At 59.0% G+C, this 40,949-nt stretch carries 36 protein-coding genes and 4 pseudogenes; 23 read left to right on the forward strand and 17 right to left on the reverse strand.

The features are described from left to right. A partial coding sequence (locus JTP94_RS05715) for a hypothetical protein (RefSeq protein ID WP_204849575.1) occupies positions 1–259 on the reverse strand: 259 nt, incomplete at its 3' end. A 90-nt stretch (positions 260–349) separates the two neighbouring features. Here JTP94_RS05715 and JTP94_RS05720 point away from each other — a divergent pair. The 4 genes and pseudogenes from JTP94_RS05720 to JTP94_RS05735 all read left to right on the forward strand — a co-directional run bounded on the left by JTP94_RS05720 (position 350) and on the right by JTP94_RS05735 (position 2,739). Next, positions 350–1,117, forward strand: coding sequence for a Crp/Fnr family transcriptional regulator (locus JTP94_RS05720; RefSeq protein ID WP_204849576.1), 768 nt, complete (start codon positions 350–352; stop codon positions 1,115–1,117). Between the two features lie 48 nt (positions 1,118–1,165). Beyond that, positions 1,166–1,372 (forward strand): hypothetical protein, encoded by a 207-nt coding sequence (locus JTP94_RS05725; RefSeq protein ID WP_204849577.1) that lies wholly within the window; start codon positions 1,166–1,168, stop codon positions 1,370–1,372. Positions 1,373–1,559: 187 nt separating this feature from the next. Next, positions 1,560–1,688: pseudogene (locus tag JTP94_RS35330) on the forward strand (PAS domain-containing protein); the annotation flags it as partial. 70 nt (positions 1,689–1,758) lie between these two features. Then, on the forward strand, positions 1,759–2,739 hold the full coding sequence (locus JTP94_RS05735; RefSeq protein WP_246754667.1) for an HWE histidine kinase domain-containing protein: 981 nt from the start codon (positions 1,759–1,761) through the stop codon (positions 2,737–2,739). A 689-nt stretch (positions 2,740–3,428) separates the two neighbouring features. Here the strand turns inward: JTP94_RS05735 and JTP94_RS05740 are convergent. The 4 genes and pseudogenes from JTP94_RS05740 to JTP94_RS05755 form a co-directional block, all read right to left on the reverse strand. Next, positions 3,429–3,942, reverse strand: a pseudogene (locus tag JTP94_RS05740) (IS5 family transposase); the annotation flags it as partial. A gap of 207 nt (positions 3,943–4,149) precedes the next feature. Further along, complete coding sequence (locus tag JTP94_RS05745) at positions 4,150–4,938, reverse strand: transporter substrate-binding domain-containing protein (RefSeq protein WP_204849580.1); 789 nt, start codon at positions 4,936–4,938, stop codon at positions 4,150–4,152. Positions 4,939–5,155: 217 nt separating this feature from the next. Then, the gene (locus JTP94_RS05750) at positions 5,156–6,070 is read right to left on the reverse strand and encodes a proline iminopeptidase-family hydrolase (RefSeq protein ID WP_204849581.1); all 915 of its coding nucleotides are present in this window, start codon (positions 6,068–6,070) and stop codon (positions 5,156–5,158) included. Positions 6,071–6,124: 54 nt separating this feature from the next. Then, complete coding sequence (locus JTP94_RS05755) at positions 6,125–6,907, reverse strand: helix-turn-helix transcriptional regulator (protein ID WP_092574352.1); 783 nt, start codon at positions 6,905–6,907, stop codon at positions 6,125–6,127. A 128-nt stretch (positions 6,908–7,035) separates the two neighbouring features. Between JTP94_RS05755 and JTP94_RS05760 the strand changes: the two genes are divergently transcribed. From JTP94_RS05760 to JTP94_RS05785, 6 genes are all read left to right on the forward strand, one after another. Continuing rightward, entirely contained in the window at positions 7,036–7,926 is an 891-nt protein-coding gene (locus JTP94_RS05760; protein ID WP_204849582.1) for a proline iminopeptidase-family hydrolase, read from the forward strand. A 51-nt stretch (positions 7,927–7,977) separates the two neighbouring features. Then, complete coding sequence (locus JTP94_RS05765; RefSeq protein WP_204849583.1) at positions 7,978–8,916, forward strand: ABC transporter permease; 939 nt, start codon at positions 7,978–7,980, stop codon at positions 8,914–8,916. Then, positions 8,913–9,764 (forward strand): ABC transporter permease, encoded by an 852-nt coding sequence (locus tag JTP94_RS05770; RefSeq protein ID WP_204849584.1) that lies wholly within the window; start codon positions 8,913–8,915, stop codon positions 9,762–9,764. Before JTP94_RS05765 ends, JTP94_RS05770 begins: the two co-directional genes overlap by 4 nt. After that, positions 9,761–11,470, forward strand: coding sequence for an ABC transporter ATP-binding protein (locus tag JTP94_RS05775; protein ID WP_204849585.1), 1,710 nt, complete (start codon positions 9,761–9,763; stop codon positions 11,468–11,470). The genes JTP94_RS05770 and JTP94_RS05775 overlap by 4 nt, the downstream gene beginning before the upstream one ends. A 19-nt stretch (positions 11,471–11,489) precedes the next feature. Beyond that, on the forward strand, positions 11,490–13,004 hold the full coding sequence (locus tag JTP94_RS05780) for an ABC transporter substrate-binding protein (RefSeq protein WP_204849586.1): 1,515 nt from the start codon (positions 11,490–11,492) through the stop codon (positions 13,002–13,004). Positions 13,005–13,082: 78 nt separating this feature from the next. Continuing rightward, positions 13,083–14,417 (forward strand): amidase, encoded by a 1,335-nt coding sequence (locus tag JTP94_RS05785; RefSeq protein WP_204849587.1) that lies wholly within the window; start codon positions 13,083–13,085, stop codon positions 14,415–14,417. A gap of 14 nt (positions 14,418–14,431) precedes the next feature. Here the strand turns inward: JTP94_RS05785 and JTP94_RS05790 are convergent, their stop codons facing one another. Genes JTP94_RS05790 through JTP94_RS05810 form a run of 5 tightly spaced genes read right to left on the reverse strand, consistent with a single transcriptional unit; the run spans position 14,432 to position 19,304 of the window. After that, positions 14,432–15,811 (reverse strand): dipeptidase, encoded by a 1,380-nt coding sequence (locus tag JTP94_RS05790; RefSeq protein WP_204849588.1) that lies wholly within the window; start codon positions 15,809–15,811, stop codon positions 14,432–14,434. Continuing rightward, positions 15,808–16,566, reverse strand: coding sequence for an SDR family NAD(P)-dependent oxidoreductase (locus JTP94_RS05795; RefSeq protein ID WP_204849589.1), 759 nt, complete (start codon positions 16,564–16,566; stop codon positions 15,808–15,810). The genes JTP94_RS05790 and JTP94_RS05795 overlap by 4 nt, the downstream gene beginning before the upstream one ends. After that, entirely contained in the window at positions 16,563–17,582 is a 1,020-nt protein-coding gene (locus JTP94_RS05800; protein WP_204849590.1) for a ketopantoate reductase family protein, read from the reverse strand. The genes JTP94_RS05795 and JTP94_RS05800 overlap by 4 nt, the downstream gene beginning before the upstream one ends. Continuing rightward, positions 17,579–18,280 carry a creatininase family protein gene (locus JTP94_RS05805; RefSeq protein WP_204849591.1) on the reverse strand — a complete coding sequence of 234 codons (702 nt, stop codon included), beginning with the start codon at positions 18,278–18,280 and terminating at the stop codon, positions 17,579–17,581. The genes JTP94_RS05800 and JTP94_RS05805 overlap by 4 nt, the downstream gene beginning before the upstream one ends. 13 nt (positions 18,281–18,293) lie before the next feature. Beyond that, positions 18,294–19,304, reverse strand: a complete 1,011-nt coding sequence (locus JTP94_RS05810; RefSeq protein ID WP_204849592.1) for a GntR family transcriptional regulator — start codon at positions 19,302–19,304, stop codon at positions 18,294–18,296. A 195-nt stretch (positions 19,305–19,499) separates the two neighbouring features. Here JTP94_RS05810 and JTP94_RS05815 point away from each other — a divergent pair. The 8 genes and pseudogenes from JTP94_RS05815 to rpsU form a co-directional block, all read left to right on the forward strand. Continuing rightward, positions 19,500–19,712: pseudogene (locus JTP94_RS05815) on the forward strand (transposase); the annotation flags it as partial. A 347-nt stretch (positions 19,713–20,059) separates the two neighbouring features. After that, complete coding sequence (locus JTP94_RS05820) at positions 20,060–21,583, forward strand: ABC transporter substrate-binding protein (protein ID WP_246754669.1); 1,524 nt, start codon at positions 20,060–20,062, stop codon at positions 21,581–21,583. Between the two features lie 73 nt (positions 21,584–21,656). Beyond that, positions 21,657–22,595, forward strand: coding sequence for an ABC transporter permease (locus tag JTP94_RS05825; protein ID WP_204849594.1), 939 nt, complete (start codon positions 21,657–21,659; stop codon positions 22,593–22,595). Then, on the forward strand, positions 22,592–23,443 hold the full coding sequence (locus JTP94_RS05830) for an ABC transporter permease (RefSeq protein WP_204849595.1): 852 nt from the start codon (positions 22,592–22,594) through the stop codon (positions 23,441–23,443). The genes JTP94_RS05825 and JTP94_RS05830 overlap by 4 nt, the downstream gene beginning before the upstream one ends. After that, positions 23,440–24,447 carry an ABC transporter ATP-binding protein gene (locus tag JTP94_RS05835; protein WP_204849596.1) on the forward strand — a complete coding sequence of 336 codons (1,008 nt, stop codon included), beginning with the start codon at positions 23,440–23,442 and terminating at the stop codon, positions 24,445–24,447. The genes JTP94_RS05830 and JTP94_RS05835 overlap by 4 nt, the downstream gene beginning before the upstream one ends. Further along, positions 24,444–25,466 carry an ABC transporter ATP-binding protein gene (locus JTP94_RS05840; RefSeq protein WP_204849597.1) on the forward strand — a complete coding sequence of 341 codons (1,023 nt, stop codon included), beginning with the start codon at positions 24,444–24,446 and terminating at the stop codon, positions 25,464–25,466. Before JTP94_RS05835 ends, JTP94_RS05840 begins: the two co-directional genes overlap by 4 nt. 14 nt (positions 25,467–25,480) lie before the next feature. Further along, a complete protein-coding gene (locus JTP94_RS05845) occupies positions 25,481–27,001 on the forward strand; it encodes a carboxypeptidase M32 (RefSeq protein ID WP_204849598.1) in 1,521 nt (506 codons plus the stop codon). Positions 27,002–27,400: 399 nt separating this feature from the next. After that, positions 27,401–27,640, forward strand: coding sequence for a 30S ribosomal protein S21 (gene rpsU, locus JTP94_RS05850; RefSeq protein ID WP_012759925.1), 240 nt, complete (start codon positions 27,401–27,403; stop codon positions 27,638–27,640). 459 nt (positions 27,641–28,099) lie between these two features. Here rpsU and JTP94_RS05855 read toward each other — a convergent pair whose 3' ends face one another. Further along, the gene (locus JTP94_RS05855; protein ID WP_204849599.1) at positions 28,100–28,453 is read right to left on the reverse strand and encodes a nuclear transport factor 2 family protein; all 354 of its coding nucleotides are present in this window, start codon (positions 28,451–28,453) and stop codon (positions 28,100–28,102) included. A gap of 558 nt (positions 28,454–29,011) precedes the next feature. Between JTP94_RS05855 and JTP94_RS05860 the strand changes: the two genes are divergently transcribed. Both JTP94_RS05860 and JTP94_RS05865 read left to right on the forward strand, forming a co-directional pair. Beyond that, complete coding sequence (locus JTP94_RS05860) at positions 29,012–30,556, forward strand: DHA2 family efflux MFS transporter permease subunit (RefSeq protein ID WP_204849600.1); 1,545 nt, start codon at positions 29,012–29,014, stop codon at positions 30,554–30,556. 382 nt (positions 30,557–30,938) lie between these two features. Continuing rightward, positions 30,939–31,547, forward strand: coding sequence for a J domain-containing protein (locus tag JTP94_RS05865; RefSeq protein WP_204849609.1), 609 nt, complete (start codon positions 30,939–30,941; stop codon positions 31,545–31,547). A gap of 120 nt (positions 31,548–31,667) precedes the next feature. Here the strand turns inward: JTP94_RS05865 and JTP94_RS05870 are convergent, their stop codons facing one another. The 5 genes from JTP94_RS05870 to JTP94_RS05890 all read right to left on the reverse strand — a co-directional run bounded on the left by JTP94_RS05870 (position 31,668) and on the right by JTP94_RS05890 (position 35,215). Next, complete coding sequence (locus JTP94_RS05870; protein ID WP_204849601.1) at positions 31,668–32,000, reverse strand: hypothetical protein; 333 nt, start codon at positions 31,998–32,000, stop codon at positions 31,668–31,670. A gap of 117 nt (positions 32,001–32,117) precedes the next feature. Beyond that, positions 32,118–32,885, reverse strand: coding sequence for a TniQ family protein (locus JTP94_RS05875; protein WP_246754670.1), 768 nt, complete (start codon positions 32,883–32,885; stop codon positions 32,118–32,120). A gap of 25 nt (positions 32,886–32,910) precedes the next feature. Then, complete coding sequence (locus JTP94_RS05880; RefSeq protein ID WP_312038136.1) at positions 32,911–33,834, reverse strand: TniB family NTP-binding protein; 924 nt, start codon at positions 33,832–33,834, stop codon at positions 32,911–32,913. Then, positions 33,794–34,327: a Mu transposase C-terminal domain-containing protein gene (locus JTP94_RS05885; RefSeq protein ID WP_204849604.1), complete on the reverse strand. Its 534-nt coding sequence runs from the start codon at positions 34,325–34,327 to the stop codon at positions 33,794–33,796. The genes JTP94_RS05880 and JTP94_RS05885 overlap by 41 nt, the downstream gene beginning before the upstream one ends. Positions 34,328–34,333: 6 nt before the next feature. After that, the gene (locus JTP94_RS05890) at positions 34,334–35,215 is read right to left on the reverse strand and encodes a transposase family protein (RefSeq protein ID WP_312038137.1); all 882 of its coding nucleotides are present in this window, start codon (positions 35,213–35,215) and stop codon (positions 34,334–34,336) included. A 334-nt stretch (positions 35,216–35,549) separates the two neighbouring features. Here JTP94_RS05890 and JTP94_RS05895 point away from each other — a divergent pair. Then, a pseudogene (locus tag JTP94_RS05895) lies at positions 35,550–36,020 on the forward strand (DNA polymerase IV); the annotation flags it as partial. Positions 36,021–36,421: 401 nt separating this feature from the next. On the opposite strand, the gene JTP94_RS05900 reads toward JTP94_RS05895, so the two are convergent. Next, positions 36,422–37,216, reverse strand: coding sequence for an SDR family NAD(P)-dependent oxidoreductase (locus JTP94_RS05900; protein ID WP_204849606.1), 795 nt, complete (start codon positions 37,214–37,216; stop codon positions 36,422–36,424). A gap of 97 nt (positions 37,217–37,313) precedes the next feature. Here JTP94_RS05900 and JTP94_RS05905 point away from each other — a divergent pair, with 97 nt between their 5' ends. Both JTP94_RS05905 and JTP94_RS05910 read left to right on the forward strand, forming a co-directional pair. Continuing rightward, on the forward strand, positions 37,314–38,210 hold the full coding sequence (locus JTP94_RS05905) for a LysR family transcriptional regulator (protein ID WP_210384044.1): 897 nt from the start codon (positions 37,314–37,316) through the stop codon (positions 38,208–38,210). Between the two features lie 570 nt (positions 38,211–38,780). Continuing rightward, positions 38,781–40,553 carry an adenylate/guanylate cyclase domain-containing protein gene (locus JTP94_RS05910; protein ID WP_204849607.1) on the forward strand — a complete coding sequence of 591 codons (1,773 nt, stop codon included), beginning with the start codon at positions 38,781–38,783 and terminating at the stop codon, positions 40,551–40,553. Positions 40,554–40,949 lie beyond the last annotated feature (396 nt).

Here is a 40,949-nt window from a genome sequence, read left to right on the forward strand (position 1 = left end):
TCGCCATGTCAGGAGCGCCGGCGATCCAACCGGCCACCGTCGAAACCTGAATGCGATTCCGAGTCGGAGAGGAGAGTTGTGCTATGGAATCCGGCTGGCGACACCCGATCAGGACGACGTCCCGATCAGGCACTAACTGGCGATCTGGGATTGCTACGACACGTCTCGCGATCATTTCGATATCGACGTTGTAATCAGCCGTCGGGAATTCAAGCCGTGCACCGGTACGATTTCGTACAAAAGTTGTTGTGCGGCGCAATTTTTAAGCGCATCCTGATATGTGACGCCAGCCACGCAAGGGCGCTGACGTTTGGAAGATCATCGTGCTTTCGCCCCCTGGAGAGCAACGATGACCCGTCAGAATTTCAGCGTATTTGACAATCGTTTGCTGTGTGCCCTCGCCCCTGACGATCTGCGTCTGCTTGCCCCAAGCCTGGAGAGAATACAGCTTCAACTTCGCCAATCCCTCGAGAGGGCGCATCAGCCGATCGACTTCGTCTATTTTCTCGAGGCAGGTCTTGGTTCGGTGGTGGCAAGCAAAGAGGGCGGCTCGACAGTCGAGGTCGGCCTGTTCGGCCGGGATGGCATGACCGGGACGTCGCTTGTCCAGGGAGATACCGAAAGCCCATTCGACTGCTTCGTCCAGATGGGCGGCTCGGCATTCCGTATTTCTGCCGGCAATCTGCAAGACGCGCTGGCCCAGAGTGCCCCATTGACAGAACTTTTGTTGCACTATGCCCGGGCACTCGGCATCCAGACCACCTATACGGCGCTTGCAAACGGCCAGATCAAACTGGAAGAGCGGCTGGCGCGATGGATCCTGATGGTTCACGACCGCATGGATGGCGACAGCTTTACTGTCACGCATGAATTTCTTGCGATGATGCTGGGGGTCCGCCGGCCGGGTGTGACAGTGGCTCTGCAAACTCTCGAAGCAAAGCACTTCATCAAATCGCAGCGCGGCGAAATTCGCGTGAAACACCGCGATGGGCTGATGGATCTCAGCCGGGGCACCTATGGCCCGGCCGAGATGGAATACGAGCGCCTGACTGGAATTGTACTAGGGAAAACGAAGCCAGTTCCCACTGATGACGCGCCATTGAAACGGCCTGCTTGATCGACAACTGCACCTATTTTGACGTCGGCAACCGCTTAAGGACGACGCATGACCCTATCTTCCAGCGACTATATGGATGAGACCTCGTCGACAGTTCTCATGAACGCCTTTCAGGAGGCGTGTGCCCGGCATGACATCTCACCCGACGGCGACGATGGTGCGGATCTTTTAACCGTCCTTACGTATGCCTTTCAAAAAGGAATGACGACAAAGGATAGGCTGCTCGCCTTCGCGATGAATCTCACTGGCAAATGAAAGCGAAAATTCGCCCGCCGACTCGTTATGCACCTGCGTCGGCGATGGCTTTCAAAATGGACAGGCCGACCTAACGTTGAGAGTCGAGAAAAAGTCGGAAGATCAGATCGTCGCTGAAGGCGAAGCCGAGGGATTTCGCGAGGACCTGGGGCCGTTCGTCGTTGCTGCTGAAGCCACACTCATGCCTATGGTATTCACAAACGCTAGGGAATCGGACAACCCTATCATCTTCGCCAATGACAGCTTCCTCGCACTCACCGGATATGATCGGCAAGAGGTGCTAGGCCAAAGCTTCGATGCCCTGATGGCGCGGGGGTCAGCGCCTGACGTCCTAGCAAGGCTGGCGGCAATATTCTCGGAGGGTGGTGAAAAGGAGCTGGCGATCTTTGAACCACCGGGTGAAGAACACGCTTGCCACGGTGCAATCGATCGTTTCGCAGACCTTGCGGCAGATGTCAGATCCCGAACTTATCCGCGAAGCGATCGAGTCCAGGATTTTCGCCCTTTCCCGATCGCATGATCTGTTGAGCCGTGAGAGCTGGAACGGCGCCGAACTCCACGATCTAGTTGCTATAGCGCTGGCACCGTTCAAGGACGCAGCTTCACAGCCTGAGCGTTTCGTCATCATAGGACAGAAGTTCCGTTTGCCTTCAAAAGCAACCCTGGCGCTCGGAATGGCGATCCATGAACTGGCGACCAATACCGTGAAATACAGTGCACTTTCTAACATTGGCGGTTCGGTTCTCGTCAGCTGGGCGGTCGAACCAGTCTCAGGCGGCAAGGAATTGAGCATCTCCTGGCAAGAGAAGGGCGGTCCGACGGTGACGCCCCCGTTTCGGAAGGCTTCGGTACCAAGCTCCTGGAGCGCGGCCTCGCCCATGAGCTGGATGGCTCGGTTAACCTGCAATACCATGCGGAGGGCGTTTCATGCGCGATCATCATGCCGGTGCTGGACGATCGAAATGAATAAATTGCTGTCGGCCCAGCGCACGCTTATCGTCGAGGACGAGATGATGCTCCTCATGGTGCTCGAAGACATCCTGACCGATCTGGGTTGCGGATCTATTGCTGTCGCCGGGACGATCAAACAGGCGTTGAGCTTGGTCAGCAGCCGACCGTTCGATAGCGCAGTGCTGGATGTAAATCTGAATGGCGAGAAAAGCTTTCCCATCGCCGATGCGCTTGGCGCGCTGGATGTGCCCTACATTTTCGCCACGGGATACGGTATCGATGCGCTCGGTGCCGGCTACCGGGATCGTCCGCTATTGTCGAAGCCTTATAGTTATGTGGATGTTGAGAACATTCTCATCCGACTTCTGCCACATGTCGGAGCGCAACGGGTAATCGGGTCATCGGCGCGGATTTGACGCGATTGTTAGGCTCATTTCCCGGGTCAAAATCACCCTTTGAGGTGATGTGCAGCGCGATCGCAGGCGTCCCGATCAGATCGGTGCAAATTCAGAATTCGGATTGCGTCCGATCTGGGAATGGGATGTTTCTGCATGAAATAATCGAGTTCATAGGCATCGGACACTTTTTTCCGATCTTGCACGAGTTTGATCGCGGTGGCGGTCATCATTTCCCCCTGTGGACCCAAATCAGTTGGGTTCAACTTATCAGGGTCATGTCTCGACTGGTGGAATCGTATAGAAAGAGACAATGTGGCAACCTATCATTGAGACTTGACCCGCGTCCTCATGCGATACGGGTGGCGGCAACCAGCCACTCATTCCGCTGCCCCGGATGCGGGCGCATCATGGGCTTGTTCCCAGGTCGTCATGTAGTCACGGCTGAGCGGAATGGCGTCCGCCCGCTTGGCGAGTTGAACCTGAAACACCATCATTGACCGGAAGCGAAACCCAATTTCGCACAAAACGATAGAATTCCCACATGCGACAGACTCCGGCGGATCTTCGTCAGAAAATCGCAAATATCACAAAGGGTTATTGCCGCATCTGAAGGCGTTAAGCACTGAAAATTGCTTTAAAGAATCTCACATCAAGTGCCGTAGCTAGCCGGAACGGCCGCATTCTTACGATTAAGTGCCAAACGACACCTTATCCGCGAGAAGCGGCGCTCCGGGCTGCAGATCGGACAACAGCCTTTCAGCAATCGGTGCATCTGCGGCCTGACCTGCGGTGAGCTCCATCCGCACCGGTCTACCCTCGGCGTCGACAAGCGCATGGATCTTGGTCGTCAGGCCGCCACGAGAACGTCCCATGCAAGGGTCGGTAGATCCCCCCTTTTTTGCGCTGGCACCATGTTGGTGAACGCGAACACAGGATGAATCGATCATCACAATGTCTCTGTCGTAGTGCTTTGAAACCGCATCGAGAAGCCGATCCCAGACCCCGGCGCTCCGCCAACGGGAGAAACGGTTGTACAGCGTCATTCGCGGTCCACAACGGTCGGGAATATCCCGCCAGGACGACCCAGTTCTAAATCGCCAAAGAATGCCATTGATCACCCGTCGATCATCGACGCGCTCAACACCCCGACTGTTCGTCAGAAGAAAGAAGAAGCGGCTCGATAATGGCCCATTCCTGATCGCTTAATTCGTGACGTCGCATCCAACTCTCCTTTCCAGGAGAGTGAAGCATCATACGCAATCAAACGAAACCCTGTTTATGGGGACGCCCCCTAGTTCAATCCCAAAACGATTCCGCTTAACGCTGACAGACTCTAATGGGATGGACCGGCTGCTTCGCCGCGCGCGATCGTCCACGACATCAACCGGCACCCCCTTTCCGTCTGCGACCCGGACGCGGGCGGGGATGCTACCGTGACAGCGGCGCAACGGGCTCATTGGCAAAACCGGCGTCGTCAAGCGCATGGCGGACGAGACCAGATTTCTTTGCTGCGTCCATGAATACGCTTACGCAAGACAGGGCGGATGGTTTGCCTGGCCCGACCGCGATGGCAATGCCGGTCGACTGGAAGCCGCCGTCCAGAACGCGGGCGCCGGGCAATTGAGGCAACAGCGTCTGGAACGCGTCGCGGGATAGAGCAAGCGCGTCCGCTTTTCCCGTCAGCATGCGCTCGACAGCTTCGGCAATGGACTCCGCCGGCGCGGGCGTCGTCTTCGTGAGAGTGCGCGCCGAGCTGCGTATCGTGGTCGTGTTGGCGATGCCGACGACGCGGACATCCTCCCTGTCCACCCCCGCAAGACTGGTAATGCCGGAAGAGCCCGTGACCAGATAGGTGCTCTCGAGAATGTAATAGGCGGGACCGAACGCAACCCTCTTGCGGCGCTCGTCGTCCACCGGCATGAAACTCACATCGATCTGCCCGCTTTCGAGCGCATCGGTGCATGCTCCCGAATTCGGAAAGTTCACGATCTCCAGGGTAACGCCGAGTTGCAGCGCCAGTGCTTGCGCCATGTCGATCGTCGTGCCGCGATAGTGCCCGGTTTCCCCGTCGAAAGTGGCGAAGACCGCTGAAAGCGCCGGGGCGACGATCACCCCTGCCCGCAGCGCGCCTGTCGAGGTCAATTCCCTGCGGATGGCCTCGCGATCACCCGAGGAGTTGTCCGTTGCTCCTATCGCATTTGCCGTGTCAGGTTCCATATGAGCCTTCTCCATCATTTCCGACTATTTACCGCTATCTTGAGACCCGGCTCTTCTCGCGAAATACCATGACTTGCCTTATCCCGAAACCGGGATTTCCGAGCAATGCCTCGCGCTGGTTGACCGACACGCTGGTCAGTCGATCCGGAACGGCCGCCCCAAGCACATCGTCATCGACGGCACCCGGACCAATCGTGAGGCGAGACGATACGTATTTTCAATCATGCCGCGACAGGAAGGCGGCGACGGTGGCGAGGCAAAGCTCCTTCTCCTCGACATGCGGCATATGGCTGGAATGTTCAAAGAGCACCCATTCGCAGCCGGCGACACGATCGACATAGGGCTTCACCACTTCGGGCGTCGCCTCGTCGTATTTGCCGGAAATCAGCAGCATCGGTGCCTCGATCAGGTGGAGACGGTCCTCGATCGTCCAGTCCTTCATCGTACCGATAACGTGGAACTCCGTCGGGCCGTTCATGTTGCGGTAGACCGTACTGTCTTCGTCCATGATCGCAAAAGTGCGGGCCACTTCGGGCGGCCAAGGCACAACGCGACAGACATGACGGTCGTAGAAGAAGCGGGAAGCGGCAATATATTCCGGATCGGTGATCGTGCCCGCCTCTTCGTGTCTTAGCAACGTATTCTGCACATCCCGCGGCAGCTCGCGGCGCAGCCGGTTGGCTTCGGAAACCCAGGTGTGCATGTTCGCCGGCGAGTTGGCGATGACGAGTGCCTTCAGTCCCTTCGGCTGGCGCACCGCATGTTCCGCACCCAGCATCCCACCCCAGGACTGGCCGAGGACAGCATAGCGATCCTGGATACCGAGATGCTTCAGCAGCGCGTCCAGCTCTTCGAGGAACAGCGCCGGCGTCCAGAAATCGGGGCCTTTTTCCGGCAGGCGCGTCGAGTTGCCGTTGCCGAGCTGGTCGTAATGAATGACGGCGCGGCCATCGATCTCCGTGATGCCCTTGAAGGAGTCGACATAGTCGTGCGTGCAGCCGGGGCCGCCATGGGCAACGACGAGGGGCAGCTTGCCGCTATCGAGCGATCCGGTGATGCGATACCACGTCTGGTATTCGCGAAAGGGCAGGAAGGCTTCTTTCGATGCGACGGCAGCCACGGGTTTCTCCATCTCTTTGACTAGGATGGAAAAAGCATAACGCGGCCTCAAGGCCTGCGGCAGCTATCAGAAGTTATAGGATGGCTCGTTTTCCAGAAGCCGGTAATGCGTGGCCCGCACCACTGCCTGCGTGCGGTTCTTGGCGCCGAGTTTCTTGGCGGCGGCATTGAGGTGCATGACGACGGTCGGCACCGAGCGGTTGATGACGCGGGAAATCTCCTTGGCCGAAAGCCCCTCAGCCGAATGGCGCAGGCACTCCCGCTCCCGCTCCGTCAGCCGCATCTTGCCGACGCTGCGCGCACTGGAATCAAACAGCGCATAGGCCGTCTCGTGGAAGACATGTGCGAGCAGGCCGAAATCGGCGATGTAGCGCAGCGCGTTGCGCTCGAAATCCTTGTTCGCGCCGAAGCGGATGCCAGTCACTGTCGCATAATCGCCGCGCGGCATGTGCACCGGCACGGTGACGCCCGTCGACATGTCGCGTTCGTTGAGGTAGCGCGCAACCGGTTCGGTATTTTCTCCGAGATACCGGTTGATCGCCGTATCGGCCTCGACATTGTAGTTCCAGAAGAACGGTGCCGAGGTGCGCAGCGCCACCTGCTGCACCGGATCGATGCGGAAATAGCCGCGGTCGAGCCAGTATTCGAGCATATCGTCGGAGATGTTGCGCAGCTTCAGAAACGAAGGAACCATGATCTCGCCGTCGAGATCGAAGGGCACCGGCGTATAGTCATAGACCAGAGCTTCGAAACCGAGCTGTTGCATCGCCTCGAAAGCCTGATCGATACGTCCGTCCAGCGTATCATGCGCGGTAAACTTGCGTCTGATCGTTCCGATTTCGTCAAGCATGGAGAACTCCGGCTCACATCCAAACCCCGACCCTATCACTTCTTATAGCTGGTGTGGATCACGGTTTACGGTAAAAATTTAATCATGCCCAAATGTTGAGCAAGAAGAATATTTGCCGGAGTAAGCTGATGTGGCGCGAAATGCAGCCGGATGAACGCATGGAGGTCGAAGTCGATGGGCACAAGGTGATTGCCTATAGCTTCGGCTCCGGCGCGGAGACCGTTTTCTGCCTGAACGGCGGCCCCGGCCTTCCCTGCGATTATCTGCGTGAGGCGCATTCCTGCCTCGTCGACCAGGGTTATCGCGTCGTTGCCTTCGACCAGCTCGGAACCGGTGCCTCCGACCGCCCGACGGATCCGGCGCTCTGGACCATCGGCCGCTATGTCGAGGAGACCGAAACCGTCCGCAAGGCGCTCGGCCTCGGCAAGGTTCATATGCTCGGCCATTCCTGGGGCGGATGGCTCGGGATCGACTATGCGCTGACCTATCCGGAAAACCTCCGGACCCTGATCCTCGAGGACACCGTCGCCGACATGCCGCACCTGATCTCGGAACTAGAGCGACTGCGGGCGGCACTCGGTCCGGAAACCGTGGCGATGATGCAGAAGCATGAGGCACAGGGCACCTACGATCATCCGGAATATATGGCCGCCGTCACCATCCTCAACTATCGCCATGTCTGTCGCCTGCCGGAATGGCCAGCGCCGGTGCGCCGTTCGCTCGACGACTGGAACATGGGGCCTTACGCGACGATGCAGGGGCCGAACGAATTCCTCTATATCGGCAATCTCAAGGACTGGAACCGCATCCCCGACCTGCCGCGCATGACCGTGCCGACGCTGATCACTGTCGGCGAGCACGACGAACTGACGCCCGCCTGCGCGCTACGCATGAAGCTCGCCATTCCCAACGCGGAGTTGAAGGTGTTTGCGAACGCAAGCCACATGCCCTTCTATGAAAACCCCGCCGACTATTATCCAGCACTTCTCGATTTCCTGGCGAGGCACAGGCAGGCATGATGCGACAGGAAGCGTTCGAAAATCGAAGAAGGCAAGGGAGCGAGCGTCATCATGCATCGCTATAGGTTCGTTCTCAGCCGCCCGCTGCAATTCCTGCCCGTCATTTTCGGCATCAGCGTCATCACCTTCATCCTGGTGCGCCTCATTCCCGGCGATCCCGCCCGCAATATTCTCGGCACGCGCGCGACGCCGACGGCACTCGCCAATATCCGCGCCCAATACGGCCTCGATCAGCCGATCTGGCTGCAATATTTCTATTTCCTGAAAAACCTCGCCAATGGCGAGATGGGCAAGTCCATCCTCTACAAGATCGACGTGCTGAAGCTGATTTCCACCCGCATCGAGCCGACGGTGGCGCTCGTCGTCGCCAGCGTCATCCTGTCGATCCTCATCGCCGTGCCGATGGCGGCGATTGCCGCCCGTAACAATGGCCGCGCGGCGGACCATCTCGTACGCATCGTCTCCACCTTCGGCATCGGCTTTCCGCCCTTCTGGCTCGGCCTGATGCTGATCATCCTCTTCAGCGTCGATCTCGGCGTGCTTCCGGTCTCCGGCTACGGCGAGACGCTCGGCGACAAGCTTTTGCATCTTATCCTGCCGAGTCTCACCATCGCGTTGTCGCTGTCGACGGTGCTGACCCGCAGCCTGCGCGCCGCGATGATCGAATCGCTGAAATCAGACGTAGCGACGGCGGCGCGGGCGCGCGGCATGCCGGAGAGCATCGTTTTCTGGCGGCATGTGGTGCCGAATTCGCTGGTGCCGACCATCAATCTGCTGGCGGTCAATATCGGCTGGCTGATCGGCGGCACCGTCGTCGTCGAAAGCGTCTTTGCGCTCCCCGGCATCGGCCAGCTTCTGGTGCGCGCTATCTTCTCGCGCGATTACATGGTGGTCCAGGGCGTCGCCATGGTCTTTGCCTGCGCCACCGTGCTCGTCAACTTCCTCGCCGACATCGTCACCGTCGCCGCCGATCCGAGGGTGACGATATGAGCCTTCAGGCAACCGCCCCCGTTTCCATCGCCTGGCGCCATCTACTCGGCAAGCGGCTCACCCTCGTCATCGGCGGCGGCATTCTCCTGTTCTTTCTGCTGGTGGCGCTCGGCGCTCCGCTGATCGCACCCTACGATCCGATCCTGCAGAATGCCGATGTCCGCCTGCAGGCGCCGTCTTGGCTTCACCCCTTCGGCACCGACAATTTCGGCCGCGATATCCTGTCCCGCGTCCTCTGGGGCACGCGCATCGACCTGCAGATCGCCGTGATCGGCGTCGTCTTTCCCTTCCTGATCGGCACGACTATCGGCACCATCGCCGGTTTCTTCGGCGGCGTGATCGATGCAGTCTTCATGCGGATCGTCGACATCATCCTCGCCTTCCCCTTCCTCGTGCTGATGTTGTCGATCATCGCCATTCTCGGGCCGGGCCTCAGCAGCTTCTATATCGCCATGGCGCTGGTCGGCTGGGTCTCCTATGCCCGCCTCATCCGCGCGCAGATGCTGGTGCTGAAGAACAGCGACTATGCAGTTGCCGCCGTCAGCCTCGGCTTCAGCCGCTTCCGCATCATGTTCCGCCACCTGTTGCCGAATGCCATAGCCGGCTCGATCGTCTTTTCCATGTCGGATGCTGTGCTCGTGCTGCTGAGCGGCGCCGCCGTCAGCTATCTCGGTCTCGGCGTACAGCCGCCGCTGGCCGAATGGGGCGTCATGGTCGCTGAAGGCCAGAGCTTCATCACAACGGCCTGGTGGATCACGCTGTTTCCCGGCCTCTCCATCGTCTGCCTCGCCTTCGGGTTCAGCATGCTGGGCGATGCGCTCGGCGAATTGCTGGGGGTACACGAATGAGCGCCTCCGTCCTTTCCGTCCGCGATCTCACCGTCAAGGCACACCTCGATAGCGGCGAACGCACGCTGCTCGATGCCGTGTCGCTGGATCTCGCCAAGGGAGAAATCCTCGGCCTCGTCGGCGAAAGCGGCTCCGGCAAGAGCCTGCTCTGCCGCTCGCTGATCCGCCTCCTCCCCTCCTCGCTGCTGAAGATCGAGAGCGGTAGTGTCCTGCTCGAGGGCCGCGACCTGACAACAATCAGTGATGCCGACATGCTGAAGGTGCGTGGCGGTGAGATCGGCATGATCTTCCAGAACCCGACCAGCCATCTCGATCCGGTCATGCGGATCGGTAACCAGATCGCCGAGGGTATTCGCTATCATCAGGGCCTCAATGCGCGGGAGGCACGCACTGCTGCCATCGAAATCCTCGGCCAGGTAGGCTTTCCCGATCCTATCAGGCAATATGAAAGCTATCCGCACGAATTCTCCGGCGGTATGCGCCAGCGCGCGATGATCGGCGTCGCCCTGTCCTGCAATCCAAAAATCCTGATTGCCGACGAGCCGACGACCGCGCTCGACGTCACCATCCAGGCGCAGATCCTCAAGCTCCTGATGGACATCCGCGACAAACGCGGCCTCTCCATCATCCTCATCACCCACGATCTCGGCATCGTCGCCCAGACCTGTGACCGCATCGCCGTGATGCGCGGCGGCAAGCTGCTGGAGCAAGGTCCGAAGCGGACGCTCCTGTCGCAGCCGCGCCATCTCTACACGATCGACCTGATCAAGAGCCATCCGTCGATGCCGGACGAGACGGCATCCGTCGCGGAAGCCATAAAAGCCGACACCCCGCTCAAGCCACTCCTCGAAATCGACGACCTGCACGTCCGTTTCAACGTCGGCGGTGGCCTCTTCAAGGGCAGCGCCGCCAGAACGGTCAACGCCGTCTCGGGTGTCAGCCTGCGACTGATGCCCGGCGAGACGGTCGGAATCGTCGGCGAATCCGGCAGCGGCAAGAGCACGCTTGCCCGCGCCATCCTTGGCCTGACGCCGCTCTCCTCCGGCCATATCACCTTTGGCGGCATTGACCTGGCCCAACAGAAAACGGCGGGCCTCGCCAAGCTCAGGCGCGAGGCGGCGATGGTGTTCCAGGACCCCTATAATGCGCTCAACCCTCGCCTGACGATCGGCGAGATGCTCACCGAAGTGCTCAAGGTGCAGGGCAAGGTCGCATCCGCCGATATCCCCGCCCGCGTCGGTGAACTGCTGGACCTCGTCGGGCTGGAGCGCGAATTCGCCAAGCGCAAGCCACGCAGCATGAGCGGCGGCCAGTGCCAGCGCGCCGGCATCGCCCGCGCGCTCGCCGTCGCCCCTCAGCTCATCATCGCCGACGAATGCGTCGCCGCACTCGACGTCACCATCCAGGCGCAGATCATCGAACTCTTCCGCGAGCTGACGCGGAAGATGAACCTGACCCTGCTCTTCATCGCCCATGATCTCGCCATCGTCCGCAATCTCTGCGAACGCACCGTCGTGATGTATGGCGGCGAGATCGTCGAGGAGGGCCTGTCCGAGGAGATCTTCGCGCGTCCGAAACACCCCTATACGGCCTCGCTCATCGCCGCCATTCCGGACATCGACCCGGACAAACAACTCTTTGCCGACACCGATCTTCGCGCCGAAAACAACGTCGCCGAAATCCTGCCTTTCAAACGCATGCCATAACAACCAAGGGAACGATCTTATGACCAGCAGATGGAAATCAATCGGGCTCGCGGCCATCGTCGCCGGCCTCACCCTCACCGCAACCTATGCCGAAGCAGCCGGCGTGCTGACCATCGGCCGCCGCGAGGATTCGACCACGTTCGATCCGATCAAGACGGCGCAGAACATCGACAACTGGGTCTTCTCGAACGTCTATGACGTGCTGATCCGCGTCGACAAGACCGGCACCAAGCTGGAGCCCGGCCTTGCCGAAAGCTGGACCACATCCGATGACGGCCTCACCTACGTCTTCAAGATCCGCGACACGAAATTCTCCGACGGCTCGCCGTTGACGGCCGAGGACGCCGCCTTCAGCCTGCTGCGCATCCGCGACGACGCGGCTTCGCTCTGGAGCGATTCCTACAAGGTGATCGACACCGCGGTTGCAACTGACGCCCATACGCTGACGATCAAGCTCAAGCATCCCTCCGCGCCCTTCCTGTCGACGCTGGCGCTGCCGAACGCCTCGGTCATCTCCAAGAAGGGCATGGAGACGCTCGGCCCCGACGCTTACGCCGAAAAGCCGATCGGATCCGGCGCTTTCTCCGTCGAGGAATGGCGGCGCGGCGACCGCATTATCCTCAAGAAGAACCCCTACTTCTGGCAAGCCGACCGGGTGAAGCTCGACGGTGTCGAATGGATTTCCGTGCCGGATGACAATACCCGCATGTTGAACGTTCAGGCCGGTCAGCTCGATACGGCGATCTTCGTTCCCTTTTCCCGCGTGGCGGAGCTGAAGAAGGACCCGAACCTCAATGTCGACATCGACGCTTCGACCCGCGAGGATCACCTCCTGGTCAACCACGCGCATGGCGAGCTCGGCAAGAAGGAAGTCCGCCAGGCCCTCGACCTCGCCATCGACAAGAAGGCGATCGTCGATGCCGTTACCTTCGGCCAGGGCACGGTCGCCAATTCCTACATTCCGAAGGGCGCGCTTTATCATTACGCCGACAACCTGCAGCGCCCCTACGATCCGGAAAAGGCCAAGAAGATGCTGGCCGACGCCGGCGTTTCCAACCTGACGCTGACCTATCTTCTGCGTGCAGGCGACGAGGTCGACGAGCAGACGGCCGTGCTGGTGCAGCAGCAATTGCAGAAGGCCGGTATCACCGCCGACCTGCAGAAGGTCGATCCGAGCCAGGAATGGGATATGACGGTCGCGGGTGACTACGACATCTCGGTCAACTACTGGACCAACGATATTCTCGACCCGGACCAGAAGACGACCTTCGTGCTCGGTCACGATTCCAACAACAACTATTCGACCAATTACAAGAACGAAGCGGTCAAGGAACTGGTCGCCAAGGGGCGCCTGGAGCTCGATCCGAAGAAGCGCGAGCAGATGTATATCGATCTGCAGAAGATGGCGAAGGACGATGTCAACTGGATCGATCTCTATTACAGCCCCTATATCAATGTCTCGCGCAAGAACATTGAAAACTTCTACCAGAACCCGCTCGGCCGTTTCTTCCTGGAAGATACCGTCAAGAACTGATCAGATAGCTGCGATGATCTCCGCCACCCCATCGGGTGGCGGCGTTTTTATCAACTGGGCGAGAGTAAGGAACTCCACATGAGCGAGACTGCTTTTCTTGGCGTGCGGGAACTCGGGCGACTTTATCGCCATGGCGCGCTGTCGCCGGTCGAGGCGACGAGACAGGCAATCGAACGCATGGAACGCCTCGAGCCGAAACTGAATGCCGTCTCCCATATCGTCGCTACCGCCATGCAGGATGCCGAACGTCTCGCGGTAGATCTTCGTTCAGGTCGCGACCTCGGGGCGTTGCACGGCATTCCGGTCGCCATCAAGGATCTCATCGAGGTCAAAGACGCACCGACGGGCTTCGGCAGCCGCGTTCGGGCACCCGCAATTGCTCCAAAAGATGCCACGCTTGTCAAAAGACTGCGCGACGCCGGTGCAATCATCCTCTGCAAGAGCAACCTGCTCGAATATGCCTATGGCATTGCCCATCCCGATGTGGGTCAGACCAACAATCCGCACGATGCCGGCCGCACCTCCGGTGGATCGAGTGGCGGCTCTGCCGCGCTCGTTGCCGCTGGCGTCGTGCCGTTGGCGGTGGGCACCGACACCGGCGGCTCCATCCGCATTCCCGCATCCTACTGCGGCATTGTCGGCCTGAAGCCGACATTCGGGCTGGTGCCGCTCGACGGCGTCTTCCCTCTCTCGTGGAGCCTTGACCATGCCGGCCCGCTGGCGCGCACCGTGACCGATGCCGCCACCATGCTCGGCTGCCTTTCCGACAAAACGTTCTCCCTTTTGGAACCGTCGCTTGAGGGCGTCCGGATCGGTGTTGTTCGCTACCATGCCGGCAGCAGCGAGCTGACGCCGGCTGTTGCAGCCAACCTCCAGGAAATCCTTGAGAAGCTGGCCTTGAGAGGCGCGGTCATCAAGACGATCGATCTGCCGGAATTTGCGGCGGCAAATTTGGAACTCAGAAAAATCATTCGTCCCGAAGCTTCCGTCATCCATACCAGCCTGCATGCCGAAAACCCTTCGGGCTACGCGCCGAGAACCCGCTCCCAGATCGAGACGGGTTTTGGAGCGAGCGCCGTGGACTATCTGCGCGCTCAGGAGTTTCGGGTGAAGCTCAGAGAGGCCATCGAAGCCCGCTTCGCCGAGGTCGATGTGCTGCTAGGCCCGAGCGTTCCGTTCCCTGCCCCTGTAGAGGACCCTGAATTCACCGAGGACGGACAGGAAGGCGAGATGCTTTCGAGCGGATTTGCCAATATGACGGGCCAGCCCTCCATCAGCATTCCTTGCGGAATAGACGGACATCTACCGCTTGGCCTGCAGTTGACCGGCGCCTTCGGTGCAGACGGCAAGCTGCTGCAGATCGCGCTTGCCGTCGAGGCGGCATTGGATGCCTACCGCCAACCAACACTTTGAGCGCTCAGGGAGCGTTACGCCCTGTAACGGTCCCCCAGACGTTGAAGCAGCATAGCCCAGGCTTTGGTTCCGAGACGGAAATTGGCAAGCCGGAAGAATTCGTTGGGGGCGTGATAATCCTCATCCGATGTGGAAAAGGAAAAGAAGATCGCTTCCACGCCGAGATGTCTCCGGAAGGAAGCCCCGATCGGAATCGTTGCGCCCATGGCGACACGAAGCGGCGGCCGACCCAGCAACTCGGCCAGAACGCCTTCGGCAATCGAAAGCGCCGGCAGGTCTGAATCGATGAAGAAGGCTTCGCTGCCCGGTCCGTGCCGATGAATATCCAGCGAAAAGCCACGTGGCAGACGCGCTTCCAGATGCCGGGCGACCGCCGCGACGACGTGATCCGGTTTTTGGCCAGCGATCAATCGGCAGGTGATTTTCGCGCTTGCCGAGGAAGGAATGACGGTTTTCGTCCCCTTGCCCTGATAGCCGCCGGAAATACCGTTGAATTCCAGCGTGGGTTCCAGCCATTGCCGGATGAGAAGCTCGCGGCCGGTATCGATAGGATCTGCGCCGGAAACTCCGATGTCGCGATAATAGGTAGCACTGTCGAAGGCGGCCTCCTCGATCGCGGCAACGATACGGGCATCCGGTGGGCTGGTTCCGTCGAGAAACCCTTCGACATCAACTCGCCCATCAGGCCCGTGCAGCGAGGCGAGAAGAGTGGCAAGTGCGCCGATCGGATTGGGGGCACTCCCGCCGTGGCGCCCGGAATGCAGATCCTTGGCGGCTCCAGTGACCGTCACTTCGAAGGCGGCTAATCCACGGCTCGCCACGGTCATTGACGGCCGATCCGGCCGCCACATGGCACCGTCGGCGGAAATGACCAGATCGCATCCAAGCTTCTCGCGGTAGCTCTGAAGCGTCGCCTCGAAATGCGGACTGCCGGATTCCTCCTCGCCCTCGATAAGGACCTTGAGATTGACCGGCAAGCGGCCTTCGGCCCGCAGATAGGCTTCGGCTACGAGGATCGGAATCAGCAGCGGCCCTTTATCATCGGATACGCCGCGCGCGTAAAGCCGACCATCCCGTTCGTCCGGCTCGAAAGGCGGCGTCGTCCATTTCTCGAGTGGATCGGGCGGCTGTACGTCGTAGTGGCCGTAAACGAGAAAAGTCGGGAGGGAGGGATCGCTGATCACTTCGCCATAGACGGCCGGATGTCCGCCCGTTTTCAGTAATTCGACGGAGGAGAAGCCCGCCTTTCGCAAGCGCTGGGCAACGAAATTCGCAGCATCGCTAATCCCCTCGGCATAAGCGGTATCCGTGCTGACGCTTGGAATACGGCAAAAAGCCTTGAGGTCTTCAAGCGCGGCAGGAAAATTCTCTTCGAGATAGGCCAAGGTGCTCATTTGCCGCCGTCCACGCTGATGACCTGGCCGGAAATCCAGCCGGCATAATCGGAGGCAAAGAACATCACCATAGCGGTGATATCATCCGGCGTGCCGAGACGTTTCAAGGCGATGTTCTGCAGCAATCGCGCCTGCCCCTCTTCGCCCATCGCCTCCCATTGCCGCTCGGTCGTGGGATTCGAGCGCACGAAACCCGGCGCCACGTTGTTGACGGTGATGTCCCAGGGGCCTAACTCATGGGCAAGCTGGCGCGTCAGGCCGATCTGACCTGCCTTGGCGCTGGCATAGGCCTGGATGCCCGTCAGCGAAATGCCGAGGCCGGCACCGCTCGATATATTGATGATACGACCATATTTCCGCCTCTTCATGCCGGGTGCTGCCGCCTGCGCCATGAAAAATGTGCCCGAAAGATTGACGTCGAAGATCGTCTGCCAGTCTTCCTCCGAAATCTCCTCGATCGGGCGCCCGACCTGCCCGCGGACGCCGCCGGCATTGTTGACGAGAACATCGATCGCGCCACCAGCAGTTTCGATCGCCGCAACAGTTTGCTGAACGGCGCTCCGGCTCCCCACGTCAAGCACATGCCCATATGTCTTAGGGCCGCAGAGGCTCACGGTCTCTTCCAATCCGGCGGCATTGACGTCGCAGACATGGACCGCAGCACCCCGGCTGGCGAATGCTTGCGCAATGGCGCGGCCGAAGCCGTGGGCCGCACCGGTAACGACGACCACCTTGCCCTCGAAGTCGATATTCATGCCACACTCCTTGCGAGCTCTTCCAGATTGCCAAGATCGAGTGGCCGTTTGCCGTCCTCTATCTCATGGATCATGGCGACGACGCGGGCAGCAAGCGGCGTCGGGACATGGCTGTCACTCCCGATTTCGACCACAGGGAGCACCTGGGCGTCCACCTCGGTCTTGCGCTTGCGTATGGCCAAATCCCTCCAGATGCCGGAATGCGATTTGGCAGACTTGCGATTGTGGGCGGCCATGTCGTCGAAAGATTTATTCGTCTGCTCGGCCGACGCCAGTGGCCCGAACGCCGCTGGATCGAATCCGTCGAATGCCTCCGGCTGAATGTTGTTTACGGCCGCAACCGTCGCAACTTCGAGCGCCAGCTTCCGCAACACGGGACGCGCCTGCGGGTTGGCAAGCACGTCGGCAATGCTGTCATTTGTCAGCGCCGTTCCGAAAAGCAGCGCACCGTAGATAAGTTTGCCCCAGAGAAAGCCCCAGATATTGTCCGTCAGGATGGCCCTCGGCTCGAATTGCAGCATCAGGGCATGAATATCCTGAATGCGGCCGGTCATTTTTCCGTCCAGTTCGCCGACGACGACAGCGCCGCGACCGCTATAGTGAACGACGCCCGGCTCCAGATAGTCGGCACCGAAATTGACGAAGCAGCCGATGACGCGATGATCGCCTGCGATCGGGGCGATCACCCGTTCGTTCAATCCGTTCTGTGCGGAAACGACGTAGCCGTCAGATGACAGATGCTTCACGAGGGCGTGGGCCGCACTCTCGGTATGGTGGGCCTTGACGCAGAGAAATGCGCGCTCGAACGTTCCCTGCAATTCTTCCGGAAGATAGGCCTTTACCTTGACCGTATCCTGAAAGATCGGTCCCTCGATGCGCAAACCGCCGGCGTTGATGGCGTCGACATGTTCCTTGACGTTGTCCACGAAGATCAGGTCGTGTCCAGCCCGGATGAAGGCAGCCCCGAGGGTTCCGCCGATCGCGCCGGCGCCCCAGATGAGTATCGGCTGGCTCATGCCCAATCTCCTTCGAGAAACGCCCGGGTTTCCTTGACGGCGACGTCCCAGAGTGCGCGCATGTCCTCATCCGGCCGTTCGTAGTAGCCACCAAAATTGCCGTCACCGAGATAGGATTTGACAGCGGCAGGCGACATGACGCGCATGCGGGCTAGATCGATCATCGGCTTCTGCTGCGCCGGCTGCACGACGCCTTCAAGCCGCGTCCAGGGGAAATTCTCCATCCAGGAGGCGTGCGAGGCAACGCTGTCGATCTCCTGAACCTTGGCAAAGGTCTTGGGCGCGTTCCACCAGTTGTGGAACTTCACCGCAGTATCCGGATTATCCGCCATCCATTCGATAGCAAGGCTGCCTGCCGGCTGATTGCCACCATGGCCGTTGACGATGAGGATGCGGCGGAAGCCTTGGAGTCGCAAGCCATCAAGGATATCGCGAACGAGACGTATATAGGTTTCCTGCCGCAGGCTGATGGTGCCCGGATAGGCAAGAAAATAAGGAGTTATGCCATAAGCTACGACGGGAAAGACCGGAATGCCGAGCGGTTCTGCCGCGTCCGCCGCAACCCGTTCCGACAGGATGGAATCGACCGATAGAGAAAGTCCAGCATGCTGTTCTGTACTGCCGAGCGGCAGAATGGCGCGGTCGTCGGTCTTGAGGTAGGCCTCGATCTGATGCCAGTTGGATTCCGAAACTCTCATGTCTCTGCCTTTCCTATCCCTGCCCTTCGGAGGCGGTTCGTTTGAAATTCTCTGTTGACGGTAGCTGGATGCCCGCAGCGCGGAGGATCGGCACGATCACCCGCTCGATGTCTGCGGTATCCGGTGCGTGGCGATATTCGATCGCCTGCATGCCCGCCGGAATGCGGTTCACGATGCTTTCGGTGCCGGAGGCGTAGATCACAACCGTCGCATGAGCGAGCATTGCATCCAGGCCCGGCGTCTCCAGCGTGGCGGCAGCGACTTCCCTCACATGCGGCGCAAAACGCTGAACGCCGCTCTTCATGATCGGAAGGAAGTCCGGAATGCGGGAGACGACAGCAATCGAGGCAAGTGAATCAAGTGACGCCAGCGCCATGCGCGTCTCTTCGGAAGGCGTGAAGCTGATCGCAACAACTTTGGTGTTCGGCACGAGAACCGAAACTTCCCGAAGGCGGTTGGTGAAGGTTATGGCAAGGTCTGCCGAATTTACGCGCGCCTTGGCGTCCACCTCACGCTCTATCGCTGAAACGGTCAGCGGCTCCACCGTAACACCCGTGCCAAGTCGGCCGGCAATGAAGCGAGCATAACTTGCCGTCGCCTCTGGAAAGATCCCGATCATGACAATGCGCATTCGCGGGCCGATGCTGTCGCGATAAAAAATCCGGGCGCTGATCAGGGAAACGAGTTCCGCTGGGCGAATGCCGAGCTCGCGGCTTTCGTCGATGAGCTTATCTATATACCGGTGCAGGCCGCTGGCATCCGCTCTGCCCGCAAGGCGCGCCTGGTAGCTGTCGCCGACGAACGTGCCCGAACCGGGACGCGTGTCGATAAGGCCGGCGGACTTGAGATCGGCATAGACCTGGCTGACGGTCATCGGAGCGACGCCGACCTTTTCGGCAAGCTCACGCACCGACGGAAGTGTCTCCCCCGGCGCCAGCTCACCGCAGGCGATACCATACTCTATGAGTCCTTGAAGCTGCGTGCGCAGAGGCACTGGCAGCTCACGGTCGACGAAGAATTCCATGAAAGCCGTTCAGTTTCATCTGTTATAGTGTATTATAACGATTACCCTGCCGCGTCGACTTCGACAAGTCAAGGGGTCGTTTGCGGGAGGGGACGGAATCCGACGCTAAGGCATTGGCCAGGTGTTGGTGCATGGATCGTTCAGCTGTCTGAGTTAGGCAAGCGGCATTCCGTAATAGCCGTTGTAGTCCAGGCCATGCCTTTCAAACACAATACCAGCCGCCGCAATCATATTGAGACGATGAAGTTCAGGGTTTCGAACTGGCGGGAGTATGAGGCTGGACTTCGTCGGCGCGGCAGTTTGACCTTGTGGCTGACACTGGAAGCCCTGTCCAAGTGGCAGGCACCTAGACGCAAGACCCGCGGCGGCCAGCACCGTTATTCCGATCTGGCAATCGAGACCGCCATAGGGCGATACTAGTCCATCATCGGGCCGCGTCTGCGAGCCCGGTTGCTTCCTGCTCAGCAAACAGAAGCCGCCATCGGCTGCGCCGCCCTCAACCGAATGCTTGCCTGCGCACGCCCGAAATCCGTCCGCCGGAAAGAAGCTACGGCATAGTATGCCCCTTCAAAGATCGGCTGCCGCTCAATTCCGGATCCATGCACCAACGCTCATGAGAAAAGCAGTTGACAGTCGATCCAGTGCGTGAAATCGTTATAGTCAATAATAACAGTTTTACCTAAAACTAACAGGGGAATGCGATGAAGACGTTCGTGAGAGCGGCCATGACCGCTGCGCTTTTATTGGGTACCAGCATGTCTGCATTCGCTGTGGAACGCGGCGGTACGCTCGTCTACGGCCGATATGCCGACAGCCTCTTGCTTGAGCCTGTGCTTAACGACGGCAACGTCGATATCTGGATCCTGTCCAACCTTTACGACACGCTACTTCTGCCGACCGACGATGGCAAGGACGTTCAGGCCGGTCTCGCCACCGAATGGAAAGTCGCCGATGACGGTCTCAGCGTTACGCTGACTCTCCGCGACGGCATCAAGTTCTCGGATGGCTCTCCGATCACGCCTGCAGACGTGGCATGGTCTCTGAAGCGCGCGTCGCGGAAGGACAACGGAATCTGGAACTTCATGGTCGCCTCGATCGACGACGTGGTTCCCGAAGGAGATAAGACGGTCGTCGTCAAGCTGAAGCATATCGATCCGGCAATCCTCGCAGCTCTCACCGTTTTCAACACAGGCATCATGCCTCAAAAGGCGTTTGAGGCCACTCCTGGCGCAACCGAGGAAGAGAAGGCCAAGGCTTTTGCTGAGCACCCGATCGGCTCTGGACCCTTCGTGTTGAAGTCCTGGGAACGTGGCACGAGCATGAAACTCGTCCGCAACGAATATTACTGGGGTAAGGGCGAGGATGGCAAGCCGCTCCCCTATCTCGACGGCCTCGACTTCGAGACCATTCCGGATGATGCGACACGAATCCTGAAGCTAAATTCGGGCGAAATCGATGGTGCTGAATTCATTCCCTATGCGCGCGTCAACGAGCTGAAATCGGCAGGCGTCGTGAATATGGAGCTCTTTCCATCGACCCGTATACAATATGTGACGATGAACGTTCGGCCGCAGATCAAGGGCCAGGATAATCCGCTGTCGAATCCCAAGGTTCGGCAGGCTATGAACTATGCTATCAACAAGGACGCGATCATCCAGATCGTAACCCATGGCGTCGGCACGCCGATGACGTCCTTCATGTCGACCGCAACGCCGCTTCATGCTGGTGACAAGCCGCTCTATCCTTACGATCTTGAAAAGGCGAAGAGCCTGATGAAGGAAGCTGGCTTCCAGAATGGCTTTTCGACCAGCATTCTCGTCGTTGCCGGCAATCAGGACCAGATCGGCATTTCGACGGCCCTGCAGCAGATGTGGTCACAGATCGGCATCAAGCTGGACCTCCAGCAGGTCGATAATCCCAGCCTCACCCAGCAGTACCGCGACGGTGTGTTCCAGATGCGGAATGCCGCCTGGACGGACGATATCGCCGATCCGAGCGAAATTACGTCCTACTTCTCATATTCGCCGACGATCGATGCGCTTCACACCGGCTGGAAAAATGCCGATGTCGACAAGCTCTTCGAGGACTCCCAAAAGGAAGCCGACAAGACCAAGCGCGCCGGGCAATATGCCAAGATCCAGGAAATCTACAACGCCGACGGACCGATCGTACCGCTCTACGAGACGCCTTATCCCGTAGCGCTCAGCAAGAAGGTTCACGGTTTCGTACAAATCCCTCTCGGCAACAACATCTTCGTCAAAGCCTGGAAGGACAAGTAAGTCCCAGGATCGCAGGTGCGCGGGCTGCCGAACGGTCCGCGCATCCCCTTGGTCAGGAATCCGGGAGCGGCTTTTGCCACTTTTCAGTTTCGTTATCCGCCGCGTACTCCAGATGATACCGACGGCGATTTTCATTCTGGTCGTTACTTTTGTGCTGGTCCGTCTGCTTCCCGGCGACCCGGCAAGCGCAATGATTGGAGACCGGGCGCTGGACGCCGACGTCGCTCGCATCAATCGTCAGCTGGGTCTCGATCAACCTGTTCCGGTTCAGTTTCTTTATTATGTTGAGCGTATTCTCGCCGGCGATCTCGGCAATTCCATCAGCCTCAAGGTTTCGGTGATATCGCTGATCCTGCAGCGGCTGCCGGTAACGCTGATGCTCACGGTGATGGCCGCATTGATCGCGCTTGTTCTTGCCGTTCCGCTTGCCTTCATCGCCGCGTTGAAGCGCGAGCGTGCGCCGGATGCCATCATCAGGGGTGCCTTTCAAGTCGGGCTTTCGATGCCGGTCTTCTATATCGGCATCGTTCTTTTGACCGTGTTCGCAGCGCAGATGAGATTGTTTCCCGTCGGCGGATACGGGGAGACGTTCGGCGACAGGCTTTATCATCTCTTCCTTCCGGCGCTTACGCTGGCCTTGAGCTTTGCGGCCGTACTGATGCGCAATCTGCGTGCCTCGATCATTGGCGTAATGAATGCCGAATATGTCGACTTCGCCAGGGCCAAGGGCCTGCGCTCGCGTGTGATCCTCTTTCGCCATATCCTGCGCAACGCGCTGATTTCGACGGTCACGCTTTTCGGCCTGCAGATCGGATCGCTGCTCGGCGGTGCGGTTATCACGGAGACCGTTTTTGCGGTGCCCGGCGCAGGACGACTTCTGATCGACAGCATCTATGGGCGCGACTATCCCGTTTTGCAGGGGCTGACGATCGCGCTCGCCATCCTCGTTTCGCTGACGTTCCTGATCACTGATATCGTTCAGGCTTGGCTCGACCCGAGGATCGCGCGATGAGTGATGCTGTCAGAGAGGCTAAAAGCTCGACGCGTCTCCGCCTGCCGGCACTGCCGCGCAGTCTGATTTCTGGCGGTATCATGCTTGGGCTCAGCCTCATTGTTGCTTTCTGGCCATCGCTGTTTGCCCCGTATGACCCCACGGCCTTCGATTATAACGCCTTGCTGCAGGCGCCGAGCTGGGCGCATCCCTTCGGCACCGACAGCTTCGGACGCGATGTTCTGTCCCGCGTTATCCATGCCTACACCATCGACATGCAGATCGCCTTCTTCGCCACCACCGGCCCCTTTGTTGCGGGCACCATCATCGGTGCCTTCGTCGGTTATGCCGGCGGCATAACCGAAGCGATCTTCGGCCGTATCGTCGATGCCGTTGTCACCTTTCCCTTCCTGGTGCTTGTCATCGCCGTTGTTTCGGTCCTCGGACCAGGTCTTGGAAACATGTACATCGCGATCGGCGTTGTCGGCTGGGTCTTTTATGCCCGTCTTGTCGCGTCTGAAATCAAGGTGCAGAAGCGTCTCGACTATGCCGATGCCGGACGTGTCATGGGCTATACGCCCTTGCGCATTATTTTCCGGCATCTCCTGCCGAATGCGATCACACCCGCTATCGTCTATTGGATGACCGATATGGCGCTCGCGATCCTGCTCGGCTCGAGCCTCGGCTATCTCGGTCTCGGCGCCCAGCCGCCCGTGGCCGAATGGGGCGTCCAGATCGCCGACGGCAAGAATTTCATGAATACGGCCTGGTGGATCTCCGTGTTTCCCGGCGTGGCGATCGTCCTGACCGGCCTCGGTTTCAGCCTGGCCGGCGATGGCATAGCGGAATTGTTGAGGGTGCGGCGATGACGACGGGTGCTGCAGAAAATGCCGGACTTGTGGTCCGTGGCCTGACGACGACCTTTGATACGGTTCGCGGTACGGCGATCGCTGCGGCTGACGTCGATTTCGACGTGGCGCCCGGCGAGGTTGTTGGCCTTGTCGGCGAGTCCGGTTCGGGCAAGAGCGTGACGCTTAGATCCATCATGAGGTTGATCCGTGAACCGGGACACGTGAGCGGCCGTGTCGAATGGCGCGGCCGCGATCTCGTTTCGATGTCCGCGGAAGAACTCCGGCGGATTCGCGGTAGCGAGATCGCGATGATTTTCCAGGAACCCATGACGGCGCTCAATCCGGTGCTACCGATCGGCATGCAGATCGAAGAGAACCTGCTGGCACACATGACGCTGGATGCACGCGCGCGCCGCGCAAGAGCGCTGGAATTGATGAACATCGTCGGCATTCCGGCAGCCGAACGCCGGCTTCACGAATATCCGCACCAGTTTTCCGGCGGCATGCGGCAGCGCGCTATGATCGCGATTGCATTGGCCTGTTCGCCGAAATTGCTCTTGGCTGACGAGCCGACCACCGCGCTCGATGTCACGATTCAAGACCAGATTCTGAAGCTGCTGCTGGAGCTTCGCGATCGCCTGTCGATGAGCGTCGTGCTCGTCACGCACGACCTCGGGGTCGTTGCGGCAACCTGCGACAGGATGGCGGTGATGTATGCCGGACGCATCGTCGAAACCGGCACGGTTGCCGAAGTATTTGCTCGACCGCACCACCCCTATACACGCGGCCTCCTGGGTTCCGTACCGCGCTCCGGCACATCCCGCACCATGCTGCAATCGATCGAAGGTACGCCGCCCAGCCTGACGAACCTGCCTGCCGGCTGCTCGTTCCACCCTCGCTGCAGCTTCGCGACCGACATCTGTCTCAGGGAGCGCCCGCCCTTGGAACCGATTACCTCCGAAGCGCGCAGGGCCGCGTGCTTTCATCATGAACTCGTCGCAAAGGCGGAGACGATCATTTGAGCGCGAACCTGCCGATCATTTCCGTCGATGGCGTCTCCAAACGTTTTAGCGGCCCCTACTCTCTTTTGGGCCGACTGAGGGGAAAGCCGCCCATTGCGGTCCATGCGCTGAACGAGGTCTCACTGGAGGTATATCGCGGCGAAACGCTTGGTATCGTCGGGGAATCCGGCTGCGGCAAATCCACACTCGCGCGCTGTCTTGTCCGGCTGCAGGAGCCGGATGCAGGCGCCATACGCTTCGAAGGTAAGGATATCGGCATGCTGCGGGCGGCGGAGCGCCGCGCCTTCAACAGACGCGTACAGATGATTTTCCAGGACCCTTACGGCTCGCTTAATCCCCGTATGACTGTGAGGCAGATTCTGGGCGAGGCGCTCAGCGTGCACCGCATGCGCCCGAAGGCACAGATACCGGATCGCATCGCCGAATTGCTGGAACTGGTTCGCCTGCCGCAGGATGCCGCCGGGCGTTATCCGCACGAATTTTCCGGCGGCCAGCGCCAGCGCATCGGCATTGCACGTGCCCTTGCCGTCGAGCCGGATGTGATCGTTGCCGACGAACTTGTTTCGGCACTCGACGTCTCGGTGCAGGCGCAGGTCGTGAACCTACTGCTGCAGCTTCAGGAGCAGCTTCACCTGACAGTCATCTTCGTTGCACATGATCTGCGGCTTGTCCGCCATATCTCGCATCGTGTCGCGGTCATGTATCTTGGTCAGGTCATGGAGATTAGCCCCGCAAACGCGCTCTTCACGGCGCCGCGTCATCCTTATTCGAAGGCATTGCTCGATGCGGCGCCTGAACTCGATCCGACCCGGCGTAACAGAACGGTGGCCGCCCGCGGCGAATTGCCGAGCCCGCTCAATCTGCCGCCCGGCTGTCCCTTTGCAAGTCGCTGCCCGCATGTTTTCGATCGCTGCCGCGTCGAGAGGCCAATCCTTACGCCACGCGGCAAAGGCCAACGCGCCGCCTGCCATTTAACCGATTTCGGCGCAGCCCAAGCCGAAGAAAAACAGATTTCCTAATAAGGAACTTCGATGTGACATTCGCTGCCTTCGAAACCGAGATCGCCAAAATCAACGACATCCTTTGCGCGGTCAATTTGCTGACCTGGGATGCGCGCACCATGATGCCGCCCGGCGGCGTCGATGCTCGCGGCAAGCAGGTCGCCACGCTCGTTGGACTTGCTCGCGATCTTGCGACCGGCGATGAGGTCCAACGTGCGATCGAAGGTGCCTGTGCTGAACTGGCTGATGTGCCCCCAAATGATATTCGTAGGCTCGCTGTCGAGCAGGCGGCGGATGCGATCGGAGTCCTTTCACGTATTCCCTCCTCACTCGTCGGCGCCGCCGCCGAACTCAAGACCGTCGCGCAGGCTTCATGGAGCAAGGCGCGCGCGGCAAACGACTTTGCGGCTTTTGCCCCTCTGCTCGAACGCAGCATGGAGATGCAGCGTGAGATCGCTCTGGCGATCGGCTACGCCGAGCACCCTTATGATGCGCTGGTCGCAACGTATGAGCCCGGCATGACCTGGTCGCGGCTTCGCGGCCTTTACGGCGAATTACAGCAGGCATTAGGTCCGCTACTTGCTACCGCCAAGGAAGCCAGGGTGAGGATGGAAATCCTCGACCGGTCCTATCCGGTCGACCAGCAGCGCGCCTTTTCGAGCGTCATCTCCTCCCGCTTCGGCTATGATTTCGGTCGCGGCAGACTAGACGACACCGTCCATCCCTTCGAGATTTCCTTCACGCGATCGGATGTCCGAATTACCGGCCGTTTCCGCGACGCCTGGCTGCCGGGCGGCCTTTTCGCCGTCTGGCATGAGGCCGGTCACGGTATGTACGAGCAAGGCATCTCCGAGGCCTTCACACGTTCAACCTTCACCACCGATTTCATCAATCTTTATGCGGTTGGAGGCACCAGCTTCGGCACGCATGAATCCCAATCGCGGCTTTGGGAAAATCGCGTCGGCCGCTCGCGCCGTTTCTGGGAACTTCATTTCGACGATCTGAAGACGGCGTTTCCCGATCAGCTTTCCGATGTCACGCCAGACGAATTCTGGCGCGCCGTCAATGCCGTCCGGCCGGGCTTCATCCGCGTCGAGGCAGACGAACTGACCTATGACTTCCACATCATGCTCCGCTCCGAGATCGAGGCCGCCCTGATGAATGGCGAGATCCGTGTGACCGATTTGCCTGCCATCTGGCGTGAGAAGATCAAATCGTATCTCGGACTGGACGTGCCAAGCGACACGCTCGGCGTTCTGCAGGACGTCCATTGGTCATCCGGCATGGTCGGCTCGTTCCCCACCTATACGATCGGCAATATCATGTCGTCGCAGTTCTTCGCTGCCGCGTGCAAGGACGCCGGCGTAAAGGGAGGGCTCGACACCGGCGATTATGCCGCACTCAAAACATGGCTGAACGAGAATGTTCACCGGCACGGCCGATCGAGGAGCCCGAGCGAACTCCTTATAGCCGCAACTGGCTCCGATCTCGCAACTGCGGCCTATATCGCCGATCTTACCAAGAAGGTCGAAGAATTGACTGCGTTTCAATGATCCGTTTCGGTCACTGAAGGGACGGTTGTGTTGCAATTCTAGAATGCGCGTGATCCGGCGGGTTCTGCCCTTTTCGAGTGCAGCCGCTACACACGGCGACCGAATGTGAGGTTGTACAGGCCCGAGAACGGGCCGGCAATTGCTATGGGGCTCAGACCGTGGACCCGCTGACTGAGGAGCAATTTGATGCCATCCGAATGAACCATTGACAAAAATCCTGATGTGATGGGATTAGAACTTCCGACCCACCAATCGCTGGCAGAGCTTACCTCTAGCCCCATTCGCGATCGTGCTCATGAAAACAGTGGCGACAGAGAATCTTGGCAAACTGTCTTCCAAGCCTTGATCATTAATGCGCATAGATCTAATGAGGCGCATCGGTGATCCTAGGAGTTTAGAATGCAAGTTCTGGTACGTGACAACAACGTTGAGCAAGCGCTCCGTTTTTTGAAAAAGAAGCTGCAACGCGAGGGCGTTTTCCGCGAGGCCCGACTTCGGGAGCGTTTTGAAAAGCCCTCCGAAAAACGTGCTCGTGAAAAGGCCGAGGGAATCAGGCGTGTCCGTAAACTCGCTCGCAAAAAGCTTGAGCGGGAAAGCGGTATTTCGGCCCCAAAGAAGGCGAGAGCTCCTGGTCGCTAGGTCGCTAGTGGGGATCGAGTGACGGATGTTTCGTCTGTCGAGGATATGACGTTCTCGTGCCTCAGATATCCCTTTCCTGCAGGCCGTACCGCTAAGTTTACAGTGTCCAATGGAGAGTTGCTCACCGACGCCTTGATAAAGGTGCCGGGGGCAAATGCTTTCGATCAGTTTGGGTTCTCCTATTAAAGCCGGAAAGATTTGACGCCATCTATCCAGCCAAGTGGACGCTTCAGAGTTTTACGTCAATTGACGCGGGTCAGCGGGCCCGAACATGACCAAAAGGTCGGCCGGGTTGATGGGAGCAGCATCAACTCGCACGACCGCCTTCCTGTCGACTGGCTGCAGTACATCCTGTCTTGTCGCTTGGCAGTTGATCATAAGAATCTCATTTCAACGATATCAAGCAGTTTACATGGCACGTGATTTGAGAACGGCCATTTAAGTTGATGACACGCTCGTCTATTCCGCGAAGGCGTTGTCGATCACGATCCTCCAAGCGCCGTCAACATTGCGTCGCAAAACATCGGCGGTTCGGCCTGAAATCCTTCCCGCATCGCCGAGATCCAGCATGTATCGGGAGGTATGCAGGGCGATGTCGCCGTGTTCCAGGACGTCATGCTTCTCAAAAGCCAAGTTCAAGTCGCCGACGGCGGCGATGAAGGCCTTTATCGCCGCCTCTCCGACGCCGCGCTCACCGGGCCGCAGGATCACGAGCGCGTCCGTAGCATAGCAATCAAAGGCCGCCGGCATATCGTGGCTTCTTCGCGCTTCGATCAGCGTGGCGATGGTTTCTAGTGGTGTCAATCTGGCCATCATCTAACTCCTTGATTGGCATGCCGTGCCGATCACGACCTCTGCCCGCACGCCGCCACGAAAGAGGCCGAGACAGATCGTCAGAAGGACGTATACCCATCGTTTCCGGCCATTTAGGTGCGGTTATCCGTCACGCGCACAACAATTTGCCCGCCTAATCGTCAAACGGGGCGAGTTCAACCTGAACATAGCCGGATGGCCCAGCACACACTGGCCAAGCTCAACTCCATGCGTTGATGCTCGCCATGAGTTGACCCTCATTTCCGTTTTGCACTAACCCGTCGCCGTCCGCTCAAGAGCCTGGAAGGGTCCAGCACAGCAACGCTAGGGTGGGTCAAGGCCTTGCAGAAAAGGGTGGCGATTCTTTGCGGAATTCAACGGCCAGCCATCTTCAAACTCACGCCGCCCGATCGCCTTCTGAAAACGGCGACCCTGATCCGGGAACGGGACGGGGGAGAAGTCTAGCTGTAGCGAGGAATTGACTGCTGATCGCCTTAATTACCCGCGCGATTATGCTAATGATCTTCACCAACCCCACCCCACTCGTCGGACCATGACATGTCGAAAACGCTTGAGCCTGGCCATCCCCACGGAAATGCCGCCGTGATCTGGCTCGGCTTCATGGCCATGTGCGTCGGCATGTTCATGGCGATCCTCGATGTGCAGGTCGTTGCGACGTCGCTGCCGACAATCCAGTCGGCGCTTAACATCGATCCGGATCAAATGAGCTGGATCCAGACCTCCTACCTGATTGCCGAAGTGGTCGCCATTCCGCTGACGGGCTTTCTGACCCGACTGCTTTCGATGCGTTGGCTCTTCGTGGCCGCAATAGCGTTGTTCGTCTTTGCGTCTGCCGGCTGTGCGACCAGCGGGAGCTTTGGTGAGCTGGTGGCCTGGCGTGTTCTCCAGGGGTTTTCAGGCGGAACGCTGATCCCGTCCGTCTTCTCAGCCGTCTTCATTCTGTTTCCCAATGAGCGGCAGGCGGTCGCCACCACGATAGCCGGCGTGCTTGCCGTCCTGGCGCCGACGGTCGGCCCCATTGTCGGCGGCTGGCTGACAGAGACCTATTCCTGGCATTGGCTGTTTTTGATCAATATAGTCCCGGGTATCGTCTCGGCTCTGGTCGCCGCTCGTTTCCTGCCGCGGCAGAGGATCGATTTCTCCGAGCTTCGCCATCTCGACGGCTTGTCGCTTGTGATGATGGCAACGGCTCTTGCCAGCCTGGAGCTCAACTTAAAGGAGGCGCCGACGAGCGGCTGGACATCGCTGTATGTCATGAGCCTGCTTGCCCTGTTCGTTGCCTCGGGATACGTCTTCGTCTGGCGCAGCCTGCGCCGGACACGTCCGGTCATCGATCTCCATAATTTTCGAGACCGGAACTTTGTCGTAGGTTCTGTGCTCAGTTTCGTCCTCGGAATTGGCCTGTTCGGTTCCGTCTACCTGATGCCGGTTTTTCTGGCTTTCATCAGGGGACACAACGCGCTTGAAATCGGAACGACCATGCTTGTCACGGGTATTGCGCAGCTGGTGACCGCGCCGATCGCCGTGGCGTTGGAGAAACGCATGGATGCGCGTCTCCTGTCTGCCGCGGGCTTTGCACTGTTTGCCGTCGGGCTAGGCATGAGCGCGTTTCAGGATCCCGGTTCGGATTTCGATGCGATGTTCTGGCCGCAGATCATCCGAGGCGTCGCGATCATGTTCTGCCTGCTGCCGCCGACGCGCCTGGCGCTCGGAACCCTTTCGCCGGACCGCGTTCCTGATGCAAGCGGCCTGTTCAACCTGATGCGAAACCTCGGCGGAGCAATCGGCATCGCGTTGATCGATACCATCATCTACACGCGATCGGAGCCGCTCGGGCAAAAGCTGTGGGAGCGGCTTCAGAGCGGCGATGCCGAGGCCGCGGCGTTCATCGGCGCGCCGGCGCAGACAGTGGCGGGACACGTGGGAGCCTTCGATGCCAATGCCACGGCCGTGCTCGACCCACTGATCCAGACGGCAGCAAGCGTCGAGGCCATGAACGAAGCATGGCTGATCATCGCTATTCTGACCGGCTGCGCCGTACTCTTCCTGCCCCTTGCGAGAAGGACAGAACCTCCGCAATAACAGTGAAACTGAAGTGTCGCCGGATCGGATGCCAAAGAAGATGTGACTGCCATGCGCCCTATCCCGGCGCAGCTTCTCTCATGTGAAGAGAAGCGAGCGGAAGTTCGTGCAGGTCCTCAGATTGCTGTAGGTCGGTCCGGATGGATCAGGTTACCGCCGGGATCGACGCCGTCAAACAATACCAACGCACGCACAGCAAGATCACCGACTGCTCGAGATGCCGACCTTTGAACATTGCCAATCTCCGCAACTTCCGGAGATCAATGCCATGTCATCCGTAACCGGGAAGTTTGCAACAGAACCTCCGCAGATTGCCTGGAATCCGCTAACAGCCAATTCGTTATTTCTTGCCGAGATGAAGCGTTGCCGCCATATAGGTGCCATGACGTTTGATTCGAAGATATTCGTTGGCCTTAAATCGACTCGTAAGAAGCAAGCTCCGCAGAACGAACCCACCGCTCTCAGATGCCAATGGGACGGCTGCGAGAAGAATGGTACGCACCGCGCCCCGGTAGGACGGGATGCCGAAGGTCTGTATCTGTTCTTCTGTCTTGAGCACGTGAAGGAGTATAATAAGGGGTACAATTTCGCGACGGGTCTATCTGACAAGGACATTGCCCGCTATCAGAGGGAGGCGGCCACCGGCGGCCGTCCGACCTGGGGGACCAGCGTCAATCAGGCTTCCGAAACTCCGATGCCGTCCACCGTCCGTTCCGGTTCTGCAAAGGCATTGAATGCCCGCAAAACCGCCGCGCAGCGCCAGGCGCAAAAGACTGATTTCCAGATACGCAAACTCAAGGTGCTGGAAGCCAAGGCATTTGAGACACTCGGTCTTTCGCCGGATGCGACGCCGGAGGAAATCAAAAGCCGCTATAAGGAAAGGCTCAAAATGCACCATCCGGATGCCAACCAAGGCGACCGCACGTCCGAGGACGAGCTTCGAGCATCGATCGAAGCGCATAAGATCCTTAAATTGAACGGATTTTGCTAAACGGTTTCTTCCATTTGGTTATGTGCCGCTGCTGTTCCTTGAGCGACCGGAAGCATCCTTTTGATGTCAAAGCTTGACCTCAACACGCCGAATAGAGAAGAGCCCTGGCGGCTGGTGGTTCTAATATTGGTCGCGTTGCCGAGCGCGCTGTTCTAGGGCGGCTTCAAACGCTCGAAATAACTTCTTCATCACCTGCTCTTTGTAGGGAAACAGCTCCGCTGAATCCATGCAGTGGACGTACATCCCCACATCGGCCTCGAACACCAGCAGGCGGCCATCGGGCAATTCGGCGCAGTCGATGGCAAAATAGTCCAGTCCGAAACGCCGACCGAGCTCGGCGAAGGCGTTTGCGTGGCGGATAGCGAAGTCCTCGTCGAACCTCGTCATCCAGGCGGCTTCCTCAGCGCGCCTCTCCTCGAAATGCGACATGCCGGCGTTCTGGTAATGCACCATCCAATGCTCGGAGACAGCCATATGGCTGGCATAGGTGTCGCTTTGCCTTTAATTCCGAGATTTTTCGCGTTGTGTGTCGACGGACGCCACTCTTTGCCCTTAAATACGAGACGACGATCAGCTTCGTTCGATAGTATTTGATGTAAAGGCGCGACGTCGGTTCTCAATCTGGCGACCGATCCGGTCGACGGTTACGAGCAAGCGATCGTCCTTTTGATAACTCCGGAACAAGGCGACCGTGGCGAAGTCATCGATATCAGTGGCAAACAACGCTGCTTTGAGTAGCGGACGCTTCTGGACCACTGCAATCGCGGCGAGACAGAATAGACGGATGTCCGGATCGAAGCTCTGCAGTGCCGAAGCAGGGTCTCCGCGGACATTCTTTAGTGCCATCGTAAAGGTGACGCTCCGCATTGCCCGTCGGATTTGGCGGATGCTGTTCTGCATTACGGCTTGCTGAAGCAGAACCGACCCAGTCCGCGCGCGCCGAAGCAATTTTTGAGACAGGACGACCTTGCCCAACTTGGGTAACGTCGGCGTGAGCATCGCCCCACAGATTTCACAGTCGAATGCCCAAGCTCGCCGCCAATGCTTGAGTGCGAGGCTGCGCATCGTACAGTTCGGACAGGCTTGGAATGGAAAAAGCGCGGTCAGCGCAGCCTCGGTATCGTTCAATGCCGGAAAGGTCAGGGATTGGACAAGTTCAGGAGTAACCCTCGCGGCCAAGGCGATCTTTTCGGCTGTGCCTGCTTCGAGCCCGAAATCGAGAGAAACCGCATACCGATAATCCAGGCCAACGTGCGCCAGAAGATCGACTAAATCGCAGTAGTTGGCAGTTGCAAGCCGTCTAAGCCAGCCAGAAAGCAACTCGTCTTGGATAGGCATGACAGTTTTTGGCAGCGGGCGCAGTTTAGGGGCCTGCCTGCTCCAGCCGCCGTTGCACAGGCGCATGACGCGACCAGACGGGAGACCACGTGGCGATCGCGCCATCGGTGATGCATTCTTCGCCCGAGCAGATGGCATCGATGGAAAGATCCTTGACCAAAGAGAAGATGCGCGATGCTACTCCACCAGACAGCGCCAATATCTGCTTGAGGGATTTAATTTTCAGATTGGATTTCTTCGCGAGTGGCATCGCCGCGATAAGGGTCTGGATCATATCCGAGAATTCGGCGTCGTCACGCCAGTTTGGCAAGTGATGCTCATCGAGACGCCGGGCCAACTGAACATCGCCGCGGATGGCATCGACTGCCTCGCTAACCCCGAAACAGACCAGCGAGGCCTCCAGTTCATTGCTGAGGTAACGCAGGACATTGAGGAAACGGCGTTGTTCGCGATGTGTACCCGCCAATAGATTGTGGACTTCGTCGACCATAATCATCCGCAAACCGAGGTCGCGCAGCAGAGCAATGACACGGACCTCGAGAGCGGCGACACTCTGCGCGCGTATGCCCAACGCCGTGGCTGGTGCACCGACGGCAGCGAGGATGTGCAGGTAGAATCGCCGCTCGTCAGGAGCCGGCGGCGCCTGCAACAGCAGAAGCGGTGTATGGGTTATGCCTGCGATCGCATCATATTCCGGGGCGTACCTGCGCGAGAGATTCCGGGCGATCATCGTCTTGCCGATGCCTGAGGCGCCGTGGACGAGAAGACCTGGCATGCGTGTCTGCCTCGGCGCTTCGAGAAGAAACTGCAATCTGTCCAAGACACTTTCCGCGCGAGGAAATCCGATCCAGATGTCCGATTGAATGAGGGCGATGCGACCGTCTTCACCTGATCCTTCAGCTCTCACCTCACCATCTCTCCACCTTGAACAGCGGCCGCGACGTATCACCCGTGTCTACGGGGCGCAGCCCCTCGGATGATCCATCAGTCTGCACTGCTCCCTTCAATTGATTTTGGCTTTCGCGGGACCGGCGTTCCGCCTTGGTCCGCACGCGGCTTTCATCCGCGATCTGGCGTTGCTGATGGATCAACTGCGCAAGTACTACCTTATTTGATACTTTCCTGCCCAAAGCACGGCCCTTCTGCATGGCCTCGCGATATTCCCGCAGCGACACCGGCGGGATCTCCAGGTTGCGGTACCGCGCTTCGATACAACGTCCTCCTTTAAGTTCGACCCAGATCGACGAAAGATCGCGGGGATCATACCGCACGATAACTTTCCCATCTTTATGACCAATGTGCCCTGCCAAGACATCCGACCAATAGCGTATACCGAACAGATGGATACCGTCTCGCCTAACCTGGCGCTGTTCGCTTGGCAGGAAGCTCACCTTAAACGCATCCATGTCGAAGGGAATATCGCTCGACATCTGCGCGGCCAAAGCCTCTCATTTGGCGACGGGCGTGCAACCGAGGCTTGAGTGAATGCCGTTGTTGTAGCGGCAGATTTCCAGGGCGAACCAGCTATCGAATTCGCTCAGGGTCATTGCCGCGTTGACTTCGGCTTTATAGCTGCCCTTGGCGGCAACGGACGATTGTGTGGTTCCTGGCAATAGATGGACAGCTCCCATCATCGTGCCAATCAGCCGCTCGATGTGCCCGCCGAAGTGGGGACTCCCTTGAGGCCTGTAGGCAAGCTCAATTCCCCACTCCAAACAGGCGGCCTGAAACGCCTTGGATCGGAAAACACGGCCGTTGTCTACATGGATGCTGCGCGGTTTACCCTGTGCGGGCCAAGGCGCATTGCAGCCGATATCGGAGAGTAATTCTGCCTTCGGCGCCACCGCCCGGGTAAGGCAAAGTGCCACCGAAAGACGCGAGGGCGCATCGAAGCTGACGTAGTAGCCGTTGACGATCCGCGTTGCGATGTCGATCGCAAGCGTCACCCAGGGACGCCCGATTGGTGCGCGTTCAAAACTGTCGACAAGGATGATGTCTGCAAGCGTATGGTCGATCTGAACGACATCCAGAGGTAATTCGGCCCTGTTCTTACCTGTTACCGGCGCAAACCTTTGACGTGCTACCTTAGCGCCCTCTCTTGCCTTCATGACTTCACGCTCATCCATCGCATCAAGACGTCGCTGAATTGTTCGCCGCGTCGGCGCTTGTAGCCCGAGTTCACCACAGGCCATCCTGATCTCCGACACCACCCGCGATAGGCTCGCTCGTTCCCGCCGCAAGTAGTAGCGACGAAGATACTCTTCGATGAGCGTCTCGACCTCGCTAGATATGACCGTTGCGCCTGTACGGCGGCCACGCTTCTGCGGCACCAACGCACTGGTCCGCCCGTCGTCCTCGGCAAGGCGCCATATCCAACGCCAAACCGTTGCCCTGCTTACGCCCAACTCCCAAACTGCATCATGAATGCCACTCTCCAAACTGCCCTTGCCAGAAAGATAATCCTGAACAAGTGGCCGTAAGACCGCCGCTCTCCGCGCGGTTTCAGCACCGATCGTCCCGGTGTGGTCCCTTCCCTATCCATAGCAACCCGCCGCCGGCCCCCTGTGAATTTTGTCTCAAGTTTAGGGGCAAAATCTCGAATTTAAAGACAAAATATCAGATTTAGAGACAAAGCAGCGCCTTTAATTTCGTTAAAGCTCTCATCTCACCTTTAAGAGCAAAGCGACACTCGCGTTTCTGCAAGAACATTTCGGAAAGTCCGGCCCGTATTTTTATGGCATCGCGCGGGGCATCGATGAGCGCCAGGTCCGGCCTGACCGCGTCCGAAAATCCGTAGGCGCCGAGGATACGTTCGTCGAGGATATCGACAATCTCGACCTGGCCAAAGCCGAGCTGCGGCCATTGACCGAGAAAGTCCGGCGCTACTGCGAGGCGCACGACATCACGGGAAAGACCGTAACAGTCAAAATCAAATATTCGGATTTCAGCCAGGCGACACGCAGCCAGACAGTGCTGGGAGCCGTCTCCGGCGTCGACCAGATGCTGGAGATTGCAGAGACCCTGCTCGCCTCCGTGTTCCCGTTCAAACGCCCGGTGCGGCTCTTAGGGGTCACCCTCTCATCACTCAACACCGAAGAGAGCGGGCAAGAACCGCAGCTCGATCTAGGGTTTTGATGCAGCCGGGCCTGAAAACGAAAGAGCCTGCCGCGGGAGGAGGTGCGGCAGGCTTTTCGAAAAGAACCGAACAGCAGCTGGGAGGACGAGTGCCGCTGTTCCTACAGACGTCCCTGGGAGGAGGAGTGGGTCGTCTGAATTCGAAGCTCTGCGGGAGGAGGTGCATCGCTTCGATGAACACCAGAATACCCGTCATGCCATGTCGTCCTCTAGATGTTGAAAGTGATCTGAGCGCGGCGCTCAGGATCGCGCACGCGCCGCTCGTCTTAAGGACATCCCGGGTTTAGGCATAACTAAAATGAAAAGCGTGCGGCCTTAGCCGCACACTCCATTCGATCAGGAAGTTTAACTTATGCGGTGTGGAATGAATTGGCCGCTCAGGCGTGCCAAAAGCTTCTGCCTTATGCGATTGTGCGAACGACACCGCCGTCGACACGCAAGGAACTCCCTGTCGTCCCCGACGCCTGCTCCGAGCAGACATAGACGACCAGGTTTGCGACCTCTTCGGTTGTTGCAAAGCGATTGAGGAGCGATGTCGGGCGCATCGTTTTCAAGAACTGCTGCTCGGCTTCCTGTTGGGTAATGCCTTGCTCTTCTGCGGTCGCCTTCATCCAACCACCCATAATCTCCGAATTTGTCGGACCAGGGAGGACCGAATTGACGGTGACGCCCGTTCCGCCGACCACCTCGGCCAAGCCCCTCGAAATGGCGAGCTGAGCGGTTTTGGTCATGGCGTAATCAATCATATCCTTGGGAATTGCGAGCGCGGACTCACTACTGATGAAGACGACACGCCCCCAGCCACGCTTCGTCATCTTCGGCAGATAGTGGCGGGAGGCGCGAATACCGCTCATGACGTTTAGCTCGAAGAGATCGATCCACTCGCTATCGCCAATTTCCAAGAAGGGCTTCGGGCGTCCCGTGCCCACGTTGTTGACGAGAATGTCCGCATCCGGCGCCCGCGCGAACAACTCTGCCGCACCTTCCGGGGTCGCAAGGTCGGCGGACACGCCGGTGAACTCTCCTTTTGGGAAAAGCTCGCGCAACTCACCAAGCGCTGCAGCGACCCGGTCCTCACGGCGGCCATTGATCACGACGGCGGCGCCGGCGTGCGCCAGCCCTTCTGCAATGGCTCGGCCGATACCGGCCGTGGACCCAGTAACGACCGCCTTGCGACCAGTAAGATCGATATTCATGACACCATTCCTTTTAACTGTGGAGACATCTGAATATAAATCATGTCACATCGGCCGATAATGGGTCCAATTGCCATGATACTAATGCTCAGGAGGAATGGATGTGGATCGTTTCCAAGAATTAAACGCCTTTATAGCCGTCGCTGAAGCAGGCGGGTTCACCGCCGCAGCGCGCACAATCGGCGATTCACAGCCCGCCATCAGTAAGGCCATCGGTGCGTTGGAGAAGCGCCTGGGCGTGATGTTGTTCAACAGAAGCACGCGCCGGGTGACCCTGACGGATCAAGGGCGCAGATACTATGATCGGACAAAGCCACTCATCGACGAGATGCAGGACGCTGATAGCGAACTGACCAACAGCACGCTGGAGGTTTCGGGTTTAATTAGGATCGCCGCAGCTGGTACTTTCGGCCGCCTTCATGTTTTGCCGCTTATCCCCGAGCTGTTGTCACTCAATCCCGGCCTTCAGGTGGATATCATTCTCTCGGACACCGTGCGCGATATGGTGGAAGACCGGATCGACCTGGCGATACGCGTGGGGCCTGTCAATGAACCCGACGCGGTTGTCAGGCGTGTCGCGGTCACCCCGCTGGTGTGCGTCGGATCCCGTCACTATTTCGAGCGCCACGGGATGCCAAAGACCCCAGCGGAGCTCGTTGAGCACAATTGCCTTTTGTATGGCGGGATAACAGAGGCGGCGAGCTGGCAGTTCGTGGGGCAAAAAGGTCGATTCAGCGTGCCGGTTCGGGGGAATCTCTTCTCCAATAGCGTGGAAACGATTCGGGCCGCGGTTCTGGCCGGTGTTGGTATTGGCCTGTTCGCCAAGGTTTCTCTTGCTGATGAACTCCAACATCCCGATGTCATCACTATCCTTGAGGAATTTATGAGCGATGTCAGAGATATTAGCCTCGTCTGGCCGAAACGCCGTTTCGTTCCGGCCCGCGTCCGCCAAGTGACCGATTTCTTCGCAGAGGCCATTGCGCGGCGAACTTAGGAAAACGTTCAGCGATGGTCCGAAGTGCCTCCTGGGATCGATAACGTGCTTATGGTTCTAGCGTCGGATAGATCGCGTCTGCCCGCGGTGCGGGACTAAGGTCACGCCGATTGGGGATATTCGAAACAGTATCTTGCTGCGGAAGCCGCACACGCTTGCGCGCAGTCGGCAATGGATTCGGCTGGTCTTGAAGGGGTCTGAACCGACGACCCAGTTGTCGCAAAACCTATCGATCAGAAATTCTTCACGAGCGGCCATCAGCTTTGCCTGGATGGAATAACGGCTTTGGGGCCGGAAGCGGACTGGCAATTTCAGGCTGCGGATCTTCAAAGAGCGGACATTCGGGTGGGCGCGGACATCGTCGTGACCTGACCTTGAGTGGGCTTTCGGAATGACCGCGTTGGACGGCCGGGAGCATGACAGAGCAGTCATTGCGTGGGGCTACAATGTCGGCTGCGTCCACATTAGCCATGGCCAACTCGATCTCAACCAAGATCGCTCTGAGCAGCGGCTAAAAGTTCTTTCTTGCCCTCTGTCTCCCTGCTATCGTGGAAGTTAGGAGACTGCGCCATGAGCGAGAACCGAAAGCTGGCTGCAATCCTGGCCGCGGACGTGGTTGGGTACAGCCGGCTTGCCGGCGCCGACGAGGATCTCACCCTGGCGAGGTTGCGGACACTGCGCAGCGATCTCATCGATCCGACGATCGCCGTGCACCATGGCCGGGTGGTGAAGCGCACCGGCGATGGTGCGCTGGTCGAGTTCCGCAGCGTGGTGGACGCCGTGCGCTGCGCCATTGAGGTGCAGAACGGTATGGTGGAGCGCAATGACGGCGTCCCGCAGGACCGTCGCATTGAGTTCCGGATCGGTATCCATTTGGGCGACGTCGTCGAGGAAAGCGACGGCGATCTGATGGGCGACGGCGTCAACATCGCCTCGCGATTGGAGGGCGTCGCCGCGGCGGGCGCGATCTGCCTGTCCGAGGATGCCTATCGCCAGGTCAAGGCGAGGCTCGACCTCTCGGTCAGCGATCTCGGCAGCACGCAGCTCAAGAACATCGCCGAGCCGATCCGGGTCTATTCGCTGCAAGTCGGAAGCGCAGGGACCAAGTTAGCCGCGACCTCGGAAACCGCGACGAGCCAACCGGCGACGGCAGCGCCGCCGAAGCTGTCGATCGCCGTCCTGCCCTTCGCCAACATGAGCGGTGACGCCGAACAGGACTACTTCGCCGACGGCATCTCGGAAGACATCATCACGGCGCTATCGAAGCTGTCGCAGCTCTTCGTCATCGCTCGCAATTCGTCGTTCACTTTCAAGGGCAAGAACGTCCATGTGCAGGAGGTGGGCACGAAGCTCGGCGTGCGGCATGTACTTGAGGGCAGCGTACGCAAATCGGGAAACAGGGTACGCATCACCGCGCAGCTCATCGACGCGACCACCGGCGGGCATCTATGGGCGGAGCGGTTCGATCGCGATCTCACCGACATATTCGCGGTTCAGGACGATGTCACGCAGCAGATCGTCGGCGCGCTGGCGGTCAACCTGACAGAGGGCGATCGGCAAAGACTTGCGCCGGGGCAGACCCGGCACCCCGAGGCGTATGACTGCTTCTTGCGTGGCCGGGAGCTGTGGCACCGGCTGACGAAGCAAACGAACAGCGACGCCCGTGACCTTTTGCAACGGGCCGTCCAGCTAGACCCGAACTTCGCCTCAGCGCACGCCTTCCTCGCCCTTACCCACGGGCTCGACTACCTAAACCGGTGGAGCGCGTTGCCGCAGCGCTCGATCGAGCAAGCCGAAGAGGCTGCGACGATGGCGGTAGCGCGGGATGATAGCGATCCCGTGGCACACTGGGCACTGGGTCTGGTCAAGCTTTACTCGCGACAGCACGATGGAGCCATCAGCGAGGCCGAGCGTGCGATAGTCCTCAATCCGAACTTCGCCGAAGGGCAGGTCAGCCTCGGCGAGGCACTAATCTATTCAGGCAGATCCGAGGAGGCACTCGCCTATTTCGATCGGGCGAGGGTCCTGAACCCGTACTTTCCGGATGTCGTTCTCCACTTTCAGGCCTTGGCTTTGTTTCAACTGGGAAGTTACGAAGAGGCCGTCGAACTGTTGCTGCAGCGCGTGAGCCGCAACCCCGTCACCGATGTCTCGCGCGCGCTTCTGGCCGCCTGTTACGGGCACCTCGGCCGTTTCGAAGAGGCTCGCGCGACGTGGCAAGAGGTGCTGCGCGTCAATCCCGACTACTCCTTGGAATACCGTCGCAAAGTCTTGCCTTTCAAGAACCCCGCCGATTTCGAGCTCGTCGTGGAGGGGCTACGCAAGGCCGGTGTCGTACAATGACGGTGATTAATGTCCGATCTTGAACCTGTTGCCGCCATTTGCACAGAGGATGAGCAATAGCCAGTGCCGGCGCAACGACGACCTGCAGCGTGATCGCCAGCAAGATCTGCTTTCAGGAAGCTGCGAAGCCGCCCTCTATGGCCGACATGGTGAAGGGTTTCGGGTGCCGTCAGGCGTACGAAAGCCTCTCATGCAGGAACCCGCGGTCGGCAGTCTCTGAGCTATGGGGTTTTGTGTATCGGATCTTCCGGCGGGCCGCCGATCGCAGTGACGTTTGTCAGTCCCAGCAGGCCGAGAGTGGTGTTTGCAGGTGTGATTGCCGAGATTTTTGTCGTGACTGGGAGCACGTTTGCCAGGCTGAAAGCCGTCGCCATAGTGACTGGCGCAGGGCCTCCC

This window comes from Martinezella lusitana, assembly GCF_016901135.1.
Taxonomy (GTDB): Bacteria; Pseudomonadota; Alphaproteobacteria; order Rhizobiales; family Rhizobiaceae; genus Rhizobium; species Rhizobium lusitanum_D.

Excerpts from the sequence above, each read along its gene's own strand:
- JTP94_RS05805 (WP_204849591.1), bottom strand. The coding sequence starts at position 18,280 with ATGAGAGTTTCGGAATCCAACTGGCATCAGATCGAGGCCTACCTCAAG.
- JTP94_RS05750 (WP_204849581.1), bottom strand. The coding sequence starts at position 6,070 with ATGGAGAAACCCGTGGCTGCCGTCGCATCGAAAGAAGCCTTCCTGCCC.
- JTP94_RS05765 (WP_204849583.1), top strand. The coding sequence starts at position 7,978 with ATGCATCGCTATAGGTTCGTTCTCAGCCGCCCGCTGCAATTCCTGCCC.
- JTP94_RS05870 (WP_204849601.1), bottom strand. The coding sequence starts at position 32,000 with ATGGTGCATTACCAGAACGCCGGCATGTCGCATTTCGAGGAGAGGCGC.
- JTP94_RS05775 (WP_204849585.1), top strand. The coding sequence starts at position 9,761 with ATGAGCGCCTCCGTCCTTTCCGTCCGCGATCTCACCGTCAAGGCACAC.
- JTP94_RS05900 (WP_204849606.1), bottom strand. The coding sequence starts at position 37,216 with ATGAATATCGATCTTACTGGTCGCAAGGCGGTCGTTACTGGGTCCACG.
- JTP94_RS05800 (WP_204849590.1), bottom strand. The coding sequence starts at position 17,582 with ATGAGCCAGCCGATACTCATCTGGGGCGCCGGCGCGATCGGCGGAACC.
- JTP94_RS05760 (WP_204849582.1), top strand. The coding sequence starts at position 7,036 with ATGTGGCGCGAAATGCAGCCGGATGAACGCATGGAGGTCGAAGTCGAT.
- JTP94_RS05720 (WP_204849576.1), top strand. The coding sequence starts at position 350 with ATGACCCGTCAGAATTTCAGCGTATTTGACAATCGTTTGCTGTGTGCC.
- JTP94_RS05855 (WP_204849599.1), bottom strand. The coding sequence starts at position 28,453 with ATGGCCAGATTGACACCACTAGAAACCATCGCCACGCTGATCGAAGCG.
- JTP94_RS05865 (WP_204849609.1), top strand. The coding sequence starts at position 30,939 with ATGACGTTTGATTCGAAGATATTCGTTGGCCTTAAATCGACTCGTAAG.
- JTP94_RS05875 (WP_246754670.1), bottom strand. The coding sequence starts at position 32,885 with ATGCCTATCCAAGACGAGTTGCTTTCTGGCTGGCTTAGACGGCTTGCA.
- JTP94_RS05905 (WP_210384044.1), top strand. The coding sequence starts at position 37,314 with ATGGATGTGGATCGTTTCCAAGAATTAAACGCCTTTATAGCCGTCGCT.
- JTP94_RS05780 (WP_204849586.1), top strand. The coding sequence starts at position 11,490 with ATGACCAGCAGATGGAAATCAATCGGGCTCGCGGCCATCGTCGCCGGC.
- JTP94_RS05820 (WP_246754669.1), top strand. The coding sequence starts at position 20,060 with ATGTCTGCATTCGCTGTGGAACGCGGCGGTACGCTCGTCTACGGCCGA.
- JTP94_RS05785 (WP_204849587.1), top strand. The coding sequence starts at position 13,083 with ATGAGCGAGACTGCTTTTCTTGGCGTGCGGGAACTCGGGCGACTTTAT.
- JTP94_RS05795 (WP_204849589.1), bottom strand. The coding sequence starts at position 16,566 with ATGAATATCGACTTCGAGGGCAAGGTGGTCGTCGTTACCGGTGCGGCC.
- JTP94_RS05835 (WP_204849596.1), top strand. The coding sequence starts at position 23,440 with ATGACGACGGGTGCTGCAGAAAATGCCGGACTTGTGGTCCGTGGCCTG.
- rpsU (WP_012759925.1), top strand. The coding sequence starts at position 27,401 with ATGCAAGTTCTGGTACGTGACAACAACGTTGAGCAAGCGCTCCGTTTT.
- JTP94_RS05725 (WP_204849577.1), top strand. The coding sequence starts at position 1,166 with ATGACCCTATCTTCCAGCGACTATATGGATGAGACCTCGTCGACAGTT.
- JTP94_RS05790 (WP_204849588.1), bottom strand. The coding sequence starts at position 15,811 with ATGAGCACCTTGGCCTATCTCGAAGAGAATTTTCCTGCCGCGCTTGAA.
- JTP94_RS05770 (WP_204849584.1), top strand. The coding sequence starts at position 8,913 with ATGAGCCTTCAGGCAACCGCCCCCGTTTCCATCGCCTGGCGCCATCTA.
- JTP94_RS05745 (WP_204849580.1), bottom strand. The coding sequence starts at position 4,938 with ATGGAACCTGACACGGCAAATGCGATAGGAGCAACGGACAACTCCTCG.
- JTP94_RS05755 (WP_092574352.1), bottom strand. The coding sequence starts at position 6,907 with ATGCTTGACGAAATCGGAACGATCAGACGCAAGTTTACCGCGCATGAT.
- JTP94_RS05860 (WP_204849600.1), top strand. The coding sequence starts at position 29,012 with ATGTCGAAAACGCTTGAGCCTGGCCATCCCCACGGAAATGCCGCCGTG.
- JTP94_RS05830 (WP_204849595.1), top strand. The coding sequence starts at position 22,592 with ATGAGTGATGCTGTCAGAGAGGCTAAAAGCTCGACGCGTCTCCGCCTG.
- JTP94_RS05810 (WP_204849592.1), bottom strand. The coding sequence starts at position 19,304 with ATGGAATTCTTCGTCGACCGTGAGCTGCCAGTGCCTCTGCGCACGCAG.
- JTP94_RS05910 (WP_204849607.1), top strand. The coding sequence starts at position 38,781 with ATGAGCGAGAACCGAAAGCTGGCTGCAATCCTGGCCGCGGACGTGGTT.